Source organism: Dysgonomonas sp. (assembly GCF_035323175.1).
Lineage (GTDB): Bacteria > Bacteroidota > Bacteroidia > Bacteroidales > Dysgonomonadaceae > Dysgonomonas.
The window spans coordinates 57,672-115,342 of sequence record NZ_DAOKYH010000008.1; the positions used below are offsets into that span (position 1 = coordinate 57,672).

General features: G+C 35.5%; 39 protein-coding genes and 1 riboswitch (2 of these 40 cut by a window edge). Of the genes, 6 read left to right on the forward strand and 33 right to left on the reverse strand.

The window, feature by feature from the left end; all coding sequences use genetic code 11:
- From cbiD to PKC55_RS11120, 25 genes are all read right to left on the reverse strand, one after another.
- On the reverse strand, positions 1–1,608 hold the 5' portion of the coding sequence (gene cbiD / locus PKC55_RS11000; protein ID WP_291126651.1) for a cobalt-precorrin-5B (C(1))-methyltransferase CbiD. It extends 216 nt beyond the left edge of the window; only the first 1,608 of its 1,824 coding nucleotides appear in the window; the start codon lies at positions 1,606–1,608; its stop codon lies beyond the left edge, outside the window.
- Positions 1,605–2,624 (reverse strand): ABC transporter ATP-binding protein, encoded by a 1,020-nt coding sequence (locus PKC55_RS11005; RefSeq protein ID WP_283687269.1) that lies wholly within the window; start codon positions 2,622–2,624, stop codon positions 1,605–1,607. Before PKC55_RS11005 ends, cbiD begins: the two co-directional genes overlap by 4 nt.
- Positions 2,611–3,642, reverse strand: a complete 1,032-nt coding sequence (locus PKC55_RS11010; protein WP_291130699.1) for an iron chelate uptake ABC transporter family permease subunit — start codon at positions 3,640–3,642, stop codon at positions 2,611–2,613. The genes PKC55_RS11005 and PKC55_RS11010 overlap by 14 nt, the downstream gene beginning before the upstream one ends.
- The gene (locus tag PKC55_RS11015) at positions 3,643–4,773 is read right to left on the reverse strand and encodes an ABC transporter substrate-binding protein (RefSeq protein WP_291130702.1); all 1,131 of its coding nucleotides are present in this window, start codon (positions 4,771–4,773) and stop codon (positions 3,643–3,645) included.
- 5 nt (positions 4,774–4,778) lie between these two features.
- Positions 4,779–5,486 carry a precorrin-2 C(20)-methyltransferase gene (locus tag PKC55_RS11020; RefSeq protein ID WP_291130704.1) on the reverse strand — a complete coding sequence of 236 codons (708 nt, stop codon included), beginning with the start codon at positions 5,484–5,486 and terminating at the stop codon, positions 4,779–4,781.
- 282 nt (positions 5,487–5,768) lie between these two features.
- A riboswitch (cobalamin riboswitch) is annotated at positions 5,769–5,970 on the reverse strand.
- A 12-nt stretch (positions 5,971–5,982) separates the two neighbouring features.
- Complete coding sequence (locus tag PKC55_RS11025; RefSeq protein WP_135106316.1) at positions 5,983–6,387, reverse strand: RidA family protein; 405 nt, start codon at positions 6,385–6,387, stop codon at positions 5,983–5,985.
- Between the two features lie 171 nt (positions 6,388–6,558).
- Positions 6,559–7,353 carry a DUF6597 domain-containing transcriptional factor gene (locus PKC55_RS11030; RefSeq protein ID WP_135106318.1) on the reverse strand — a complete coding sequence of 265 codons (795 nt, stop codon included), beginning with the start codon at positions 7,351–7,353 and terminating at the stop codon, positions 6,559–6,561.
- A 130-nt stretch (positions 7,354–7,483) separates the two neighbouring features.
- The gene (locus PKC55_RS11035; protein WP_324373025.1) at positions 7,484–9,853 is read right to left on the reverse strand and encodes a TonB-dependent receptor; all 2,370 of its coding nucleotides are present in this window, start codon (positions 9,851–9,853) and stop codon (positions 7,484–7,486) included.
- Positions 9,854–9,995: 142 nt separating this feature from the next.
- Complete coding sequence (gene nhaA / locus PKC55_RS11040; protein ID WP_291130707.1) at positions 9,996–11,324, reverse strand: Na+/H+ antiporter NhaA; 1,329 nt, start codon at positions 11,322–11,324, stop codon at positions 9,996–9,998.
- 253 nt (positions 11,325–11,577) lie between these two features.
- Entirely contained in the window at positions 11,578–11,925 is a 348-nt protein-coding gene (locus PKC55_RS11045; protein WP_303890344.1) for a YciI family protein, read from the reverse strand.
- A 70-nt stretch (positions 11,926–11,995) separates the two neighbouring features.
- Positions 11,996–12,820: a helix-turn-helix domain-containing protein gene (locus PKC55_RS11050; RefSeq protein WP_291130711.1), complete on the reverse strand. Its 825-nt coding sequence runs from the start codon at positions 12,818–12,820 to the stop codon at positions 11,996–11,998.
- A 126-nt stretch (positions 12,821–12,946) separates the two neighbouring features.
- Complete coding sequence (locus tag PKC55_RS11055; RefSeq protein ID WP_291130714.1) at positions 12,947–16,045, reverse strand: efflux RND transporter permease subunit; 3,099 nt, start codon at positions 16,043–16,045, stop codon at positions 12,947–12,949.
- Between the two features lie 2 nt (positions 16,046–16,047).
- A complete protein-coding gene (locus tag PKC55_RS11060; protein ID WP_291130717.1) occupies positions 16,048–17,139 on the reverse strand; it encodes an efflux RND transporter periplasmic adaptor subunit in 1,092 nt (363 codons plus the stop codon).
- Positions 17,140–17,144: 5 nt separating this feature from the next.
- Positions 17,145–18,431 carry a TolC family protein gene (locus PKC55_RS11065; protein ID WP_291130719.1) on the reverse strand — a complete coding sequence of 429 codons (1,287 nt, stop codon included), beginning with the start codon at positions 18,429–18,431 and terminating at the stop codon, positions 17,145–17,147.
- 74 nt (positions 18,432–18,505) lie between these two features.
- Complete coding sequence (locus PKC55_RS11070; RefSeq protein WP_291130722.1) at positions 18,506–19,852, reverse strand: sensor histidine kinase; 1,347 nt, start codon at positions 19,850–19,852, stop codon at positions 18,506–18,508.
- Complete coding sequence (locus PKC55_RS11075; protein ID WP_291130724.1) at positions 19,849–20,535, reverse strand: response regulator transcription factor; 687 nt, start codon at positions 20,533–20,535, stop codon at positions 19,849–19,851. The genes PKC55_RS11070 and PKC55_RS11075 overlap by 4 nt, the downstream gene beginning before the upstream one ends.
- Positions 20,536–20,716: 181 nt before the next feature.
- On the reverse strand, positions 20,717–21,877 hold the full coding sequence (locus PKC55_RS11080) for an acyltransferase family protein (RefSeq protein WP_291130726.1): 1,161 nt from the start codon (positions 21,875–21,877) through the stop codon (positions 20,717–20,719).
- Between the two features lie 8 nt (positions 21,878–21,885).
- Complete coding sequence (locus PKC55_RS11085) at positions 21,886–23,475, reverse strand: beta-N-acetylhexosaminidase (RefSeq protein WP_291130728.1); 1,590 nt, start codon at positions 23,473–23,475, stop codon at positions 21,886–21,888.
- A 1-nt stretch (position 23,476) separates the two neighbouring features.
- Positions 23,477–25,984, reverse strand: coding sequence for a family 20 glycosylhydrolase (locus tag PKC55_RS11090; RefSeq protein WP_324373032.1), 2,508 nt, complete (start codon positions 25,982–25,984; stop codon positions 23,477–23,479).
- Positions 25,985–26,000: 16 nt separating this feature from the next.
- Positions 26,001–26,972: a TolB family protein gene (locus PKC55_RS11095; RefSeq protein ID WP_291130733.1), complete on the reverse strand. Its 972-nt coding sequence runs from the start codon at positions 26,970–26,972 to the stop codon at positions 26,001–26,003.
- A 75-nt stretch (positions 26,973–27,047) separates the two neighbouring features.
- Complete coding sequence (locus PKC55_RS11100; protein ID WP_324373034.1) at positions 27,048–28,409, reverse strand: DUF5016 domain-containing protein; 1,362 nt, start codon at positions 28,407–28,409, stop codon at positions 27,048–27,050.
- Positions 28,410–28,421: 12 nt separating this feature from the next.
- The gene (locus tag PKC55_RS11105) at positions 28,422–29,882 is read right to left on the reverse strand and encodes a RagB/SusD family nutrient uptake outer membrane protein (protein ID WP_291130739.1); all 1,461 of its coding nucleotides are present in this window, start codon (positions 29,880–29,882) and stop codon (positions 28,422–28,424) included.
- A gap of 12 nt (positions 29,883–29,894) precedes the next feature.
- Positions 29,895–33,164 (reverse strand): TonB-dependent receptor, encoded by a 3,270-nt coding sequence (locus tag PKC55_RS11110; RefSeq protein WP_291130741.1) that lies wholly within the window; start codon positions 33,162–33,164, stop codon positions 29,895–29,897.
- A gap of 35 nt (positions 33,165–33,199) precedes the next feature.
- Complete coding sequence (locus PKC55_RS11115; protein WP_291130742.1) at positions 33,200–34,183, reverse strand: FecR family protein; 984 nt, start codon at positions 34,181–34,183, stop codon at positions 33,200–33,202.
- 64 nt (positions 34,184–34,247) lie between these two features.
- Entirely contained in the window at positions 34,248–34,790 is a 543-nt protein-coding gene (locus PKC55_RS11120; RefSeq protein ID WP_291130744.1) for an RNA polymerase sigma-70 factor, read from the reverse strand.
- A gap of 480 nt (positions 34,791–35,270) precedes the next feature.
- Here PKC55_RS11120 and PKC55_RS11125 point away from each other — a divergent pair, with 480 nt between their 5' ends.
- From PKC55_RS11125 to PKC55_RS11150, 6 genes are all read left to right on the forward strand, one after another.
- The gene (locus PKC55_RS11125) at positions 35,271–36,149 is read left to right on the forward strand and encodes a helix-turn-helix domain-containing protein (protein WP_291130746.1); all 879 of its coding nucleotides are present in this window, start codon (positions 35,271–35,273) and stop codon (positions 36,147–36,149) included.
- Between the two features lie 391 nt (positions 36,150–36,540).
- On the forward strand, positions 36,541–37,131 hold the full coding sequence (locus PKC55_RS11130) for a DUF3575 domain-containing protein (RefSeq protein ID WP_291027594.1): 591 nt from the start codon (positions 36,541–36,543) through the stop codon (positions 37,129–37,131).
- 70 nt (positions 37,132–37,201) lie between these two features.
- On the forward strand, positions 37,202–38,314 hold the full coding sequence (locus tag PKC55_RS11135) for a hypothetical protein (RefSeq protein ID WP_291130750.1): 1,113 nt from the start codon (positions 37,202–37,204) through the stop codon (positions 38,312–38,314).
- A 136-nt stretch (positions 38,315–38,450) separates the two neighbouring features.
- Entirely contained in the window at positions 38,451–39,389 is a 939-nt protein-coding gene (locus tag PKC55_RS11140; RefSeq protein WP_291130752.1) for a FimB/Mfa2 family fimbrial subunit, read from the forward strand.
- Positions 39,390–39,469: 80 nt separating this feature from the next.
- Positions 39,470–42,571, forward strand: a complete 3,102-nt coding sequence (locus PKC55_RS11145; protein WP_291130755.1) for a fimbrial protein — start codon at positions 39,470–39,472, stop codon at positions 42,569–42,571.
- Positions 42,572–42,616: 45 nt separating this feature from the next.
- A complete protein-coding gene (locus PKC55_RS11150; RefSeq protein ID WP_324373042.1) occupies positions 42,617–45,505 on the forward strand; it encodes a fimbrial protein in 2,889 nt (962 codons plus the stop codon).
- Between the two features lie 68 nt (positions 45,506–45,573).
- Here the strand turns inward: PKC55_RS11150 and PKC55_RS11155 are convergent, their stop codons facing one another.
- From PKC55_RS11155 to PKC55_RS11190, 8 genes are all read right to left on the reverse strand, one after another.
- Positions 45,574–46,455 (reverse strand): 3-hydroxyacyl-CoA dehydrogenase, encoded by an 882-nt coding sequence (locus PKC55_RS11155; protein WP_291130758.1) that lies wholly within the window; start codon positions 46,453–46,455, stop codon positions 45,574–45,576.
- Positions 46,456–46,460: 5 nt separating this feature from the next.
- Positions 46,461–47,951, reverse strand: a complete 1,491-nt coding sequence (locus PKC55_RS11160; protein ID WP_291130760.1) for a glycosyltransferase family protein — start codon at positions 47,949–47,951, stop codon at positions 46,461–46,463.
- 109 nt (positions 47,952–48,060) lie between these two features.
- Positions 48,061–49,254 (reverse strand): glycosyltransferase, encoded by a 1,194-nt coding sequence (locus PKC55_RS11165; RefSeq protein ID WP_291130762.1) that lies wholly within the window; start codon positions 49,252–49,254, stop codon positions 48,061–48,063.
- A complete protein-coding gene (locus tag PKC55_RS11170; protein WP_324373045.1) occupies positions 49,255–50,484 on the reverse strand; it encodes a nucleotide disphospho-sugar-binding domain-containing protein in 1,230 nt (409 codons plus the stop codon).
- A complete protein-coding gene (locus PKC55_RS11175) occupies positions 50,481–51,239 on the reverse strand; it encodes an alpha/beta fold hydrolase (protein ID WP_291027576.1) in 759 nt (252 codons plus the stop codon). Before PKC55_RS11175 ends, PKC55_RS11170 begins: the two co-directional genes overlap by 4 nt.
- A complete protein-coding gene (locus PKC55_RS11180; RefSeq protein ID WP_291027574.1) occupies positions 51,217–51,522 on the reverse strand; it encodes a phosphopantetheine-binding protein in 306 nt (101 codons plus the stop codon). The genes PKC55_RS11175 and PKC55_RS11180 overlap by 23 nt, the downstream gene beginning before the upstream one ends.
- Positions 51,510–55,880: a type I polyketide synthase gene (locus PKC55_RS11185; protein WP_291130767.1), complete on the reverse strand. Its 4,371-nt coding sequence runs from the start codon at positions 55,878–55,880 to the stop codon at positions 51,510–51,512. Before PKC55_RS11185 ends, PKC55_RS11180 begins: the two co-directional genes overlap by 13 nt.
- Positions 55,881–55,887: 7 nt before the next feature.
- Positions 55,888–57,671: the end of an SDR family NAD(P)-dependent oxidoreductase gene (locus PKC55_RS11190; protein ID WP_324373052.1), read on the reverse strand. 5,314 nt of this gene lie beyond the right edge of the window; only the last 1,784 of its 7,098 coding nucleotides appear in the window; the start codon falls outside the window, past its right edge — the gene reads right to left on this strand; the stop codon is at positions 55,888–55,890.

Here is a 57,671-nt window from a genome sequence, read left to right on the forward strand (position 1 = left end):
AATAAACTCCTTATTCATAATCACCTTTTTACTATGGGTATCTAATGAACCTTCAGCTAATTTCACGGCTTTACCTATCATTATTCCCATTGTAAGACGCTCGAAGCCTAATTCTGAAGCTGCAATAATAGTTTCACCTATAAAGTTACCATAATGAATAAAAGCCTGTGGAGGCAAATTGGGATATTGTTGTTTCACAAATCGTTCGCTTTTAGCACCCGAATTGACAACCACATTCTTACATCCTAATGCTTTGGCAACCTTCATTTCGCGACGGATTGAGGCTATAAATGCTTCCGAAGAAAAGGGTTTTACAATACCCGATGTTCCGATAATGGATATACCTCCCGTTATTCCGAGTTTCGGATTAAAAGTCTTTAATGCAATTTCTTCACCTTTCGGTACAGATATAGAGACGTCTATTCCTGTCTTTAAATTTTGTTCCGGCAATTTATCCTGATAATGACGCATAACTTTGAAGAGCTCGCGCTTCATCATCATTCGGGGAGTTTTATTAATGGCAGGCCCTCCTATTTCAAGACCTAAACCCGGTAAAGTAACTACTCCAACTCCTTTTCCTTGCAGAAAGCGAACTCCTTTGTGTTCATGAATTAATTGTACAGTAGATACTATCTCGTGTCCGTTAGTTACATCCGGGTCATCTCCGGCATCCTTTATCACAGAGCAACTCGCAAAGTTACCTTCTAATATAGTCGAATGAATGGGAAGTTTTATCCATTCTCCATTTGGAAGAGTTATGCTAATTTCGGTTTGATTTTCCCTGGTCAATAATGCTGTTAAAGCAGCTTTAGTTGCGGCCGTAGCACAAGTCCCGGTGGTGTATCCGGTTTTAAGATCGAAAAAATCAGGCAGAAGTTTTTCTATCTGCTTCCTTAATCCATTCTCTCCATAGACTGATATAAAATCAGGAGATAGAGTCGGACGTTTCACGACAAGAACGGGAATATTCAGTTTCCGGGCTGCGATAACCTTCTCATTGAAGCCACCTGATTCGCCGCTCTCTTTTGTTATGATTGCCTGAGGTTTAAACTTCTCAAAGAGTAAGGTTTCATCTTCACCTTGTTGATAATATAAAACCTGTTCTATTGGGAAATTCTCTTGTTGTATGATAGAGCGTGATTCGTCTCTATCTAATATTCTGAACCAGCAATTATGCTTCTGCCAGTAAGGTTTTAGTTTAGCAACAGTATTTACGCCGGTTAGGGCAAGCAAATTATCTATATTGTTTTTTTCTAGATGTTCAATAGCTTCATTATAAGACCCAAACCAAAGCAAATCTTTTTCATGTTTGGCATAGTTGCGTTCATATCTGATAACCGGGATATTTAATTCACGAGATGCTTGTACTATATTCTGATGCAATACTTCTGCAAAAGGATGGGCTGCATCTACAATTAGCTTTATACCTTTCTCTTTGCAAAAATCTATTATGCCTTTCTCATCTAAACCTCCGGTAATATGAGTGCCATGTGCCGTTTCTATTTTCTGTGATTTGGTTTTGGTTGAATAATAGAAATGCTTGGCTGCACTTTCACAAACGGCGACCACTTTACGGCCTTCTGTCGTTCCTCCAAATATAAGTATCATATCATGATATGGTTTAAGAGTTCTTCTATACTTTTAATTGCTATAGGTAATTGTTCCGGCTTGTACAATAGAATGTTGTTTGCCTTAATTTCGACAGAGAAATCAGATTCAATATCGCGTGAAGCTAAAATCCCATTGCGTAAAAAGGCTTTACGAATCATAGCATATATTTGTCCATGTCCTATAACTTTTATTTGCTTATTAAAATCATTCTCGACTCTAAACAAACCTGTATATTGGTCAAAGACAATGCCTTTTCGAGCAAAGAAGTTGCTCAGATTTCCATCTAAAGATAAGTCTTCGGGAGTACCTATCTGAATCCCGTGTTCACTATCCATCAACCATATTTTGTCTGCTATCTGCAAAGCCTGATCAAGATCGTGGGTAGATAAGAAGATTGTTTTATTTGTTTTGCGAGATAACTGATGTAATAATTGCATCAGTTCTACTTTGCTCGGAAAATCCAGAAATGCAGTAGGCTCATCCAAAAGGATAATCGGAGTCTCCTGTGCCAGAGCTTTAGCAATCATCACTTTTTGGCGCTCTCCGTCACTTAGTGTGTCAACCATTCGCTCAGATAGATTTTCTATTTTTACGAGTGAAATGGCCTCTTCTATTTTCTCTTTATCTTCTAGTGTTAACTTTCCCCAAAACCCGGTATATGGACTGCGTCCTAAGCCAATTAGCTGATAGGATGTCATATTTTTTATTTCGAACTTTTCAGTCAATACGACTCCAATTAACGTAGCTAGCTCTTTTTCTGGATACTTCTCTATTTTTTTTCCATGAATAACGATATCTCCAGACAATTTCGGCTGAAAGGCGGTTAATGTCCTTAACAAAGTAGATTTGCCAATACCATTTGCACCCAGCAAACAGGTAAGCTCTCCGCTGCATATATCAGAAGTGATATGTTCGGCTATCACTTTTACATTCTTTTTGGATGAATAACCTATAGCAAGCTCTTTTAACTCTATTGTCTTTTCTTTCTTATGCATAGCTTTAACTGACTTCATTTTTGCGTTTACCGAATAAGACAGAAATTACAATAGGTGCGCCAATCAATGCTGTTACCGAATTGATAGGTAATGCCCCTTCGAATCCCGGCATACGGGCCACCAAATTACAAAAAAGAGCCAGAGAAGCACCAGTAAGGGTTACAGCAGGCATGAGTATCCGATGGTCGGATGAAACAAAAATAGTTCTGCATAAGTGAGGTACAGCCAGCCCCAAAAAAACGATAGGCCCGCAGTAAGCTGTTACAATAGCAGTAATGATGCACGAACAAACAATAACATAGAGCCGGGCTCGTTTTACATTCAATCCAAGGTTACGTGCATAACCGTCGCCTAAAAGCATCAGATTGAGAGTCTTTATCAATAGGAATGAAAGAGGTATTAATACAATCATAATGCCCACAAAAGTATACACTTGATTACCTGAAACTTTAGAAAAACTACCCAACCCCCAGATTACATAAGCTCTTACATCTTCATCGTTACTAAAGAATTTCAGTACACCAATGATAGCTGTTGCAATATACCCTATCATAACCCCGATAATAAGCAGGATAACGTTTCCTCTTACAAACCGAGAAATAGTTATAATGATAATCATTATAGCCAAAGCACCTGCTACTGCCGCTATAGATATTGCTATCTCGCCAAACAATCCCATCTTGATCAGTGCTGTTCCTCCGACACTACCTGAAAGTAGGATAATAAAAGCTACACCCAGACTTGCACCTGAGCTAATTCCAAGTTCGGAAGGTCCGGCTAATGGATTTCGAAATAGTGTCTGCATCTGTAATCCACTAATAGATAGTCCGGCGCCAGCTACTAAGGCTGTAATAGTTTGAGGAAAACGAGATTTCCAGATAATATTCTCCCAGATTATAGACTCTTCCTTTATTCCGAATAGAATATTCCAAACTGAACCTACCGGTATGGAAATTGTGCCCAATACCAGATTCAGAATGAAGAAAACGAGTATAGAGGTAGAAATTAGTGCAAAAACTATCAGGGGACGTTTCATTTATTTAAGTAATTCGTAATAAACAGGAACATATTCGGGTAACAATGACGGATGAAATATTTTTATCAAATCGGCTAAAACAACTTCGGGCTCTACAGGAGTATTTTCATAGAAAGGTTTCTCTCGCAGATTACAATATATAAGCTTTTTATCCTTAAAAGCTTTAAAATCTGCATACCGAGCATCACTTTGTTTCAAAGCATCGTAAGTGAATGTTCCATCGTGGCTATTCACCATCCGCCAGTAATCAGTATTTGCCCCCTGCGAATAAACAGTCTCGAAATCGACATAAAAACCTCCGGATTCGTTATCATTTTTCATAAAATAATCGGCTCCTGCATCTCTGAATAGTTGTGCCAGATAGCTGTTTCCTCCAACTACATACCAGTTACCCGAATGTAATTCACCGCTCAACACTGTGGGACGTTCCGAAACAGAAGCAGACAATGCTTTTAATTTATTATACTTGTTTTCTATATCGTCAAACTGTTTATTGGCTTGTTCTTCTATTCCTAATAGCATAGCAATGAACTTAATCCATTCAGCCTGTCCCAAAGGAGAACTTTCTTTATATCCTAAAAAACTAATTAATGGTATATCCAGGTTTCGAATCGCATCGTATCCCCCTTTTTTGAATGGTGAAACAAGTATAATATCCGGATTTAGGGCGAGAATTGCCTCATTATCAAATTCACCTTCTATACCAATTTTACTGGTCTTGCCTTCTTTGAGCTGTCTATTCATCTGTTCATTAAAAAGAAAGCGAGTGCTAGTTATCCCTACAACCTTATCCAATGCATTGAGCTTAATAAAGTTTGATAGTTGCAGTGTGGTCATGCAAATTACACTGCGGACAGGTATTTCTATTATCTGATAATCAGTAGGTATGCCCTCTTTGTTGCTCCCTCTATTGACCAGAGCATATTTGTAATGCATATCGCTCTCCCCGGATGGATCGGTTATATCAACTAATTTATAGTTTTCGGAGCTAGTCACTTTGAAGCCTTTGGCATATTTAATATTCATAGAATCTGCAGTGTTCCGCTCTCCGATAGTTTTTGCATTCTTATTTTGATTACAGCCCGAAAATGCAATAACCAGAGTAAATAAGATAAAAAGTAGTTTCTTCATTCAGATTATTCTTTTGTAATTATTAATAGTGAGAAATAAGGAAATTTACGATCTATTATTTCATGTATATCCTGCGTATAGAATTCTTTTTCTTTAATTCCTACATTCTCAAAATAATGTATTTTTGTTTTTTCTATTAAAGATATTGTCTGCTTTATAGCCTGTTCCGATTGAGAAGGTTTCATTATCACGATAGAGTTTCCGGTTTCTATTCTTTTATTTAAATCATTAGATGATATTATCCCGGGAATGATATGTAATTCTTCTTCTTGTTTGGCTATATGGATATTGGCAAGAGCTGCACAGGCAATAAACGCCGGGATGCCGGCAATACGTTCTGTTGGAATATTTTTTGATATAAGATTATCTGATATATAATGAGTTGAAGAGTAAAATCCTGCATCTCCTTCTGCTACTACAACTATTTTTAATCTTTTCTCATAATGCTTTTCTATAAGCTCAGCAACTTCCTTATAACAGAGTATAGCCTGCGATCGGTCTTTACTCATAGGTACATCAAAAAGAGAAATAACAGAATCATTAATATTCAGTTCCAATAAAATATCACGGCTACGAGATAACATATTTCCGACTGGTGAAACAGTCGAGGGGCAGAGAATAATATCTGCTTGTTGCAAAGCTTTTAAGGCTTTTAGGCTTATAAGTTCGGCATCACCTGGCCCAAGAGATACAAATGTAACGAAATCAGACATATTTATTTTTAATTATTATAGTTGCAATCTGCTTAATTCAACAAAAGGTAAGCAACTGAATACCTGTAGTAGTTACAATAAATATGTTTAGAGATACGGATTTTGTATGTTCGTATATTCCGCAGCATACCAATACTGCCTTCAAAAATATGTAATGCCTCATATCTTATTTTATTATTGTAAAAAACTAATAAAATAAAACAACGAGTTTCCTGAAAATTAATAAAATAGCAATGAATACAAAATGTATTGCACAACCACTCCTATCCCTGGAAGCTTGGTGTTTATTTGTCAGATCTGGCAGGTCTTCTGGCTATCCTCCGGTTAAAAGCCTTCCCATTTCTTTCGAAACAGTGGCATGGAATTTTCAACCGATTTTATGAGAAATTACAGCTGCAGGTACAGCCCCGGATTCACACCGGGTTCCCTTTTATTACAACTTCACGATTTTGAAATTGCAATACCGAAATCTGACTGCAAAGGTATTAATATTTTTTTATTTTGAAGCCCAAATTTCAACTTCAATTTTAAGCTCTGGTAAACCCAATGCCTTCACATAAGCAATAGTCATAGATGGGTATATTGTACCAAATAAATTTCCCCATCTTGCGTCAAAAAAATCCCAATCAATATCTTCTGTAGCCCAGATATTGACTTTTATAACATCGTCGGAAGTTAAATTCTGACTTTCCAGAATTTGTTCAATATTCCTAAAAGTATTGTATACCTGTTCATTCATACTATCAGGAATAACTCCATAATTATCAGTTCCAATCTGTCCGGAGAAAGTGTATAGAGTTGAATTTTTAGGAATTATAGTCACATGTGAATATTTTCCAACAGGCTTTGAAATATTTTCAGGATTTAATCTGACGACTCTTTTGATTTTATCACTATTCATTTCAATTTTTCTTTAAATAAACAATCCTAATACCAAAGCGGTATTTCTTTTGTAATGCAAAAGTATAGGTAGTGTATTATTTGAAATTGGATAAAACCGACAACTCTCAGAAAAAGAAATACAATAGTTCTCGTAAATTGAATTGTAGAAAGAATACATCGCTAGCAAATTCTAGATAAGCCATTGAGGAAAGTTAGCTAAATACTCTTTTGAGTTTAGTATGAAGTTTCTAGGATTAGTTCCTGTAAATTCTTTAAATTCTCTGTTATAGTGCGATTGATCAAAATAATCATATTGATAAGCAAGTTCTGTAAAATTTTCAAAATTTGTCTGACGCAAACAATTTAAACCGTCTTGAAAACGCATAATCCGTGAAAATATCTTTGGTGATAATCCAACAGACTGTTTTATAATTCTTTCTAATGTTCGCTCCGACAAATTCATTTCTAATTGGATTTCTTTAAGAGTTTTTCCATTTTGTAATAATGTCGAAGCATGCACCAACTTTTTATGATTATTTTTGACTCTTTCTATTTGCTTAAGGAAGAAAGAAGAGATTAGGCTTATTTTTTCTTCTAAAGAAATTGCGTTAACAAGTTGCTCAAGAATAGCATCCCTCACAATGTCTTCAAGTGAAATATTTTGATGATTTAACTCAAAAGCATCTAATCCAAAAATTGTTTTTAAAGCTGTTGGTTGCAAATATACGCCAATAACGCTAAAGTATCCACTAACTGTATGTTCCGTATATTTAGAATATTGCCCATATAAATACAATTGAGGTAACGCATGTCCCTTTTTATCAAAAAACAAGTTTGGTTCTTGTTGGAATATTAATGCCGGTAGTCCATCCGGGATAATCTTAAAACATTTATCACTAGAATTATTCTTAAAGTCCTCCAATATCCAAAAATATTGGATGTAATCTTGTAGAGCCTTTATTGGAATAATTTTTTTATAAAACATTTATCTTTATATATGTAAAATAGATAATCTAAAATATGAGTGAATGTTGCACAATACATATCAATGCAAAGAGAAGGCTATTTTATATTACAAAGATAAATCTTTTAAAATGAATTAATCTTACTAATTTTTAGAATTCAAATGTCACTCCAATGGTAGGGATTATAGATGCACTCGAACGTTTCAAGTTTTTCATCTCGTAACGTTGTTCTTCTATCGGTGCTTGTGGATTTATGATATTTCCCGTACTTACAATTACATCTTGTCTTCTGAACGAACTTCGTGTTACATTCTGTAAATCGAGGTAAAGGCCAAGCATATACTTCTTCAGATAAAAAATTTTATCTACTCTCAAGTCTAGCTGAGTATATGAAGGGTTACGCAAAGTATTGTATTGAGTATAGTCGAGATAAGGTTTTCCCGAAGCATTCCAAGCCAAAACCAGCGAGGATTTGTCTTTATCGTAAGGAGTAAAAGGTGCTCCACCTATCGACTTTATCTTTGCTCCTAGACTCCAATTTGAATTAAAATAATAGGTTCCTGTAAGATTAAATATATATCCATTATCCCAAGCCGAAGGAAGATACTTGCCTTCTTTTTTTGCAAATTGACTTTTGAATAAAGTAAATGAAGATAAAACATTTACTTTACGAGCGACTACCCATCTTGCTAATAATTCCACACCATAGCTTTTACCTCTTGCATCCGATACAAGCAGTTCGTTCCCTATCGCTCCGTAATCGTCCCCCTTACTCATCAAAGGAATGCCGTCTTTCACAGATAAAGGCATATTGTTGTAATATTTATAAAAACCTTCTAAAGATATTTCGAAATTCTTTATCGACTGATAATTGAAGCCTGCCGATACCTGATCAACACGCATATAATCCAATCCCTTGTTTACAAACATACCATTGTTATCTTTCAATCCCATTGCTGTAAGAGGTGGAAGCTGGAAGTAACGTCCGATATTAGCGTTGGCATTCAAATTAGCTATAAGCCTATATGATAAAGACAGACGGGGCGAAACCTGATTGAATATTTGCTTGGTATTATGTGAATAGGAAGCTGCATCTAACCTTATTCCAAAAGATGATTTGAATCTCTCATTTGTTGAGACATAATCTATATTCGAGAATAGCCCCCATTTGAAAAAGCTTAGTTGTGTATCATATTGGAGAGCCGTTTCTTCATCATTATAAAAAAATACCTGAAAACTATTATTGCTATATTGCACATAATCTATATTTAGTCCAGTATTAATTTTCCATTTACCAAGCGGCGTAAGGTTTTCAAATCTAAGTTTCGATTCTTGTTCTAATGATTTGTATTTTAACCTTAGCATATCAGGGTCGTTATTCAAATTGTTCTGATATTTCGTATTACGGTTATTCAGGTAACTATGGCTGAGAGCAAGAGTCTGTCTATTACGTTTGTTGTAATGCTTATAAACTGCCCCTAAGGTAAAAGTTTCCTGCTTTATAGTCGGCAAATAACCCAGTATGTATTCGGCATCTTCGGTAGTAGCTTTATTATTTAGCTTCATATCATCTATTGCACCAACACCTATAAATGTAAGCTCGTTAGTAGGTGACAATTGAGTTTTTATCTTGAACAGGGCATCATTGTATGTTGGCAAGAAAGGGAGTCCTATGAGATCGAAAAGAAGTTGCAGATAAGATCGCCTTATAGATACGGTATATGTTGTCTTTTTACTTAAAGGTCCATTGGCTGTTGCAGAAGCTTCCGATGCACCTAAAGTTCCTTTGAAAGATTGCTTTTCAGGATTCCCTTCAGCTAATTTGAAACTTACGACAGAGCTTAATGCATCACTACTGTACGAAGGAAAAGCTGCTGTATAGAAGTTTACTTCCTTGATCAAATCTGCACTTATGATACTTACAGGCCCTCCAGAAGCTCCTTGTGTACTAAAATGATTAATGTTAGGTATTTCTATACCATCCAGAAAGAAACTGTTTTCGGAAGGCCCACCACCTCTTACAATTAAATCGTTTCGATAACCTCCTGGCGAGAAAGCTACACCCGGATAAGATTGTACAATGCGAGATATATCACGGTTAGCTCCAGGGCTTTTTTCTATTTCCTGTGTACTTATAACATGCAATCCAACCGGGCTTTCAATAGAACGCCTGAAAGGCATCGGATAGACATTTACATCGGCTAACTCATTCGTATTTTCTTCTAATTCAACGGTTATTTGTAAATCTTTTACTGTCAATAAATATTCAGGGGTTTGTTCAGCTTTATACCCAACAAATGATACTAGAAGGGTATAAGGTCCGGGTAATAGATTTTCAATAGAAAAACGCCCTTCTTCATCTGTTTGTGTACCAATAGTCGTACCCTTTACTATTATACTGGCATAAGGAATCGGGCTTCTGTCTCCTTTGTCTATGACTGTTCCCTTTAATGAATGCTTCTGCTGAGAGAATACACTAATACTAAAAAGTGATATAAATACAAATAATATCGTTTTCATAAATATTTAATGAGCGAATTAATTAAAACTCACAAATTCAACATTTAGATAAAGAAATTAGTTCACAATTTATACTACTATGAGAGTCTTTTGTTACAAGCATTCTCTTGATAAATTCATATAAGTATAATACGGAACGGTATTATTTCCGTTTTATGGAACGACTTAATGTCATATACCCTAACACTCCGCCTGTAATAGAAGCTGCAAAAATACCAATTTTTGCTTGTACCATATATTCAGGATGGGTGAATGCGAGTGATGTGATAAATAATGACATGGTAAAACCGATAGATGCGAGTAGGCTTATACCTAGTAGGTTATGCACATTCATTCCTTCCGGAAAAGGAGCAACCTTTAATTTAATAAGTAAAAGCGTAAAACCTACAACTCCCAACACTTTCCCTAATAACAGACCTAATGCCACACCTAAAGCTATATTTGTGCTGAATAGCTGCTCTATATCAATATTTAGGGAAACTCCCGCATTCGCTAAAGCAAATATAGGAATTATAACGAAAGTCACTAAAGGATGCATTCTGTGCTCTAAGCGTTGCAACGGAGGAATTGCTTTATTCGTGTCTATTTTTATTTCTTCCAGTAAATGCAACTGATCATTTGTAAGTGTCGGAATTTCACTTTTTGGATCGACTTCTCTAAATTTATTCAGATATTTCTTTATTCGTTCAACAAATAGATTTTCTCTTATTTTGACATCGGCAGGAATCATGAAAGCTGCAATAACAGAAGCTATTGTAGCATGAACACCCGATAACAAGAATGATGTCCATACCCCAAGAATTCCCAATATAGCATAAAAGAAAATACTTCTGACTCCCATTTTATTGCCAACAAACATGATAAAAGCAAAGCCGAAACCTGTGGCAAGGCTTATAAAAGAGATATCGGAGGTATAAAAAAATGCAATAACCAAAACAGCTCCCAAATCATCAACAATGGCGAGAGCCGTAAGAAAGACTTTCAACGATATAGGTATTTTGCTCCCCAACAGATACAAAATACCCAGGGCAAAAGCAATATCAGTAGCCATCGGAATACCCCAGCCATGATGGACTTCTCCTGATGGATTAAGACTTATATAGATGAGCGCGGGAACAAGCATGCCTCCTATTGCTGCTCCAATTGGTAAAAGAGCTTTACGAGGATTGGACAGCTCCCCTCCTACTATTTCCCGTTTAAGTTCTAGCCCAACAACAAAGAAAAATACGGCCATCAGGCCATCGTTGATCCAATGATGGATACTATATTCAAAAAAAGGAATTCCATTAAATACAAATCCTAATTTATGTTCTAAAAAATGAAAATAATCTTCCGACCAAGAAGAATTAGCAAGAATCATTGCAATTATAACACTTAGCCCAAGAACGATCCCTCCCGCCTTTTCCTGTAATATAAATTTTTGAATGGGCTGAACAACCTTGTCTATGGGTTCTTTTTTTTCTTCTGTCATCGATATAGTTTTTTATGAGAATGTTTTATCTACAATAAAATGTACCTTAGTTGTAAACTTTAGTAAAAGTCAAAAATAAAAATATTTTTCTACTTCATATATTTTTTAACATTTATCGACATTTAAGATCTTTAATGTTTACGTTCCCTTTTCTAAATGAATTTATGGTCTCTGATAAGACTAACCAATAGACACAAAGTCGTGATTTATATTATAAATCACGACTTTGTTAGTTATATAATCTAATTATAAATTAATCGTTCCCTTTTATGAATTTGGCTACTTCTCGAACTTCGACACTACCGCCAATTTTAAAAATAGGATTCGCTTTGGCAATCTCTACTGCCTCATCAATTGTTTCTGCATTTATAACTACATATCCTGTTACAATCTCTGTACCTTCTGAATGAGCACTATTTGCAATATTTCCATTCGAATGAATTGTTTTTGCTCCTGAGGGGGATAAGGTATTTCCTTTATCGGATACTTTATTTTGCTTCATTAGACTACTGAACCATTCCATTCTTTCTTTCACTTGTTCGGGAGATGGTTTTATCTCCGAATCTTTATTTAATCTGAATATCAATAGAAAATCTTTCATATCATACATTTTATTAATATTTAAAACAAATACAAATATAAAGATGTCAATAAGAAATATATCAGCACTTTTAGGGCTGTTTTCGGTACTTTTTAAGAAAAGTACTAGGAGAAAGTCCTGTTTTTTTCTTGAAAATTCGGGCAAAATACGAGGAATCTTCAAATCCAATCTGATAAGTGATTTCACTTATATTGTAGTCTGAGTATATCAATAGCCGTTTAGCTTCGGTTATTTTAAGATTAAGTAGATATTGCTTGGATGAGATACCAAGCACTTTTTTACATGTTTCATTCAATTTCTCTTCTCGTACATTTAGTTTGTTTGCGTAATGAGAGATTGTATATAATTTCGAATAATCGGATAGAATTAACTCTTTAAATTGCTCTATTAGTGTATTACTTTGATATGTTTTTACCTGCTTCCTTTTGGCTATCCTATATAATAAGCGAGAATAGTACAAGAGCCCGGCTTTTATATTTTCTTTTGATGCATCATCTTTATAAAGCAACTCTTTATTAATATCTTCAAGAATAGATAAATGAAGAGATGCATCAATATTGTCGATATCAATGTAGGGAGAACTATAGCTCAAATTCATATCTAACCCGGCTAATTGGTCTATAAAAATAATATATCCCTGCACATTATCATAGAAGCTCCAATTATGAATCTGCTTAGGAGCAACGTAAAATACTCTCTGTGGTTTTATTGTGTATTCTTCAGAATCAATCACATAAAATCCACGTCCATGAGTAAACCAAACAAAAGAAAAAAAAGAGTGACTATGAGGCCATTCGATCTCTACATTCTCCCCTGATTCGAAATGCCTTATAAAAAATGATTTTGATAAGGCATTATCAGGAAGAGCATCTGCCATAGAGTATTCTTTTATCATACGTGATTGTTTATACAGGAATATTATCTGTTTATTTAATACTATATGAATTATAAGAGTCTAATTATAGACTGCCTATAGCAGCAAATTTACACAATTATTGCAATTTTCTTTTATTAAATACTTCTATTCTTTTCTTAGTCTTTTATCCCTTCTATAAGCAAAATAAAATACTTGAGGTAATACTGTAAAAGAAAGAATCATGCATATAATTATTCCACCTACAATCATTATAGCTAACGGGCGTTGAATCTCAGAACCCATATCGGTAGATAAAGCTGCTGGAAGTAGCCCCATCGACCCCATTAGGGCAATCATCAGAACAGGTCGTACACGTTGAGATACGGCTTCATTGATTGCTGTGCGGAGGTTATGCGTTTGTTGTACTTTTTTCTTCATGAGTGTTACCAACAAGATGCTATCTATAGAAACGATACCGAACAAGATAATGAATCCGATGCCTGCCGATATACCGAAGACTGTACCTGTTAACCATAAAGATACAAAACCTCCGATAAATGCAAAAGGCATAGCGCTTACGGCTATCAGCGTGTCTTTTACTGTCATGAAGTTCATATATAATAGAAATATAATCATCAAAAGTGCAGCCGGAATAATAAATGTCAAACGTTTTGTGGCGCGTTGTTGGCTTTCGAATTCACCGGCCCATACCATTTTATTTTCAGATTTAAGCTTTATATTTTGTCCAACAGCTTTTTGAGCTTCGTCTATAGTCGATCCCAAATCCCTGTCTCGTATACTAAAGCCCACTCCTACATAGCGGCTGCTACCTTCACGGTAGATAAATGCAGGCCCGGTAATAAAATCAATACTAGCTATTTCTTTTAGCGGGACTTGTTTGCCATCCATTGTCGGGATAAGAATATTCCCTATTTTATCTTCATTGTCCCTAAACTCTTTTTGAAAACGCACCATCACATCAAATGTACGTTCATTCTCATAGAAAGATGTCGCAGCCTTTCCACCTATTGCCATTTCAACAACCGTTTGTACATCTTTCATAGATACAGCATAACGTGCCATATGCGATTCTTCTAACTTTATGCGGAGTTCGGGCAGTCCAATACTATGAAATACATTAACATCTTCTATCCCTCGTATGTTTTTGATCGTTGCTGCTGTCTGATCAGCTAAATCTTCAAGTTGATGTAGGTCTGAGCCGAATATTTTTATAACCAGAGAACTTTTTACACCGGCAACATATTCTTCTACATTATCCTGTATCGGTTGGCTGAATGCCAATACAACACCCGGATAGATATTTAATGAGTCTTGCATTTGTGCTATCAGATCATCTTTACTTATTTTGTGTTTCCACTCTTTTTCAGGTTTCAGTTCTGTGTGAAATTCTATATTGAAAAATCCGGTAGCATCAGTTCCATCGTTTGGACGTCCCGTTTGCGTTAAAATAAAATCAACTTCGTCAAAGCTTTGAAGTTTCTTTTTCATTTCTTTTGTTATGCGTACCGATTCATCCAAATTAATGCTGTTGGGTAGCGTAGCACGCACATATATTGCACCTTCGTTCATCTGAGGAATGAATTCTGTTCCCCAGAATGAAAAACGAATAACGCAAGTGGTTAGTATCAATACAAATACCACTATAGTCTGTATACGATGTCTACTTGCAAACGCAAACATATTGTATAAAACTCGGGTAAAGAAACGACTTACGAAATTGGTTTTCTCTTTTACCGATTTTGTCAACAACAATTTACACATAACCGGCACATACGTTAATGACAAAATTAGTGAACCTAATAGCGCATAGCCTAAGGTAAAGGCCAGCGGCTGAAACATTTTTCCTTCAACCTTCTGAAACGAAAATATAGGGAATAATGCCACTACCAATATTATCTGTGCAAAAAAGATGTATGAAGCTACACTTCCGGCGCTTTTGCGGATCAATCCACCTTTCAGCATCGGATTAAAACGGCTACCTAGATCATGCGATCGCTTTTCCATTGCGACATACACACTTTCGACAATAACCAGTGTTCCTTCCAGTAACAGCCCGAAATCCAGGGCTCCCATGGATATGAGATTTGCAGGCAAACCTTGTATACGCAGCATGATAATGGCAAACAAGAATGATAATGGAATGACGGATGCCACAATGAGTGATGTACGCCAGTTGAAAAGAAATATGAAGACCACGAGTGATACTAACAAAATACCTTCGAGTAGGTTGCGAAGAACGGTATGCACGGTTGCATTCACAAGGTTAGTACGGTCAAGAAAGGGCTCTATCTTAACGTTATCAGGCAGGATACGCTCGTTAAGCTCTGCTATTTTTTCTTTCAGATGAACAATCACCTCACTGGGGTTTTGCCCTCGCAACATAATTACAATACCTTGTACCACATCGTCGTCGTCATTTAGACCGACTTGTCCTAAACGTGGTTTAGAGGATATACCCACTTCGGCAACCTGTTTTACACGTATGGGTGAACTTCCTTTTACTTCGATGAGTATATTCTCAATATCTTCTATACTTTCAAGTAAGCCTATCCCTCTAACAACAAATGCTTGGCTTCCTTTTTGTATTACATCGCCACCAACATTTATATTACTTCGCTCAACGGCTTCATATACATCCAAAGGGGAAAGGTTATAGTTTGCAAGCTCAGCAGGATTTACTTTTACCTCTAGAATTTTTTCTTCTCCACCAAAGCTGGCTATTGTTGCTACTCCCGGCACAGACAATAATTCACGCTCTACGACCCAAGAGTTGATAGCAGCTACCTCGCGTACAGGCAAATCACTCTTGAGAACATAACGAAAAATTTCACCTGTGGCACCCGAAGGTGGCTCTATTGATAATTCTACACCTTCAGGGAGGTCGAGATCTTGCATCCTATTAGACGCATATTGTTGGGCAAAGAAATCATCAACCCCATCTTCGAATAGAACAGTAATTACAGACAAGCCAAAAAGGGACGTCGAACGTACATCTGTTTTACGAGGAATGGTGTTTAGTTGCTGCATGATAGGTAAAGTGACAAATTTCTCAACTTCTTCGGCACTTCGACCCGGCCATTGAGCGATTAATTTCACGCGTGTGTTAGTGACATCCGGATATGCTTCTATAGGGGTGTTTTGGAAGCAAATAACTCCTGCTATTGCGAGTATACATGTTAGAAAAAGTACTAATATGTGGTTACGTAGTGCAAATGCAATAATATTCTCAACAAATTTGTGCATAATTATTTATTGTTAAGCCCTGAATATATTAGTAAATGGTTTGAGGTCACAACTTCTTCTCCTTCAGATAATCCTGATTTTATATAAGATACCTGTCCGCTATGCCCTTTTAAAAAGACCTCTCTTATCTGAAAATTACCATCGGTATTTTTTATTATAACAAAATAGTGGTCTTTATCGAATATTAATGCATCAGAAGGGATAGCTATATTTTTCTCTCCAACTTCATTTTTCAGATAAACAATAGTAGACATTCCAGGTTTCAACTTCAGGTCTTTATTCGATATAATAATTCTTGCCTTCAATACTTTATCTTCAGGGTCAAAAACCTGTGACATCAAGTTGATCTTACCTTCAAATGTTTCATTAGGATAAGACAATGTTGTAAAAATCACATTCATTCCCTCCTTTACCAGTTGTAGGTTACCGGCATATACATTAACCACTACCCACACTGTGGATAGATCGGCAATCGTAAAAAGAGTGCCGTTATCGGAAGATAATGTACTTCCTGATGTTACGTTTTTGGATACAATATATCCGGACATAGGAGCTTTTATAGAAAAGATCCCATTTCCCTTGTCTGAGCCGAATAGCTGCATATCATTTTTTACTTTTGATAAGGAAGTCTGTGTTTGTTTGAGTTTAGTTTCTATTTCCAACAACTCTTTTTCCGAAAGCATCTTGTCTTTAAACATCTCCCTGGCAGATTTAAGTTCACGCTCTATGATACGTATTTCAGCCTGTAGAGAGCTTTGCTCACTTTGTAACTCAGATAAATCCTTGCTATGAATATCTAACAGTGCTTGTCCTTTTTCAACTTTATCTCCCAATGAAAAATAAACCCTGCCAGCTACACCCTCAGTTAGAGGATAATAATTGATTACTTTATCTGAATCATATTCTACTTGTCCTGTAAGAGTCAACATTTCTATTCTTGTTTCGTATGCTGCCTTTACAGTCTTTACTGACGAATAGAAAGCTGGAACAATTTCTGCTTGTTTATCGGAATTACCTTCTCCATTCCCCGTACAGGAAACAAGCGATAAAAAAATAAGCGTTAATGTAAATAATAGAATTTTCTTTGTTATCATAATGGTTACTTATTTATTTCTGTGCCAACTGCATATTGAAACTCTACAAATGAATTGTACATGTTTTTTCGAGATAAAAGAACTATTTGTTTGTTGCTTTTATAAGATTCCATAAAATCGAGGTATTCGAGCATGCTGATATTTCTATTTAGGAAATTTTTTGTATATATACCAAGCATCTCATCCAACTCTGTTAACAAATCATTATTCTCTATTTCTTCATAAAATTTGTACGTGCGACTATAATTGGAGAAAGCCTCAGTTATTTCATGTTCAGCAATATTTTGTAGCTGCAAAGCAATAAGTTTGTTTTGCTCAATATTTACTTTAGCAGCTTTAATATTCCCTTGATTCCTATTCAAAAAGGGTAAATCGAAACTGATCCCAAATCCGATAAAATCTTTCCATACGCCTCCATATCGATCATAAGAGGCACTTAGTGTTATATCCGGAATTCGTTGTGATTTTTCGTAGATTAATGATTTTTCATAAAACAAAGTTTGCTGTTGTTCACGTTTTATATCAGGACGTAACTCGTGCGCTTTTTCGAGTAAAGACACGAGAGAGACCTGATCGGGATCAATATAATTGAAGTTTGTGTTTTCTACTTTTATGATATGAAAAGGTGAGATATTAAGTAACGATTTCAGATTTTTTTGTTGTTCATTCAAAGCTGCTTCCGTCTCATTTATTTCATTTTTAAGTTCTATTAAGCCCGATTGAAGCCTAAGCAATTCATTTTTTGCGATATTGTTTAGTTCGGCTTGTCTTTTGTAGGCAGAAATAAGTAGCTCAAGAGACTCTTGTTGAACAGATAAGACATCTTTGTATGATTGAAGGTATTCTGTTTCGTAAATTAATTTTCGAAACTCTGCTTTCAAACCTCTCAGTACATCTTCAAAATTTAAAACAGCAATTTCTCTTGAAACTTTTTGGCTGTTGATAAGCTTGTTTCGTTTATTGGCAGTTAAAATCAGTTGACTCAGTTCTATACTAAACTGTGTATTTCTAGGAAAGGCCCCCCCAAGTTCTTCTCTTTGTTTGGCGGTGCTCCATAAATTCATCGAACCGATAGATAATTGTGGATTATCCCATAGTTTTGATTGTGCAATTTCTGCCTCGGCAAGAGTGATGTTCATCTTTTCGGCTAATAGCTGTAGGTTTTGTTTTAGGAACAAAGCCTCAATTTCCACAGGAGTATACTTGAGTATTTGAAACTCTTGAGCAAAGACCGGTAATCCGAAAAATGTCAATATAAGACAGGGCAGAGTTGATAGCAGTAACTTTCTCATCTTCAAAATCTAATTTTAGATGCAAAACTAGACTCTTGAAATTAGAAAGAGATTAAACCGAGATTAGAATAGGATTAGAAATTGATATCCCAGGTAATTGTAACAGTTGTCCCTTTATTTTCCATAGATGAGATACTAATATCAGCTCCTGAAAGTTTTAATATTTTATGTGCAAGAGATAAGCCTATTCCAGCCCCCTTATATGAATGTGTATTTTGTGCTCGGTAAAAAGTGTCGAATATTTTATCTTTTTCTTTTGCCGGTATGCCAATACCTTTATCCGAGACTAAAAGATGAAAGTGGGATTTGTTTTTGATGATTTCAACTTTAACCACACCATTTGAATACTTACAAGCATTATCAATTATATTTTGGAGGGCAACAAATAACAAATGACTATTTGAGCGAATATAGAATGAATTCTCATTTTTTACGAACGAAATTCGTCCTTTATATTTAGATTGCTCTAAATAATGAATAACGAATTGCAACTCTCCTACTACATCTAATTGCTCAACATCTGATTCTGATATTTCCAAATCGGTTTGAGCTAATTGAAAAAGGTTATTTACTAATATGTTTAAACGCTCGATCTCATTTTCAATCCGTTTGATAGAACCTTTGTATTCATCCGGAGTAAATTCTTTTAGTTGCATAACTTCACACTCGCCCATAATCGCTGTTAATGGGTTTTTTAGTTCGTGTGATGCATTCGCAATAAATGTCTTCTGGGAGTTGAAGCTTATTTCTAAGCGTTCGATCATTTGGTTGAAATAACTGATAACTTGAGCTAGTTCGTCATTTCCCTTTCTCTCTATCAGCCGAAGGTGTAGGTCTTTGGGTGTTATTTCTTGCATTCTGGAAACCATATCCTGTAGAGGTTTAGTTATCATTTTTGCATTCCACCAGAGTAGACCAAAAATAATAATACTACTCACGAATAGCACTATTAACAGGATATGCTTCAGCAGACTTTTCAGGTAATCTCCTTGAATATTCTTAGCTGTAACGATAATGATAAAATTACCTTCGTTGTCGGGGTAATATATACCAACTCCGTTTAGGTTATCAATCTCGAATTTTAATTGTTCTGTTCGGAACAATTCGTCTATTTGCCTTTCATTCAAGAAAGACTGAAGCTCTACAGTAGCATCATGTCTACTATTGGCTACAATTATCCTTTCGGAGGTCTCAGGTAATAATCTTTGATATGCGTCAAGTACTTTTTGATAGGCTTGTTGACTCAGTTCATCTTTTTCAAAATGCTTTTGAGCCGTAATAAGTGCTTTATCAAGTAGAAGTGTATAGTAATTACTATCAATATTTTTTGAAGTAAGTAGATAGACAAAAATAAAAACTACCATCAAGATCACAACAGTGATAGATGTATATAAAAGGGCAAGTTTTGTTTTTATCTTCATTCTTCTTTTAATATATATCCTAATCCAATAACTGTATGAATTAGCTTATCCATTCCTTCAGGCTGAATCTTATTTCGTATATAGTTAACATATACATCTACGATATTTGTATTCGTGTCGAAATTGATATCCCATACGTTTTCTAATAGAGTTTGACGCGAAAGCACTCTATTGGGATTTTTCATGAAATACTCAAGCAATAAATATTCTTTAGCTGTAAGATAAATTATATTACCATCACGAATAGCTTGCTTCGTGTTTGTATCTAATTTTAAATTAGAAAAGTGTAAAATTTTGTCATCTTGTATTCCCGCACTGACTTTCGAACGCCTTAACAATGCATTAATCCGAGCTTCAAGTTCAACCAGCTTAAACGGCTTGATGATATAATCATCGGATCCGGCATTAAGGCCTCTTACAATATCCTCGGTTGTAGATAATGCTGTAAGCAGGATTACAGGGGTAGTATAGCCAAATTTTTGCCGATAAGCCTTACAAAGCTCCAATCCTGACATGAAAGGCATTATTATATCCATAATGATTAAATCATAATCTGTGATTTGTATTTTTTCCCATGCATGTAATCCATTATTACATATCTCTGTTTCAAATCCGCTTATATTTAAACCTCGTTCAATAAACGAACTGATATTTTGCTCGTCTTCTACAATCAGTATTTTCATCTTAAAAAGGGTAGCTTTTAAATACAAATATAAAGGATGTTTAAAAATTCTAGTATGTTTAACCTTAAGTTATTTGAAAATAAGAGATAGCAACATGAACATTTATTAAAGAAAGAAGCCCATAAAATATTTATTTCATGGGCTTCTTCTAATAACCAACTTTTCTTTTAGTTCTTCTATATTAAATCTTTATGAATATTTTCCTCTTATATAATATGTTACCAATTGTCCAAAGAATAGAGATGAAACACAAGGCATAGATTAATGACCCGAAATAATCTCCACAAATAGATTTCAAAATCTGAGTATAAAAACAATCCTTAATACTCATTACTTCTTGACAATTCAAATACATACTTTCAAGAATAGTTGCCATAACGCCTGCTAGGACATATATAAACAAAGGATTTACCCCAAACGATTCGAAAAATACCGACCACTTCTTATACCCCTTCACATCGATGATCCATATAAGCAGCGATAAGAAGGTAGCACCCAATCCACATGTAGTCAGAACAAATGTCGGAGACCAGATCTTCTTATTTATAGGACAGCCATAACTCAACAGAAAGCCAGAAAAGGTAAGTATAGCACCTATAATAAACAGGTGAAGCATCCTTTGTTGATTATCTTTTGTTTCCATCAGTATTTTCCCACAATAGAAACCGATCAACACATGACACACAGCAGGGATTGTACTCAAAATACCTTCGGGATCGAGACCGAACTCTGTATACATATGATTCAGTCCAAGAATACTCTGATCTGTCACTGCTAGGATATTGTATCTTTCGGTGGCAAATCCGTTCCCGAAAAGTAAAAGCAAGAAATAACCGACCAGCCCGACTGCAATTATATAGGGTATATACTTATGTTTTAGAAATATTGCTATCAAAGATGTTATTCCATACGTAAGTGCCAAGCGTTGCATCACACCCAGAATACGCAGATGTTCAAAATTGGTGAGGGATCTGCCCAGCCGTTCCCAAAATCCCAGGTTATCGGCAGCTAAACCATGGTATGTACCAAATGAAAGACCCAGCCAAGAAAGTCCTAAACCGATAAGAAATATAACGAATGTACGTTTCAGTATTTTTCTTAGTGTGGGAACAGAAAACTCAAAATTGAATTTCCGTAACGAGATAAAGGTAGAAACACCCATAATGAACATGAAAAACGGAAAGATAAGGTCTGTGGGAGTTAATCCATTCCACTCGGCATGTCTCAACGGAGCATATATATGCCCCCATGATCCGGGGTTGTTCACAAGTATCATTCCGGCGATGGTGATACCCCTCAAAACATCGAGAGATAAAAGGCGACTGCTAGTTTTTATTTCCATTGTATTTTTTAATAGGTATAAGAGCGATAATGTATTCCTTCTCTATCCATAATACGGTTGTGTAAACCCATTCGTTGCAAAAAATCCTGCCAGTTTCGTTTATTGCTCCATATCAGCTCACTGTAAGCTTGTAAAGCAGGATACACATGTTCTTCTAGCTTTGTCTCATTTGGAATTTCTTCTGTCCATACACAAGCCTGATAACCGATTACTTTAGATTCTGTCATGTTGGGATAATCCTTTGTTATATCAAATTCATATAATTCTTTCCATCGTTTAAATGAAGGTCTTGCACTTAGATAAAAATGGCTCCATGTCATAAAGATCATCGGATTGCCTTTCTCTACAATCATGTTCGCATTTTCATTCATCCAATCACGCCAGAAAGTCACATATACCTCCTTTTCGATATCATCGACAGCTGCATCGTCCCATACGATAATCTTTTTCCCTTTTTCCTTTAGCGACTTTTGAATTTCATTTACAAAGAAAGTCTGCAAATCGGCTGATGATTTCATTTTGTGCTTTTTCATTTGTTTTTTACAATCAGCATTCAATTCCCAAGTACCTCTTTCTACTTCATCTGCTCCAATATGTACAAAAGGTGAAGGAAATAGTTCTGCTATTTCAGAATATATGTCTTTTGCAAAATCTATAACTTTAGGATCACACGGACATATAGGATACGAAAATTCTTTACCCCAGCCGGTATTTCCGGTGCAAGACAGCCACGGATATGCTCTGATCGCAGCAGACATGTGTCCCGGCATATCTATTTCTGGTATAATTTCTATGCCATACTTTTGTGCATGTGCGATGATTTCCCGCATATCAGCTTTAGTGTAAAATCCGCCATACTTAGAGTCATTTCGAATAAAACGTTTATCTATTTGCATATCCGGATTATATTCCGATTGGCGTATACAGATCGAGTCATATTTATCAAAAGATCTCCATGCGCCGATTTCTGTTAATAGTGGATATTTATCTATTTCGATTCGCCATCCCTGATCATCGTTTAAGTGCAAATGCAGCTTGTTTATTTTATAAAATGATAAGCGTTCTATCGTTTTTAATAAATACTCTTTGGTAAAGAAATGTCGAGCTACATCCAGATGAAATCCTCGCCATCCATATCGAGGATAATCTTCTATTTCTGTAACAGGTAATTGTTTGATTTGACCTGCAGATGTGAGAGAAATAGATTCTATCATCTGATGCAAAGTTTGTATCGCCCAAAGGCTTCCGGCGGAACCGGATGCATGGATATCAATATGTACTGTGTCTATCTTAATATGATATGCTTCATCAGGTAGTTGTTTATCTACAAAGAAACGTATTAGGCTATTTTCATTCGAGTTATAAGAGACCTCTATTTTTAAGGACTCCAATAATGCTTTTTCAAGTATGCTTTTGGCATTCTCATCTATATCGTTGCTTATCGTTATTACCGATGGCAAACGTAGAAATAGATTAGAGTATATCTCTTTTTGAGGCTTTGGTATCAATTGAGGGGTTTCACAATTTAATTTCTGAGAAAACCCGCCCTGTGTCTGTATAATAAAACACAGACACAAGAGGAATATTCTAAACTTCATCTTATTTGTATTTGTATAATGTGGTTACACTTTCTCGTCCACAATAAAAAGCTTTTGCCCTTATTTCTTTTGCATTACAAGTTATAGGTTCAGTCCAAAGAGTAGAATTAACTGTAGGTTCCGATCCATCTATTGTATACCTGATTTCAGCATTAGGAATAGATGTATTTACATGTAATTTGCCATCGATCATCTCTATGCCGGGATGAGCAATACGAAATTTAATATCCAGAAGATTAAGGCGAGGCAACTCGTACTCAGTTATCTTTCTGTTATATAGGCGCAATGCATCTGTATATTTATCGCTTAACAGCTCTTTCTGCCATTCAGGATGAGTATTCCAAGCTCTCTCTATAAGACCAAACATCTTAGGAAACAAATAGTATTCAACCATATCAAAATTGCGTATGGTTTCTGCCCATAATTGTCCTTGCATGCCTTTTATTTCGTTATAGGCATTTGGTGATAAAGCTATTTTTTTGTTAGATACCTTTGTTATATCTATCCGATTACCACTCATATCTGATCGTACAGACTTATATATATCATATGGTACAACATTAAACGAATTATACTCATTTACAAAACCGCCCCAATAAGCTCCGGGTTCATTTTCGTGTTTGTTATATGATAAGTCAAAATACAAATTGGTAACATTGCATAAAATAATAGGATAACCGGCATTAGCCAATCTGTAAGGAATCTCATCTCCATTCCATTCGGGAACTGTATTCCAGCAATAACTTAAAACATTATCTTCGGAAAACTTCTTATTTACCGTTTCATCAGGTAATAAACCAACTTCCTGCCATGCGCCGAGTTGTATATTCTTTTCTTTAAAGAAAGGGATGATCTGTTCAATAAAATAGTCCTTCAACTCTCTCGTTTCCTTGAAGCCTTTCTCCTTCATAAATGTCATTGCAATATCCGAACCTTCCCAAGCTCCATGGGGAACTTCATCACCCCCCAGATGTAAAACAGATAATTCCATTCCGGCATCTTTATACATCAAATCTACTTCGTTTACAACCTTTTTCACAAAGCTATATACTGATGGTAGAGCTACATTGATAACATTATCAGTATAACTTTGCGCCGAGATATAACGTGATGTATCTGCAAAATCAGTAAGCAAATATTCTTCTGCCTTCTTTTTATCAGATTTTATATATTTATAATAGCGAGTATTCATAGCCTTAATCGCTGCTCGTGCATGCCCGGGTAGATCTATTTCGGGGATAACTCTAATATGATGCTTCTGTGCATATTTAAGGATTTCTATAAAGTCGCTTCTAGTAAAATAACCATTTCCTATCGAATTTTCATCATTAGCATCCCAGCCACTTCCATAGGCAGGATATAGACATTCCTTCTCGTCAAGAGTATGACCTCGGCGAGCTCCAACTGTTGTCAGTTCCTCTAAACCGGGAATTTCTATCCGCCAACCTTCATCGTCTGTCAAATGTAAATGTAAAACGCTCATTTTATACATTGATAAAAGATCTATAAGCTTCAAGATATTTTCTTTAGAAGAAAAATTACGAGCAACGTCTAACATTTGACCTCGATACTCGAGATCGGGATAATCAGATATACTTACATTCGGTAAGCTATATGGTAAATCTTTACTATGTATAAATGCTAAAAGCGTTTGAACCCCGTTAAAAATTGCATGAGGTGTATTTCCGGTAATTTCAATGGAACCATTATTCAGTTCCATTTGATAGTATTCTTTATTTTTGTCTACATACGATTCTTTTCTCAGATTTATAGTTACAGCAGCCTTATCTACAATATTGCAGTCATATAGTTTTTCAAGCTTTTCTTTCAATAGATTTGCTTCATTCGCAAACGTTGGATCATATTTCAGCCTAACATCTTTTGTAAAGGAAAATTCTCCGCCATTATCTTTCACATCTTTCAGCGATGGGAAGATATCCGTTTTCTTTAAAGGTACTTGCCCTGAAAAAATTAGATTACTTTCATAAACCATTTTTCCATCAGGATATGGCAACTCACTCTCTCCTACTCTTGACCATTGATAATCATAAAGAAAAGGTTTGGAATTGATAACAACACTATACGGTACAGACTCTTTTCCTTTTTCATCGAGCATAGTAATGTATGCACCTTCCGGTGCTCCTGCATTTTTCAGAATACTTCCTGCACAACGAAATGTTATCTTTAAAGTATCACCCGAAGCTAAAGGACGATATGAAGATGATGGTGCAATCTTGTAATAAGTAGAACTGATTTGCTGCACAATGACAGGCGATGTCGGCTCAGTCTTTACAGCTGCCGGCATCTGATTATAGTAGATAATCCAATTTTCCCGTAAGGAATCATTGCTATGATTTATAAGATAAAATGTATTTTCATAATATCCGGGCTCTATTCCATTTCTACCCATTTCCCACATTAATGAGACAGGGGATTTGTTTAGATTCTTCTGATTTATACATGCCGACATTATAAACATAGAAGTAATCAGATAAATAATGTATTTCATGTCTTAAAAACTTTCTTTATTTTTGAATATAGACACACGGTCCCAGTTCATTTTTCGCAGTGTTTATATTTTTATTATAGTCTGTCATCGGAAAAATTTCTCCCGATACAACATTTGCAATATATAGATCATATCCTCCAAGGCTTCCGGTACGTGTGCTACAGATAATAACCCAATCATTGTTTACCGGATAAGCATCAGAATAATCACCGTCTGTATTATTAAAAGGGAGGCGTTTACTTTTCAATCCGCTCCAAAATCCACGATATACTTGATCTACACGGTTTGTTTCGGAATACCCCACAGAATAATAGAATGATGTTTCATCCGCATTTATAGGATAATAATCCTGAACTTTAGGTGCATCATAAAGTGTTTTTATAGATTTACTTTTAATATCGATTACAACAATAGAAGATGTTGCTCCATCGCCTTTCGAACAAATAAGCTTTGTCCCATCGGCATTATAGTAAGGCATCGAATAATCTACAGGACTAAGTTTTGTTACTTTACCTGTTTCCAAATTGAGTTCGGCAACCCTAAAGTCTTGTTTGAAAGCTATACGTTTACCATCAGGGGAAAATTTAGGATCTTCATCTCTTGTTCCGTCATATGGTGTAAGATTTACAGGCTGTGCTGTTCCCGAAAGATCGTATAAAAAGATATCCCACGTATTTGTGTCTTCTCCTATTCCCATAAAAGTGATTTGTTTACCATCGGGAGAAAAATGCGCATTCATAGCGTTGCGTATTTTCCAGTTTTCACTTATACATTTCAATTCATTTGTACCAAAATCATAAATGTACATTTTAGAATCTTCAGTTTCATAGGTTGTATAATTGTGATATACTAGTTTGCCTTTTAAGGTTGGGGCCTCGGTTATAACAGGAGGTGTCTCTGTTTTGTTATTATCATCGTTATCATTGCAGCTAAATAGAGAGAGTCCTAAACTGCATATTATCAAAAGTTTTAACCAATATGTATTCATTGTATTATATTTTATTTTAGTGGCTCTGATGACAGAATTTCATTTGCATCATGATCAGAGCCACTGTTATTATTATCAAGGAAGTCTTTTAAAATCAACTTTAGATTTGTTCAAACCATCAGAAACATCTAGTGTAATACGGTAATAACCCGGAATAAAACCTTCACCTCCGACCAAATCTGCCATGCTTCCGCCAGCTGCGCTCACTCCGGATGAATCTCCGGTAAATAAGTCATTCGAAAAAACAGCGAATTGGGCATCCCATGTACGATTACTAAATATTTGGATATCAAACCCTCCCCAATCATGCTGATCTGACAGATAAACAGTTGCCTGATACTTATTTGGTTCTAAAAGGCGCATGTAAGCTAACTGTTTCACATCATTGAGATCCCATCCTATAGAATTAAATGCACTATTCCAAGTAGGAGATGAAGAAAATCCATGTCCAATGATCCAATATGTAGCTGGAGCCACATCTGTCATCCTGTTAACCCATATATAGTTATACTCCAATGAATAATACACATCCCACTTGCCGGATTCACCTATAAATTTGTATGTCTTTGTTTCAGCATTATATTCGAAAAAGTCTCTATTGTAAGCTTGTTCTATATTATCAATACCTGATATAGAAAATTCTTGTCCTTTGGTAAAGTTTACACTTGCATACAAGTAATTTCCGGAAGCCATCATCTGTACATTATTTACCTTGATGACCAGTCTCAAGCCCTCTATATCAAAATTGAAAGAAAATGCATCGAATATAATTTTCTTAACAAGCCAGTTACTATATGAAAATTTAATGTCGCTGCCAAATCTATCTCCAATAGATGCTACATTATCATCAATACCTGCATTCCATACATAATTGGCTTGTGCAGGGTCTTCAGATGTTGCTATTTTAGTACTGAAAGTACTTGGATATCCTCCTTCTTCCGATTCATAGATGTATGGAGTATTTTCTTTTGCATGCAACTCTATTACAGATTTATCACTTAATATAAGATAGAGAGTCTCTGGTAACTCGGGCCGGATAGCTTTAAGTGTTTTTTGCTCTTTAGTTTCACCTCCATCCACATTTATCAAAGTGAAATTGACTTTCAGCTCATCTCCTGTAGCAATATTGGAAGTAAATGGCACAAACAAAGAAATATTATCTAGCGATACAGAATTACCTTTTGTTCTTATAGACTTACTACTGATAACAACATCGTTGGCCACTAATTCTACCTCGAGAGTAGAAAGAGGACGAACTGCATCGCTCACTTTCGCATCAAAATAAATAGAATCTCCTAACTTAATATTTTCGTTGCCCTTTATTGCCAGCGACTCAATAACTGGTACTACGATTGTAGAACTGTCATCATTGTCACTACATGATACGAAAATGGCAGATATAAAAATCAATAAAAATAATATTTTAAATGTCTTCATAATATTCATTTTTTAATAACCCGGATTTTGTGTTAGGTTGGGATTTGAATCTTTCTCTGTCTGAGGCACAGGCCATAGTTTATGAAATTCTTCTAGGTTTGGGAAAAGTAATTTTCCATTTTTGTCTTTATGTTGACGCATAACTTCCACCATTCTGTCATTGCGTAACAGATCATACCAGCGTTGTCCTTCCAAAGCAAGCTCAAATTGACGTTCTTGTTCAACGGATAAACGAGCATCTCCTTGAGATAAAGTTGTTGATAATTTCTTTAATCCGGCACGATCGCGAATCGTATTTACAATATTCATAGCTTCGCTAATCTTATTTAATTCAACTAATGCTTCAGCTTTAAGGAGAAGTATGTCTGCTAATCGCATTAATATAATCTCTGAATCTTTTTGGCGGATTTTATTTGCAATAGGATAATTGCTTGACGGGAAGTAGGTATCATATGGTACTTCTTTATAAACAATTGTTGATCCAAAGCGTTTGTCATCAGGGTTGAATTTAGAGATCAGATCATGTGTCGGTGTACAGTAGCGGCGCCATGTAATAGAACCATCTTCTTCACTGTACAATACCCAATATGCCCAGTTGGGTGAGGTAGCATCATAATATACTTCAAAGATGCTTTCTGTTGTATATTTATTTGCCGGATTCCATAAATCATCATAGTTTGTCACTAATTTATAACCATCTGCAATCACTTTATCACATAGTTCTACAACTTTAGAATAGTTACGTCCAGACTTTTCTCCTCGAGTAGCGTATACTTTTGCCAACAAACCATTTGCTGCTCCTTTGGTCGCTTTAAATGCACCTTGCGACAAACTACCCAAATCTGGGATAGCTTCTTCCAAATCTTTTATTATCTGTGCATAGATATCGTCTGAAGGAGTACGTGCAGGATATAGTTTAGGGTATAGTTCTTCTAAATTCTCGGCCGTAATAGCAGGTATCAATTCTATCATCAGAGGGGCATCGCCCCATATTCTTACAATATCGAAATATGCATAAGCTCTTATAAACTTAGCTTCGGCAATAATTCGTTTGCGAGTAGCATCATCAATATTTGTTTTCATCAAACGTGTATTTTCTATTACACTTGTTGCTGCTCCTCCCATTTCATAATATTGAGCCCACATCAGTTTGGTTTTCGAGTTCATAGATGTTACCCTGATACCGTCCACTTCTTCACCCGGAACTCCATCACCTCCGGCATAGCAATTGTCTGACTGGATATCCCCATAACTGAAATTCTCAAATTGAAAAATATCTTGTTTAAATTTATTATAAGCACCGTTTAGTTCGGCTTCAGCATCCGTTACTGATGTATATTTAGATTCCAGATTAGAAGAACTCTGCGGATCTCCTGTAAAATCAGATAAAGGTTCATTGTCTAGAAAATCGCCACAGGAATAGGTGATAAATAGACATGATATAAAGGCTAATAATTTTATATTTGTTTTCATTGCTTTATATTTTTAGAATTCTACATTAAGACCAAATATTACGGATTTATTTTGAGGATATGTTCCATAATCGACACCTAATTCGACTGCACTTGCATCATAAGCATTTACTTCAGGATCGTATCCGCTATATTTTGTCCATGTCCATAGATTTTGAGCTGTTATATATGGTTGAAGTTTTCTGATTCCTGCTTTTTTCAGAAAGTTGAACTTCGGGCTAAAATCATAAGATAGTGTTATATTCTTCAGTCGCAGATATGAGCCATCTTCAACAAAGCGGGAAGAGTTATAAATATTCTCTATATTTCCAGGACGAGGTACTTCTGTTACCATACCGGGACGTTTCCATCTCTTTAAGACATCAGTAGATTGATTACGAAAGTCCATCATACCTGTCATATCAATCTTTGATGCGTTGAAAATATCATTTCCGTATGATCCTTGAAAGAATACCGATAAGTTAAAGTTTGCATACGAGAAAGTGTTTGTCAGACCAAAAACAAATAAGGGCTGTGCATCTCCTATTTTAGTTCGGTCTTCAGGATCTATTATTCCGTTCTCATTTCTATCTTCATAGATGATATTACCTGTTTCCGGATCTACTCCTTTTGATACATATCCGTAAAATGTTCCCAATGAATTTCCTTCTTTTAATATAATAGCAGGTTGTTCGGTAGTATAAGTAGTTGCATAATAGTACACTTTGTTTAAACCAAGCTTGGTTACTTCATTCTTGTTGAATGAAATATTAAAATCAGTATTCCATTTAAAGTTCTTAGCATCTATGCTTCGTGCAGATACAGCTATTTCAAGACCTTTATTTTTCATTTCAGCATCATTGCGAGCAATTCCTCCGGGTATATTGGCATAACTAGGTAGATAAACAGTTAACAACATGTCTTTTGTATATTTATAGTATGCATCAAAAGTGAAGATGAGTCTCGAATTAAACATACTGAGATCAATACCTACGTTTGTTTGGGTCGTTTTTTCCCATGTAAGCTCTCTGTTACCAGGAGTTTTCAAATAAAGAGACAAACCAGGTAATGAATTATCAGTAGTAGGAGGTATTCTTCCTGCTGCATATTGCGCTCGCCATGAATAATTGCCAATTCCTTCCTGATTACCATTAAGCCCCCACCCTGCTCTGAGCTTCAAGTCTGAAATGACATCTGCTGTACCGGCCATAAAGGACTCACTAGAAATACGCCATCCGGCAGAAAATGAAGGGAAAACACCCCATCTCTTTCCGGGTGCAAACTTAGAGGAACCATCGGCTCGCATATTAGCACTGATCAGATATTTGCTTTCGAAATCGTATGCCACACGTCCAAGAAACGAGGCAAGAGTCCACTCCGATGCATAGCTCCATGTAGCATCTTTGTCAATGATGTTAGCGGCAGAGAAAGAGCGAATATTAGGATAAGAACTAAGTAAATCGTATCCTGCAAGATTTCCTTCCTCAGATTTAGCTTTTTGTAGTGTGGCTCCTCCAAGAATTGATAAATTGTGCTTGTTCTTAAATTTGTTTTGGTATGTTACAAGGTTTTCCCATAGCCATTCAAAATCCTTAGAACTTTCTTCCTCTACACGACCTTTAGTAGATCGTCCGTCAGAGTTGGATGTAGGGTCTAGAAAATATAAGCCTCTAGAGTTCGTTTCGTCTATTCCAAAACTTGTTTTGTAATGCAAGTTTTTTGCAAGAGTAAAGTCGAGGTTGAGGGACCCAATCAGACGGCTTCTGTCGTAAGTCTGATCTGCAGCATTAGCAGCAAATGGACTTAATATACGTGCTCCATACGCAAATTCATCATATTGTCCGGGATTATCAGAATCCCACTTTTGAATATAAGGAGGAGTATTTATTACCGAAAGGATTGATCCGGCTCTCATTGCACTTCTGTTTTCATAGACCTTGCTTCCTTTTGTTTTGGTATAGGCAAGGTTTAGTCCCATTTTAAGCCAGTCTGTTTGCTGATTATCAATGTTCGTTCTGAAATTATAACGTTTAAAATTTGACTTTTTAACAATACCTTGTTCATCCAAATAACCCGCAGAAGCAAAGTACTGAAGTTTATCAGTTCCACTGGTTAATGACAACTGATAGTTTTGATTACTACCGGTTCCGTAAAATGCATCAGTCCAATTTGTATAACGAGTTTCTTCATCAGGGATAGAGACAGGTGTATCTGTGTACTTGTTTAGATCTTTGATATAATCTTTATACTGTTCAGTGTTCAATGCATTTATTTTATTTCCCAGCTTCGAAAATCCAACATACGAACTAAAGCTCACAGAACGTACGCCAGCCTTCCCTCTTTTAGTAGTAATAAGCACAACACCATTAGCAGCTCTTGCTCCATAGATAGCAGCAGATGAAGCATCTTTAAGTATTTGCATACTTTCTATATCATTTGCACTAAGATTAGAAATAGTCGTCATTGGAGTGCCATCCACTACATATAGCGGCTCATTTCCAGCCTGTATAGATGTTGCACCTCTGACTCTGATAGATAGTTCAGAACCCGGCTGACCTGAGGGTTGAACAACCTGTACTCCGGCAGCTCTTCCTTGTATAGCCTGAGCTGCTGAAATAATTGGACGCTCTGAAATATCTTCCGTAGATACTACAGCAACAGCAGTCGTCAAATCCTTCTTTTTTACAGTATTGTAACCTATAACAACTACTTCTTCCAACTCCTTATTATTCTCTTGTAGTTTGACTTGTATATGCGAGTTTTTACCAACAGTAATACGTTGTGATGCATATCCCACATAAGAGATCAATAAAACAGATTTTTCGTCTTTTACTGAGATAGAGAAACTACCATCCAAATCTGTGATTGTTCCATTATTTGTTCCTTCTTGCACTACACTTACTCCAATCAAAGGCTCTCCTTGATTGTCAATAACTGTTCCCTGTACTGTTTTTCCCTGTGCTACAATGTTATGCTGAGTAAGGTCAGAGTCCTTTTTTTGTTTCGAAACAATGATTATATGTTTCTGCTTAATTGTATAGCTACAATTCTCATTTTTCAGAACCTGTTTAAGAGCGTCTTCCAAAGATAAATTACGAATTGATATCGAGAGTTTTTTTTCTACATCAAGATCCGTTTCATCAAATCCGACAGAATAGCCACTTTGTTTTTCTATTTCATACAATGCAGCCCTGATTGTGATATTATTATTCACAATATTAATGTTGGACTGCGCCCAAACATGGCTCAAACAAGACAATAGAAGTACTGTAAGCCATGTATAAACATGCTTTCTTTTCAACATTAGAGTATAAATTTTAAAGGTTAATTAATTGCTTTTCAATATATATATATAGTATTGCTTTTTATCTTATAATTGAAGTCCCGGATAATTTCTTTTAGTATGTCCAAGGTTTCCGGCAGGGTTTCTTCAGGAGAGAAACGTACCGTAAATGTCCTTCCTTCATATTTACCCGCATCAAAGTGTATAACTACATCATAGCGTTTTTCTATAGCATGCAGAATATCACCAAAAGAGGCTTCCTGAAATATTAAATATCCATCTTTCCACATTGCTACTCTCTTTGCATCCACAATTTGTTTCGATAAATATTGAGTTTTATTATCATATATAATTTGCTCATTCGGCTTCAATATCATAGATTGTACAGGGCCCGTTTTTGTTTCTACTTTTATCTTACCCTCTTCTAATGTTGCTGTTATTTTGGGTAAGTCTAAATAAGCCCGAACATTAAATATTGTGCCCAATGCTTCAATATTCAAATTGTTTGTACTTACGATAAAACGTTTATCCGGATTTTTAGTTACGGAGAAATTAGCTTCACCATTGAGATAAATAGTGCGTGTATCTCCTACAAATTTTTCGGGATATATTATTATTGATCCTGAATTTACCCATACCTTACTGCTATCCGGTAAAACAATTAATTTTTTTTCGCCATAAGGAACAAAGCATTCTACCATATTCACATTTTTAACTGAATATTTCTGTGTCAGGAAATATGTAAGATATGAACATAGTATAGGAATCATAATCATGGCAGCAATACGCACAATGTAAGAGTAATTGATTCGCTTAATTCTGTTTCCTGCATTCATTTTTTGATGCAAAAGCTCTAAATCTCTTATTGTAGATTCATCAGCCTCCGCATTTATATTATTCCATATATTCTCAAGAGATGCATTTTTATCTTCAACATTGTCTGAATTTAGCAGCCATTGTCTGAATTTATACTGAACATTCTTGGGAAGAATATTCTCAGTATATCTTCTTATAAGTAGATCGATGTGCTTTTTATGCATTTCTTTGGCTTTTATTACTTAGACTGTAATAAGGAAATAAACACGTAGTCGGTAATTCTTTTTTTTAGTAAAAAAAGAAAATTATGTTCATGAGTAGTTTTCTAATATCTTTTAATGCACTGGAAATGTGGGTCTCTACCGTTCTTTTGCTAATTTCTAATTTTATAGAAATTTCCTCGTTTGTGAATCCTTCTTTACGGCTCATTTTATATATTTTCTTTCGTTGCTCAGGCATTGATTCAACTAATGTATCAATAAGCATTTCCAAATCACGAGCCTCAATTGACTCTTCCAATGAATCGAAGTCTTTTATTTTATATCCCCCATCGTAATCATCAAAGAGTGTATTCTCCTTAAAAAAATCGAAGACCGCATTTTTGGACATTTGGAATAAATATGTTCTGAAATATTGAATTTCGGGGAGTTTCTCTCTATTATTCCATATTTTAAGAAATATATCTTGAGATAAATCTCGAGCATCTTCTTCATTCTTGACTAAGCTCATTATAAAATTTTTCACTCGAGGATAATGAAGAATAAAAAGAGAATCGAAAGCTTTTGTATTTCCTTTCGAAATATTTAAAAGATACTCTTTTTCTATGTCCATACGATGATCTAGAATAGATAAAAAACGAAATCTGGGATATATAGAAATGACAATAACTATCTATCGACACAAAGCTAGTAAGTTTTATGTTTGTAACATAACAACTAAAATTAATTAACAACTTATATTTGTTCTTAAGGTTAGTCTTTTTCTCGTTTTTCAATTCAGAAAAAGTAATGGCTTAAATATATTACCCATATATAAAAAATAGACTCTTTTTAAGACAAGGATATATCACAAGACTCTTTCATACCCTCCTATAATTCTTCTTTTCCGCACATAAAAAGTTGTTAACTTTTATTCTTTAAATATTCATTATATAAACTATTAGAATAATATTTTAATAAAAAAATGCACTATAAATTGAACATAAGAAAAAGTTATTCGTTGAATTATTGATGATTACATTCCTCTAAAGCCCTAGAATTATAGAATTTAATATATTTAACAAACTCTTATTAACTTGATATCTTTATCCTAATGAAGACTAAAACACCAGATGTCTTAAATGAAAAGTGTGTTAAAGAAGTAGAAGAAGCTTCTGTATCTTTAGAAATCTGGACCTTAAATAAAGATCAACATCTTGAATTTATAGCGAAAGAGCATAAGATTGTGCTTGTAACGAGTGGCCGTCTGACATGTCTTTTATCGGGATATACTGATGAAAATATTGAAGCAGGGCAAATGATATTTATATCTATAGGAAGTCGCTGCCTTATAAGTACAACAGAAGGGGCTTCTGCAATCTGCCTGAAACCGGGATTGATTTTAAATTTATACAATTATTCAAATTACAGCCAATTCTCTTCTCCGAAGGAATTATCATCAAATAAACCTGTAATCTTGAGCTTTACTCCAATTATATCAGTCTATGCTGAATCTTTAAAATGGTTTCTTAACATGAACTTCAGAGATGCTCTATATATCTGTATAAAAATACGAGAGCTTTTTTATCTCATGTCTATCTGCTATACTCTTCAGGAAAGAAGCCTTTTTTTTCAGTCATTGGCCTCGAGAGATAATAGTTTCTCTGATTTTATATACCAAAATTACAGAGAAGTAAAATCAATTAGTGAGCTTGCCAGTCTTTCTTGTTATAGCCGTTCAGGTTTTGAAAAACGTTTTCGTAAAATTTTTGGAGTACCCGCTTCACATTGGATTACATTGCGAAAAGCAGCGGATATTTATCATGAAATACGTCGGAGCCGTAAAAGCATTAAACAAATTTGTTTCGATTATAGCTTTTCATCGATGTCTCATTTTCACAAATTTTGTAAATCAAAGTTCGGATTATCTCCCGGATATATACGTAAACAAACACTAATAGAGGAAGATGATATAAAAAAGGTGAAAAAGTAACAAAAAAAGGAAAAAATATATGAGCTTTTTTAATAAAACATAATTTATTTTTGTGAACAACGGTTAAGAAGGCAAAACTTAAATCAATTTAAATCACTCAATCGCATAGTCTATTAGCTGAGAATAGGCGGAAATTGAAAAGCAAATATAATACATTTAATAATAAAAGATAGAAACAAATTCTACACTTTGATAGTCTAAAAACTTTTAAATTCAAATAATAGAGAGCTAAGGAGAATTACTCATCCTTAGAAAGTAATATCATCTTGGTAGGCAATAAGCCTGCAATCATCAACTCTAAAGGAGACAAAAACTTTTATAAAAAGGATAAAAACGTGAAAATCAGATTGGTTTCTACAAAACCAATGATGTAACTACTCAATAACATCCGATGACTAAGAAAATAATATTTTTCACACTTATTATTAGTGTGAACTTTTTGCAGGGCAATAGTCAGGCTATGCCAGATAAAACTGAATCGTCTCAAGACATTCTTGGACTCAAATCTAATTTGGTTTATGATATCACAACAACTCTAAATATCGGTGTTGAATATCGATTTTTGGATTATCTAAGTTTTGATTTTTCGATAAACTACAACCCTTGGACATTCTCTAAAAATAAAAAATTAAAGCACATTCTTTTCCAGCCCGAATTACGTTACTGGATCAACAAACCATACAACAAGCATTTTGTAGGAGGGCACATTCTTTATAGTCATTATAATGTCGGGAATCTACCATTCGGGTCCTTAAATAATTATCGTTATCAGGGTGATGGGTACGGATTAGGTATATCCTATGGGTATCAATGGCCTCTTTTCCCAGGATGGAATTTAGAGGCTACTATAGGAGTCGGATACATTTATTTCGATTATGCTCGATATGATTGCGAGACATGCGGGCAAGAACTCGGTAATGGACATAAAAATTATTTTGGCCCTACTAAAATAGGACTCTCACTTATTTACATTCTTAAATAATCGGTATAAATAATTCTTTTACAATTCACACTATTAATCACATTCAATTTAATTAAAAATTCAAGAGCGTATGAAAACGAAAATCAGTTATTTAACTTTATCAATTTTGGCTCTATTAATGAGCTTTAACGGCTGTTCCAATGGTGATGATACAGAGGATGTAGATAAACAACCTAAAAGCGTATTCCTAAAACTAGGTAAAAGTGGCTCTTCACTCCGTTCTGTGGGTACTCCTGTTGGAGATGGGGATGATGTCGTCCTCCAATCAGGAAATTTATATTTTGTAAATTCATCAGGAGCCATATTAAAACATTATACACTGACAACTACTGCTGCTAGTGCGACGAATATTAATATTACAGATGCCGAAAGTGGAGCATTAATAACAAACCTGCCCGGAAACACTTTTGCTGTGTATGTTGTAGGCAATACTTCCGGTCTTCCTTCATCGGGAAATATTTCTGCAGTAAAGGAATATTTATTACAAGTGGCATCACAGGATGACATAGAAGACGTGAACCTATACGGAACTAACACGCTTACCCCTCCTGTGCTGCCTAATACATTTTATACATCTGAAATCGATCTTAATCCAACTGTGGCTCGGGTCGAATTAACTGATATTACAGCTTCAGGTGTTATTACAAGCTTCAAGGTAGATGGAATCTTCATCGATAATTATTACAAGCAAGCTGTTGTAGATGGAAGTGTAGATGTTGCCGATTTTGTTGAAAATGGAGCCTTTGCAGCACCTTTTGGAGATGAAAGCGCTGAATATCCAGCCGAACTAAAACCTGCTATTTATGATTTTTATGATCCGGCACTGACTGCTGTTTCAAAGGTTGCTAAGCCTGTTATTGGCACAATATGGGCATATAATTTATTTGCATCTTCTACCGGTAGTACGGTCCCTCGCATAATTATCCGCTTAAGTGATATACAAACAAATGACCTCTCCACATATACTAGTCCTCAGTTTATTACGATTAAAGGCTTTAAAGCTGTTTCCGGTGGAGCGTCTCTAACGAGTATCAAATCGGGTGAAATCTATAATATTGCTGCAGGAGCACTGACTTTTAAAGAAACAGATTTATCATCGATACCTAACTTAAGCCCAATTGATGTAGAAGTAACTGTTAGTTTGGCAACTTGGTCTGTAGTAGGTGTGACACCTGAACTTTAATTGATATAGTATTCTTTGGAGAAAGAATATTCTTCCTCCAAAGAATCATTTTGTAATCTAACAAAAGCTTTGGCTAAAAATAATACAAGCTACAATAGAAATCTGTAGCTTAATACTTAATCTAAAGGTCTTATATATGAGGTTGTTTTATTTGTTTTTTGGATTATTTTCTGTCTTGGCATTCAATGGCTGTATAGATGATGACTCTGAGGATTGCCCAACTGATATCGAAAACAATTTTGTGATTAAGTTCCGTTATGTAAGCAATGAATCCGGAGAGCTTTTTATAAAAAAGATAAAAAAAGTTGATGTATTTGTTTTTAGGGAAAACGGAGAGTATGTAATGTCACAAGATGCAGATATAGATGCATTAACTAATTTTGCCGGAGTTAGCTTGAACTTAGAACCAGGCAACTATCGTATAGTATGTTGGGGAAACGCTTCTGGTAAAAGTTTTGTTAGCCCACTAAGCACAAACAGTCTCATGAAAGATGCTTTTGTTTGTAATATGTCCCTCCGAAATGGAACTTCAGCTATAGATGGAGATACATTATATTATGCATTGGATAATACTGTATTATCCCCATCTTTAAAAGTTACGACTGTATCCGAAACGATAATAGAACGGATACTCGATTTTCGCCGGGCATTCATAAAAGTACAAGTATATGTAAAGGGGCTTGTAGATAAAGACACTCAGGGAAATCTTCTTGCGCCGATAGTAGAAATGACAGAGGTACCCAGTACTTATAACTTCGAGATGCAGGCTATAGGTACCCCTATACGTTACCTTAATACATCTGTATTTGAGAATATTTCGGGGGAGAAAATCGCATCTATAACATTTAATACACTTCGCTTTAAGGATGATAATCCAATTAATATACAAATAAAAAAGAGTTCAGACGGTAGTATGATTACATCAATTGGTCTGACTGACTTTATGAAAAAAAATAATATAACAGTAGAAGGTAAAGAAGAGGCTGTGATACCGATACTGGTAGAATATAAAGAAGCCTCTGTTGAAATAAGTGTTCCAGAATGGTGGCAAATACCGGTGACACCAGAATTATAGAAGATATTATTGCACAAGTGGAGTATTAGGGCGCTTTTCAGCTTGCGTAGATCATAATATAGAAATAAGATTAGTAGTATATGGGAATCAGAAAAATTGATACGAGACAAAAGAGCATCATTGTATTATTATTTTTAGCAGGAATATTATTCAATTCGTGTCGTGACAATGAGTTTGCACCGATTTTTGGTGTGGAAACAAAAGAAGTAACCTTTTCGGTAAAGATTCCCGGAGCGTCGCTACCTAAAACAAAATCGCTGACTGAAAATAATGAAAATGAAGTTCGGAGCATTGAAGTGCTTTTATTCGATAATAACGGGGAATATACTTATCAACCAATATATAGTAATGTTATCAATACAGATGAAGATGACATCAACATTAAAACCTTCACTATAAAAGTTCCCGAAGGAACATATAATATGTTGATTTTTGCGAATGCCCGGGAGGCGATATCAGGAATTATCAGCAGCATTGAAGAAGGAGATTCCAAAACTTCAGTATTAGACAAGCTTGTTATTTCCAATAATGGGAAATGGAATACCGATCCGGTATCTACAGGATACACTCCTATTCCGATGTTCGGAGAAATACCATCTATCACGGTAAATGCAGGATTATCAAATAACACACCCGTTAATTTGGTGCGTATGGTATCAAAAATTGACGTGGCACTTACTAATACTGATGCTACGGATAATTTTACCTTAGAAAGTATACGTCTTTATAATTATAATAATAAAGGATATATTGCCCCGGTTTCGAGTAATTGGGATCAGGCTCAGAGTATTGTTACAGATGCCAGTATCCCTGCAGGCTTTACTCTTACACAAGGACCTTTGGTATACGATGATACAGCTATTAATATAGATCAGACCGCATCATCAGGTGAAATATATACATTTGAGGCTATCAGGGCAAATTCATCATCGATGCAAGATGCGACCTGTCTGGTAATAGGAGGTACATATACCGGTGATAGTCAACCAACATATTACCGTGTAGACTTTGCCCGTACTTCTTCATCGGTCACCACTTACCTACCTCTACTCAGAAACCATTATTATAAAGTGAATATAACGAAAGTTAGTGGACGCGGTTGGACAACCCCAACCGATGCGTTCAATTCTCTGCCGGTAAATATAGAGGCTAATGTCATTATGTGGGATAATGCAAAAATAGGTGATATAGTTTTTGATGGACAATATATGCTGGGAGTGTCACAAAGAGAAATGACCTTTACCCGTAAGGTACGCACTATTTCGAGTACAGATAATACATTTTCTATAACAACAGATTTTCCTTCGGGATGGAAGATCGAAAAAATAACCGATGCAGGAGGAAGCTCTATAAGTTGGCTAAGTGTAGTGTCTATGATAGGAACTCCGGTAACGGCAGGAACTTCGGGCAATGTAAGTGATCTTAAGCTTAATATGACAGAAAATACTAGCGGATTAGATCGCATTGCCTTTATTCATCTTAGTGCAGGGCGGTTAACTCACACTGTAAAGATAACTCAAAAAGCCGAACTAAACCTGGAACTTACGATTACTGATATGTCTGGAAAAGAGATTTCCGAGCTGGTATTTATCTCATCTGCTGATGTTCAGCCGGCAGCACAACAATTCAAACTCAAATGGAATCCTTCTGTATTCACAGTTTCATCAAGTCGTACTGATCTTTATAATGTGGGCTTTTCATTCGATGGGTCATCAGATCAGCCTGGTTCGGGAGCATTTACCTTGATCAATGATGCTTCTGGCGAAAAAACTTTTACAGTACGCCCTACAGCTATTACGTCTGCTGAATATGCAACAAATCCTTTTCTGGAAAAAGTATCTGTTGTCGATTTCAGAATAGGTGACCCATACACTTTTTTAACTGCAAGTATTTTTCTTAGACAGGTAAAATACAATATCTCTACAGAAAAAGATACATATTATCTGATGGATGGGACTCAGAAGTATTTTACCATTAAGTCTAATACAAATTTCACCGTTGAGGTCAAAAGTAACCCTGATAATGTATTACAAACTTTAACAACCACCTCTGGAGGGGGCAATACGAATGGGACGAGAGTATATTTCAACATAATCAATGATATAACGAATCCTACCCTTTATAATAGAGATGTAGTGCTGACAATTAAGAGCCCACAAGGACGTTTCGCAGATACAGATATTACTTTGCCTTGCTATGCCGGTATCATACAGCCTAAATCAAATTCCTATATTGTAAGTCCGGGAGGTACAGGAATACTAATCCCTGTAAGTAGAGCTAACGAATCTGCTGCCGGCATTCAACTTGGTACTTCAGATAGTTTTACGGCGGGACTTCTTTGGACTGATAATACAAATAAAATAGCATCTAATTCAAATATAAGCATCCTTCAGGCTGTTGGTACAGGTGCATCGGGCTATGTTCTAGTGAAACCGGGAAGTATCCAAGGAAATGCAGTAGTAGAGATTAAAAATGCTTCAAACAAAACACTTTGGTCATGGCATATATGGGTAACTAACTATACTCCGTCAGCCTTAGGTATCGGCAAATTTATGGATCGCAACCTTGGTGCCTTGGGGAACACCTCAAACACAGTGGAAGCAAAAGGTCTATTATACCAATGGGGACGTAAAGATCCGTTCCCGAATTCGTCAACATTAACAGGAACCGATGAACCTATTCTATATACGTCATCAGGCACCACATCAGTATCTAAAATACAGGTAGCAGAATCCAACAACTTGGCCAATTCTATAGCATATCCATTAACTTTCTACTATGGCTCAACACCCAATTTTGATTGGTATACTAATGGAACAGCGCAAAACAATGCTCTTTGGGGACCAGCAACTAAAACAGTTTATGATCCATGCCCTGTTGGATGGCGTGTACCTCAACAAGGAACATGGGGCAGTAGTAATTTTACTATGGGACAAAATAGTACTACATGGGATACCACGGGAATGACATGGACTGGCTACGGAAACTGGTATCCTGCGGCAGGTTATCGGACAGATGGAAGTGGAAGTTTGACAAACGTTAGTTACAACGGAATATATTGGGCTGCCACAGCTACTGGTGTATACGGATTCAATATGAAATTTAATAGTACAAATTTATGGATTGGGCAACCAACTTACCGAGCCGGAGGTTTTTGTATTCGATGCGTATCCGAACAATAAATAGTCTAGAGCTATCGGCTTAGAAATTATAAACACGAATAAATTATGAGAGTAATTATCAAATTGACTATATATGGAGCTATACTTGTTTTGTTATCATTAGGCATCTCTATGCCTTCATGCAGTGATACCGAATATGTATCGACAGAAAATAAGAATGTCATGGATATGTTATTTTCAGTAGTAGTTCCAGGTTCATCGGGTCTTAAATCTTCTTTGGATGAAGATGATGAGAATGATGTGCGAAGTATAGAAGTTTTGTTGTTCGACCTAGACGGGAAATACACATATCAACCTTTGTATAGTAATGTTATAAATACTAATCCTACAGATAGTAAGGTTAAGACTTTTTCTGTAAAAATTCCGGAAGGAAATTATAATGTGGTAATTCTGGCAAATTCCCGACAGAGCCTGGCTAATGCTTTAAGCAGCATAAGTGACGGTGAGGAAAAATCTTCGGTTATGGAAAAATTACTATTGTCGAATGCGGGAAAATGGAACACCGATCCTCTATCCGGAGGATACGTTCCCATACCAATGTGGGGAGAATTGACATCACTCTCTGTAGATGGCAATACAGTCATTAATAATCCGGTCAATCTGGTTCGTATGGTTTCCAAAATAGATGTAGCACTTACTCATGTAGATGCCACAAGTAAATTTGTACTGGAAAGCATACGCCTTTATAACTATAATAATAAAGGTGGAATTGCTCCTGTATCGTCAAATTGGAATGCATTACAAGGAAAAGTAACATCCCCTTCGGTTCCTGCTTCTGCACAGAAACCTGCAAATGCGTCACTGAACCCACTTGTATATGATGAAGATGCCATTACAACACCAGGGATTTCTAGCATAGGAGAAATCTACACTTTTGAAGCATTAGCCGGGAGTTCATCATCTTTACAAGATAATACCTGTCTGGTTATCGGTGGAACTTATACGGGCGATGCCCAACCGACTTATTATCGGATCGATTTTACACAAACATCTTCAGGCGCTACCACCTATCTTGCTTTACTCAGAAATCATCATTATAAAGTAAATATATCTGAAATTAGCGGTTCAGGATTGGCGACTCCAACAGATGCTTTCAATTCTCGTCCGGTTAATATTAAAGCTGAAATTATCCAATGGAATGACGCTCTGATGAGTGACGTTGTTTTTGACGGACAATACATGCTCGGAGTTTCCGCCGGAGAATTCTCTTTTCCCAGAGATATTCAAACAGCTAGTGATGAAAACAATACGCTTGCAGTTACAACTGATAATCCTTCAGGGTGGACTGTAGATAAAATAGTAGATGCGCAAGGCAACAATATTAATTGGGTAAGTTTGTTATCCACATCAGGAACTTCTGTTTCATCTGGTTCTTCGGGTGTAATTTCCAACCTTAAAGTTGGTCTGACGGAAAATGTAAGTGGCTTAGTCCGTATTGGTTTTATCCATTTGAAAGCAGGGCGACTTACTTATATAATCAAAGTGACGCAAGATATAAATGCAGCTATAGCATTAAGTATAAAAAATACTGCAGGAACTCGAAAAATCACAGAATTGATATTTGCAGCACCAATAAATACTCAACCAGATGCCCAACAATTTAAAATAAAGTGGGTTCCAGAATCTTCATCTGTTACAGCAACTCATTATGTGATAGGTAGCACAGGGCTCTCGTTAGACGTTTCTTCAGGTTTGCCTTCCGTTGGTTTGCAGTCTAGTATAAGTGATCCATCAGGAGAGAAATTATTTACAATACAACCCCCAAGCATTTCTGATTCCGAGCTTTTAGATAATCCGTTTCTTGTGAAAATATCAAAAATAGATTTCACTGTATCCAATGGTACTAATAATATAACTGAGAGTATATTCTTAAGGCAATCGACTTACAACATTGTGTTCAGCAATGTTAGCAGTTCGTACTGGACAAATGGAAATACATATACGTTTAATGTGAAAAGTAATACCAGTTGGCGTATAAAAGCCATCTCTGAAAATATAACAACAGGTAGTGGTTCTCTTTTGAATCTGCAAGCTTCAGACAACTTGAAGATTGGAGCAGTTGGTTCTGCTAATACTGGAACAGGTACTGCTGTTAATTTTAGAGTAGTAGGGAATGCCATAAGTGTGGCAGGACAGGTAACAGTAGTTTTTGAAAGTACCGACTCTCCCAAGAAGTTCAATGATGTAACTCTTGTATTAAATATAACTAATGAATATTATCCTAAAGCTCATAAAGGATGGGCTGGCAGTAATATATATTACGATCTTGTTTCAGGGCATTTGACTTTCGATGATGTCGGTGTAACCACACACAAGACTTATCAGGGAGTATACTTTCAAGGAGGTAGCTTATATGCTATTTCACCTATAGGTGCCTATTCTTTGGCAACAGTATTATATCCTCCTTTGGGCGGAACGACATCAAACATAGAATGGTCTGCAATTCCATATCCTATAACCAATGTAAACAGTAATCCTCCTTCGGGAAAAACAAATCTTGACCGTGCATACCTCTATGAAATAACGAATGCATCGACAGGAGTTGGCGATATTTGCAGATACTTAACAGAGAAAGGATGGGCGCCTCCGGGTAAAAAATGGCGAATGCCTACTTCTAGCGAATTCAATGATGTATCCAGTTATTCAATAGTGGGTCCGTTTATATCATATACCTCTACCCTAGCTGATGGAACTCAGTCTTTCGACAGAGGATATAATAAGTTAGATACAGGTTCTCCATTTTTCCCAGCATCAGGATATCGAGATACAAATAATAGTCTTGTTCAAATAGGAACAAATGGAATGTATTGGTCTTCATCCGCTAACGGAGCCAATAACTATGCCATGACTTTTGCGAATGGCAATTTGATAACAACCAATTATGAACTTTTTCGTACTTTAGGCTTTTGTGTGCGTTGTGTGGTAGAAGAATAACTTTTAAAACCAGTTATAACTTGAAGGGAAGATATATAGGCTTTAATCCTATACATCTATCCCTTTTGTCATTTCTTTATTTTAGTGATGTTTATTTCTTTTGGATATTTATAAAATCCTTCTCCTGAGAGATATCCCAGTTTTCCTTGTTTTATAAAATTGTCTTTTAGATATTGTGCAAATAATTTTGCTTTCAGATCTCCATTAGCGGCTATATTATAGACTGTATTTATACCAACTATATCATATATTTCAAAAGGACCAACAGGTGAGCCTGTTGCGATACGCCATGTTTTATCGATGGTTTCGATATCGCCAACACCCTTTAGGTAGAGTTCGGTAGCAGCTGCCATAAAAGGCATTAACAATGAATTTAATATATAACCACGTTGCTCTTGTTTTACAAGGATAGGAATCATTCCAATAGCTTCTGCAAAATCTATTACAATATTATACGTTTCAGCATCAGTCTCTGAAGATTTCATAATTTCAGCAATATTGCAGTGAAATAATAAATTGGAAAAATGTAATGCCATAAATTTATGAGGACGCCCTGTAAACTCCATCAAATCGCTGGGTAGCATTGTTGATGAATTAGTGGTGAAAATTGTCTTTACAGGAGCAACCCTACCCAACTCTGTGTATAATTTTTGTTTTATTTCCATATTCTCGGGTATAGCTTCTATTGTAAGATCAGCATCTTGAACAGCTTCAGAAAGATTAAAAGAATACGAAATATTATTAAAAGCGGCATCCATTTCTTCTTCGTTAGCATGAGCCTCTCTCAGATATATGTTCTTTAGTAATTCAAGGGTTTCAATCCCCTGACTGTATAAGTCTACATTGATGTCATATATCGTGACATTGAATCCTTTAAAAGCTGTCTGAAATGCAATTTGAGAGCCCATATTACCACCCCCTAGAATAGTTACATTGGATATTTTATTCATCTTCTTTATTTTAGTTTGTATAATTGAAGTATCTCTATATTTTTTTCATCTATCGTATTGATAATCGTGTCTGTTAAAATTAAAGTGTAATTTTCTTTGAAAGCACGCAGATTTAAAAAATATTCTTGATTTCCAATTTTCCGTCTCTTCTGCACTTTTGTGCTTCCATCTATATCCAATAGAGGCAAGGGTATAACTATAAACTTGATTTCTTTATTTTCAATATACCTTGTCTGTTCATCACGCATTTGAGGATATGATTCATATGTTAGATTAGGTGAAACAAAATAACGAATATTAGGAACGATTTTACATGTTGTAAATAAACTATTACCCAGACCAAAACCAACATTTAGGAGTGTTGGATTTGGTTCCTTAACAATTTCATCATGAATTTTCTGTGTAAGTAATCCCGGCTTCAAAGAAACTGTAGTCCCGGCGATCTTACTATTCCCCAAATCAGTCTGACTATAGCCTATATATATCATACAACTTGTAATGATAAGTAAAAAAGCAGATGTAATATATTTTACTATCGTTATAAAACCGGATATGTATATAAACAAACTTAGTACGCCCAATAAGCTAAAAATAAGAAATACAACAGGATAATACATTTGAAAAACCGGAGACATAAATATAATAATGTAAAGAGCGACTCCGGATAATAGTAAAGCATATTTACCTAAAGTATACTTAATATGTTTTACTGGAAAATAGAAAACTCCAATAAGTGCCATAAAGAAAAGTGCAAAAGGATCCATAAACAGGTATACAACACGGAGCAATACTAATTGTACAGAACTGCTTATCGTCTGTAATTCAGCATATTTTCTATTCAATTCAATATAAATAGAGTATGCTTCTTGGAGTGCGTCATTAACATAGAGGTACAAAAGAATAGGAGTTGCAATAATCAAAAGTCCTGCAATATATGCAACCATATTTACTGCAAAATTTTTGAACGCTCTCTTCCGTAAAAGATTAAAAAATATAGCAGCTAAAGGAAAGAACCAAAAAGCCAACAAATTGAGTTTTATGAAAAGTACCATAGAACACATAATTCCATGTATAAACATTACTGACGGCTTATGGATAGATACACCTTTTCCTTTAAAATATCTGACAAAGTAATATAAACTAATACATTCGAAAACAAGAATAAACTCTTCTGCTGATCCTCCCGCTTTCATTATTTTCAGTATAAAGACAGGGAAAATAATAGCTACTATATATGCAAAAGCATTATCCAAATATAATTTAGATAGCTTATAGATATAATAAACCATTATAAACCATGCAGTCCATTGAATCAGAAACATTCCGAAGAAAGAATTATTTGATATAAGATATCCCAGACCATATATAAAGAAAATAAGAGGCCCTTTATGATCAAAAGATTCAGTATAAAGGGTTCTGCCATTAAACATAGCTTTTGCTACATTAAAGTAAATATTTACATCTGCCCATTCATTTGAATAATACAAAGGAGACATGTGAGAACATATGATTAATAGAAAAAAAACATAACAACCGAGGAGTATTATTATTTTATTTTCGGTCAGTGAGTTAAAAACGCTCATGCTCAAATTATATTCTTTTTAGTTACTTTTTTACAGTTATAATTTCTTCCAATAATTCGGCAGCTCTTTTATTGCCACCTGCTTCTATAAAAGATTGTTGAATCTCTTTAGCCGCTTTTTTATATGTAGGATTGTATAATAGCTCATCTACAGCATGTTCGATGTCTTTAACGCGCATACGACTATATTTGATGCGAATACCACAGCCGTAGTTTTGAATCAGTTGAGCTGTATGCGATTGATCGAAGGCCATCGGAATAATAAGCATAGGTATACCATTCATAAAAGTATCGCAAGTTGTATTTAACCCACCATGTCCGATTACAACATCTATATGTTTCAATAATTCTGATTGAGGAACATATCCTTGCACTATAAAGTTCTCAGGCCATTCATCCAATATGTTAGGATCTGCAGCCGCTATAACAGTAACAGGATTATCTTTTAACGCTTCAATCATGTGGCTAAAGAAATCTTTCCGACTTTGGACCAATACTGTTCCTATCGAAATGTATATCTTAGGGTGGTCACCCATTGCCTCAAGCTTTTTCCAATCGAATGGAGTATTATCCGGTCTACCTGTCAATGCCCCTATAAACTTCATATAGGGTGGTACAGAAGCATTATCTAAACCGCAAAATAGCTGTGAAGTATAGTACATATTCAATAGCTTAGACTGCATAAACTCTTCATCCCCATCTATTCCAACAAAACGTTGTAAATCAATGATTGATTTATGTACCCATTCTGTAACTTTAGGTGCACTTTGAGGGTCGTTCAGAGCATTAGGTGTAATAGGCGTTATAGTGGCAAATGGAATATTTTTTAATTGAGCGGACAGTCCACCAACAAAAGTAATACAATCATTCACTATTACATCGGGTTTATATTGCTCTACAATCTCATTAAACTCGTCTATCATCATCCTAGCAAAAGGAATATAGGTATCTTCCAGCCCTAATTTTAGAGCTTCAAGAGCCGGCATATTAGCGCCCTTATTTTGCAGCAAGATTATTCGTTCTATCTCTTTTTCGTTTTTACTCTCTGTTTTTTCCATATAGAAGTATTTTGCTCCTGAAGGAAAGAGTTTCATATTGAGTTTGGTCATACCCGCCCAAGCAACATCATGGCCTCTTTCTAAGAGAGTGCCTCCTATACTTAATGTGGGGTTTATATGCCCCCAGAAAGGAGGAATTACAAATAAAAATTTAGACATTTAATTCTGTTTTAAGGTTATAGACCTATTTGTTTTGTAAGTATGTTTTGTAAGTATGTTTTCTAATAATTTCACTGCTTTAGCAACGCCTCCCGCTTCTTCAAATGATTTTTGTATTGCCTGGGCATTTTCTGAATATTTCTTGTCATGGAGAATTTCGTTGACAGCATCTTTCAATTGTTGTGCCTTAAATCTGTTGAAGTTTAATCGTATTCCTGATCCGCTATCTACAACTGTACTTGCAACATAGGATTGGTCATAGGCAATAGGTAAAACGACCAAAGGTTTGGCATATGACAACGCTTCACAAACAGTATTGTGTCCTCCGTGGCATACTAAAGCATCCATTAGAGGGATAAGTTTAAGTTGTGGAATGCGTCTACATACTATAAAATTTTGAGGTATATAGTCAAACAACTCAGGATCGGAAACAATTACGATTCCTATCATTTCATTCTCGAAAGCCTCTGTCACTTTCCTTAGAAATTGTCGTTTGAGGTTGTGATCAAATGTTGTTCCTATTGTGACTAGTATTGTAGGACGATCATTCATTGATTGAAGTTTATGCCAATCAAAATCATCGGTCAAATCTCCTCTATTGATTACTGGACCTACGAATTGGTAATAATTATCTAAGTTAGATTCTCCAAATAATTTTTTAGAAGTATATACAATTGTAAGTAATTTGGAGCAATCTAAACGCTTATCGCTATTAAGCCCTACACTCTTTTGAAACTTTATAATCTGGTCTCCTTCCCATGCATGAATCGTCGGTAAAGATTCGTTTACCTTTATTGCCGCCGGAGCAGTTACAGATGTTACATAAGGTATATTCTTTTGTATTGCAGCTACTGCTGCAGCAAATATCTGATGATCATTAATAATGATGTCAGGTTTATAAGCATCAATAAGTTTTTTTATGCCATCAAGCATACCCGCATTCATTGGAATTAATACCTCATCATACAGGAACTTCAAACTATCAAGACCATAAACAGCTTTTTTGCCTAGCTTCAGAATTTCATTTTTTATCTGTTCTTTATCGGCTTCACTTATATCTGCATCGAGTAAAAGAAATGTGCCGCCGTTGGGTATTCTTTCTTCTAATTGAGGATCAATGCTTATCCATGCCACTTCATGTTTATTTTTGAGCAATTCAGCCCCCAAACCTAAAGTAGGATTAACGTGACCTGTAAGTGGCGGAACTATAAATAAAAATTTGCCTTTCATTTCATAAATTCTAATAGTTTCTCAATAATCCATTGTGGTTTTTGAATAGGCAAGTTATGATCGCCACTCCCTTCTAATAAATAAGAATTTGGAATAATTTCTTTCAATAGATTTCCGGCTAATAAACAATCCGAATCAGAGCCATATAATAATAAGGTTGGCACTTTAATAGAATTGGTAGATAATATATCAAACAAATTATTATCTATATCAAAATCTTCCTTAATTGAAGTATGGTTGAATAAGTATTCATAGAGTTTTCTATTCTTTTCAATCTGCCTTTTTCCGGGCTGTAAAGATGTAGACTCAGCATAGTTATTCAAATACTGATCTATAAATTTATTTCCATATTTCTGGAGTACTTCAGGAGCATCACCTTCATCCGGCTTGGGAGACTCTATCAGGCTTAGTTTTTCCACCCTATCAGAGTAAAGTATTGCCGTTTTTAAGGCTATAAGACCACCATAGCTGTATCCAACCAAGTGTACTTTCTTTAAATTCAGAACATCAAGTAGAGCTATCAAGTCATCAGACATCGCCTCAAGATTATATCCACAGTCAACACGTTCACTCATACCGTGGCTTTGCAAATCATATAATACAACATGAAAATGTTTAGCCAGTTCGGGGGCCATGTTAAAGTAGAATACTGACATATTGGTAAACATACCATGAATCATCACAATAGCCTGAGATGCTTCACGATTCATTTCCAATACATGGATTTTCTTGTTATTTATCTGAATGATTGCCATCAACAATAAAGTTTACAATATCTCCTATATTCAACTTTACAATCTGATCAAGATCCATTGCTGACAACCATTTTGTAAAGTCTATATCCGTCCCGTATTTAATTCTAACTTTCTCAGCAAAAGCCACAAGCTCAATACTATCCATCTCCAAATCTTTTGTAAAATTGCTGTTTTGAGTTATATCAAGTTCTTCTGCTATATCCGCACCTATTATATCTGAAATAAACTGATGCAAAACTTCAAATACCAGATCTTTTTCTTCTTTTACGATTATTGTGTCCATCCTATTATGTAGTTTTTATATTTAAATATCCTTATTTCGCAATCTTCAATAAAAAGAATGTCATCATTTATTCTTTTTACTTCATATCGTTTAGGGTTCCCTTGAAGTCCCACGCCTAACATTTTTCCATAAGCTTCTTTTGCTACCCAAAAACGAGTGCTCCATTCTGTGATATCCTTGTCTTTAATCAATTCGAGTTCGTAAGGGGTGAATGAAATTTCCAAAAAGTCTTTTGTACGTTCCTCTATTGTTTCTATGTCGATACCAACAGATTTTTCTGAAACAATGCTCACACTGGCTCCATTCTTGTGGGCTAAAGAAATTTCTAATCCTTTTGTTTCTTCTATACCATACACATAAGGCTTGCCATAATCATCATATTTTATAAAGTATTCAATTGGATATGTTAATTTACCACTCTTATTCTGAACATACCACCTTAAACTATCTTTGAGAGCAATCCTGCTAGTAAGATAATCTTTCCGCTTATTTAGAGGCAGAGAAGCTTGTCGTTTCTTTTCGGGCTGATTTAAGTATCTTTTTCTAAGAAATTCTAAAACACCTGTTTTATTATATATACTTTCCGATAAAAATACTCCAGGTGCGATTTGTTGCGATATAAAATTTTTTCCAGGATTCAAAGTCATCTCCCATAGCAAACTATCAAACTCAAATCGTCTGTTTTGCCAGCCTTTGACAATACACCATACTTTACCTTCTCTTTTCAGTATCATTTCTGCTGTCGTAAAGTCTTTATCAATAGTTTTACTCAAACAGATACATTCAAATAATCCTTCTTGATCATGCATATCTTGATAAAAAGTAATTTCCTGAACTTTTACAGGAAAGGTTATATAGTTTATATCCAGAATAAGATGTAAATACAAACCATAAGTTTGCCCCATATTATCAAGGAGAGATCCTTTGCCTGCCTTTTTTCTTATATAAGATCTTATACCTTTTTCTGTGACATTTGTAACCATTTCTATTCCCTGATATTCAATTCCATGAAACATATACTTTTCATATATTTGCTCTGGTGTAGGTAATGGTCTGATATCTTCTCCCAGATCAATATAATCTTCATAATATGAATCAGGCTTAGAAAATGAGTTTCTTAATGTAACCTCGCCCGATGCATAATTCTTGATGTTTAAAGAAAGTAATTCATCAGACTTCCACACACCATTTATTTTCTGGACAAAGGGTGTATGAACTTCCATCCACTGATAAACACTGATAGGTCCAATTCTTACAATCTTTTTTGACAAATCCTGTCTATGTGCAGCTTCAGCTATCAACTCAAAGGTCATAGTCATTGGAATTACAGGGTTTAAGTCTTCCACATAGTTCCAATTTGCCGGTTGCTTAACTAATGAGTGCCCTATTAGTGTAGGGTGTGTATCTAATGATACGTATAAATCTTCTTCAAATGTTGATCCTGTCTTGGCCCCATTTCTTATAATGGTAGGTTTTAAATCTTTTTCGATAACAGGCGAAATGGTATTCGTGACTTGAGATTGAGTATTAGCAGAGATATTTTTATAGTTTATATTCCTTTCCTTTAATAGTCCGGCTAGTTCCATCTGCATTTGTGCCATCTCTTTGATATTCTCATTCAGAGCTGACATTATCGGATGAGAAGTTTCCATTGCTAATGAGTCAAAATCAACAGAAGTCGTTTTTTGTAGACGATTTCGGACATGTCCACTCAAAAGAGGAAAGTCTGATTGAAAGCCCATGAGCATTTGTAGATTCATTCCTTTTTTCTGTTTTTTCTTATTCAGTTTCTCTACATTAAGAAAAGACATATCAACATTCCGACCTTCTATATAAAGCAATGCCATCACGCGTCTCAATTGCTCTAATGTAGTTCTTTGTGTGCTGACCTCAGATATAGAACTATAGGGTTTGTTTACCAATATATCATCTACAAATCCGACAAGGCTTCCTCCTCCGACCTGAATAAATACGCGTACATTTTCCTCATCATAGAGTTTTTCAATAAGCTCTCTAAATCTCACACTTTCTATAAGATGTTTGACAGATAATGCTTTAATCTCATGAGATTCGGTTGGATAAGGTTCCAATGTATTCGATGACCACATTGGCACACTCGGATCAAGGAATTCGAGATGTTGGAACGAATCCTCAAGCAGATCAAGCCTGTCTTTTATGAAAGGAGTATGAAATCCAGATTGATATGGTAAAACCTGAAAGAAAATATCTTCCTGCCTAAGAGATTCGGACAACTTCTTAAGAGCATCTTCGGTAGCGCATAGTAATACTTGATTCGGACAATTATCATTAGACAAGTAAAGATTAGGTATTGAGTCTAGATACTTCTTAACCCTCTCCCGCCCTACACTGACAGCAATAAAGAAAACACCATCTATTTTATATTGACTCGCATCTAAGCAGTTGATAAGTTTTTTGATTGATTTACCTGATACCATACCTGATGCTTCCACACCGAACCACTCACCTAAGCTGTGTCCGACGTTCATATCTGATTTTATATTTAATACCTTCAACGACATATCCATCGCTTTGTTGATACGATACAATCTTAAGACATTGTCTATAATTTTACTTTCTGTTGATTTGTATTCCTCTTCAGGTAAAGAAAATTTAAAATAGTTAATCAGGCTCTCTATTTCAGGATTCACTCCGGGATCATAACCCGGATACATAAAAGCAATCTTTCCTCCATTCTTTATAAGTGGTTTATTTGTAAACCAAATATCTTGACGCCCTTTCCATATTAAATCTTTTTCAATAAACTTTATAGCTTTTTCTATCCTATCTGGAGTTGGGTTGAATAGAACCAAACGGTAGTCTCCTTCTTTATTAACAGATGCTGTTTGTCCATTACGTAAAGTCTTTATTAACTCTTCTTTGGAGGTAGAGCTAATCGCTATTACTTTATCATGAAATGGGCTTTTCTCAACATCATCGTCTAAAGATCGTTTATCTCCGTATGCTTCTAAGATCACATGTGCATTTATTCCTCCAAAACCAAAAGCATTTACCCCAGCAACTAATGGGTACTTATTTTCATCCCAATCCTGTAGTTTCTGTACAGGTCTGAAACGGGTATTTTCTATCCCTTTTAATGGATGCTCACAATGTAATGTTGGAGGAATCTTTCTAGTATATAAAGCCAAAACTGTTTTAATCAAGCCAAGAATACCTGCGGCAGGCATAGCATGACCAATATTAGATTTTACAGAACCAATCAGTACATCTTTGTCAGATTCTTCTTTTGGAAACACTTCTGATAAAGTTTGTAACTCTGTCTTATCTCCTATAGTTGTAGCAGTGCCATGTGCTTCTAAATAACCAATTTTAGATTTGTCTAAATCTCTATTAGCCCAAGCTTTTTCTATTGCAAGTTTTTGTCCCTTTACTGATGGAGCCATTACGGCAACTCCTGATCCATCACTACTCACTCCTACCCCTTTGATGACTGCATAAATACGATCTTTATCTGCAATAGCCTTATCCAGCGTTTTTAGAACAACGAAACCGCTACCTTCACCAATCAGTAGACCATCCGCATTTTCGCTGAATGGACAGATATGTTGTTTATGAGATAGAGCTCCAAGTTGTGAGAAAATACTCCAAAACGGAGCATTATGACCAACATGAACTCCCCCTGCAACTGCAATATCACATCTTCCACTTTCTAGTTCTTTCACACAATGATCCAATGCAATCAAAGAGCTGGCACAAGCTGCATCAACTACATATGACGGTCCCTGCATATCTAACTTGTTAGAAATAAGGGATGCTATCAGATTGGGTATAAGCCCAGGCATAGAATCCGCCTGATAACGCCCTCGTGACGCTTGATACTGTTCTTTTATTTTGTCGAGTTCTTCATCAGATAAATCGGGTAATGCTTTTTTTACTGCTTCTGTTATTTGATGACTGACATGAACAATATCCATAGCTCGCCATATAGCAGATCCCACATACGCTCCTTTTCCTATTACCAATGCGCATTTCTTTAAGGATATATTTTTTTCAAAGACCGATGCGTCTTCCAACGCTTCATAAACATTTTTTAATGCTAAAAGATGCGCCGTATCCATTCCTTCTACGGCCAATGGTAGGATCGAAAACTGCATGGGATCAAATAATATATCCGGAATAAAACCTCCTCGTTTGCAGTAAAATCGATCTACAGTCGGAGTCTTTGTCTCATCAAAATATCTAGGATCCAATCTATCTACAGGAACATCCTTAATACAGTCCACCCCATTGATAAGATTGTTCCAATATTCAGTGTAATTACTTGCTTCAGGAGCAAAACAAGACATTCCTACTATTGCTATATCTTTTTTATTTTCCACCTCTGAGTCAATTATTTAAAAAGCTTTTTACATCATCTGCTCCACCCATTACCAGTATATGGCTCTCTTTTCCATATTTAAGCTCATTTACAAAATATTCAGCTCCTTTTTTTAGAGGGATCAACGAAACTCCGCGTTTCTTGAATTCAGCTTCTAGTGTTTCATTCACCATCCCGGTTCCTTTCCAAGGTCCCCAGTTGATGGTTAGTATTCTGGCTTCAACTTTGTCATTTAGGATTGAAGCTATATGATCGAAAACACTATTTGCTGAAGCATAATCAGATTGTCCCTTGTTTCCATAAGCTGATGCAACGCTACTGAACATTACAAATAGCTTCAGCTCGGAACGTAGTTCATCCAATAAGACATGCAGTGGAGTAACTTTGGTAGAATACACTTTATAGAAAGATTCAAAGGTTTTATGTATAAATAATTTATCGTCCAACAAACCTGCAGCATGAAATATTCCGTCTATTCTGTTATAGGTATCATATGTTTTTTTTATAAAATCTCTCAGTGCTTCTTCATTTTTTATATCTAAGGATATATATGTTACTTTCGCTCCGTTTTGTTCTATTTTTGCAACATTTTCATTTATCTGATTAGTCTTGAATATCTTTTGTACTTTCTTCTCTATTTCGCCGGGAGATTTCATATTTTCTTCAGTGATCAGATATCTGCGTATCTTATCCTTCGAGTCCAATGATTTATACTTATCAAATTCTTCTGTAGGAGCGTCAGACCGTCCTACAAGAATATAGTTACAGGGATATTCTTTTGATAGTTCGCTAATCAACTCCGGCGTAATCCCTTGTGCCCCGCCAAACACAACAACTACAGCATCTTTGTCGAGAGAAAAATGAGAACTTCCATTTTTGACAAGAGTGACAGGCTTAGGTTTTGCAAAATATCTCTTATTATCCTTATAGATTATTTCTGTATAAGTATCATCTTCTGTTAATAACTCATCTACAGTAATTTGAGATAGAAGATTTGGGTCGAAGATAGAATGTGATACTATTGCCCGGAAATTAATTGTTGGAAACTCATGAGCAAGGCTCTTAATCAGTCCTGGGAAGCCTTGAATTTCTTTCAACTTAGATACCCCTTCAGTCATTTTAATATTTCCAAGTACATCACTGAATGTATACACCCATTTAATCCTAGCAAGATCTACATTTTTGATCATACTAAACACTTCTTTTATACTGTATTTTCGAGGTGATGCCGAAGAGTTGAGTATCACCAGTCCATCATACTGAGTAAGATTCTCATCCCCTTGTATCAAGTCAACAATAGCTCCATTTGCCTCCATTGCGTTTTTAACCTTTTGAGCATATACACCATTATCATCCGTAAGGGCAAATCGTTTTCCTTGTATCTTATTATTTTCAGAGTTTAGGGTTGTTTCTTCAAGTTCAAAACTCATTCTTATCAATTCACCTTCAATGGTATCACTTTCTTTTACTGCTATCTGTTCTATTTGAGACTGGGATATAGAATCTTTATTCTCAACACCATTAGCTAACCCTTTTATCCAATCAATTAATCCATTAAGAGTTTTTACTGAAGCTAGTTTTTCAATTGTATCATCAGCATCCTCAATACTACCGGATATATTTAGTTTTTCTCTCAATGAGCCTATAATCTCCATACGTTTGATAGAATCAATACTGAGATCAGCTTCCAAATCCAAATCCAAACCAAGCATATCGGCTGGATAACCAGTTTTTTCACTAACGGTTTCAAGAAGCAAAGTCTTAATGTCATCAATTGTCACGGCTTGAGTTT

Bases quoted from the DNA above. Each gene is read 5' to 3' on its own strand.
- PKC55_RS11005 (WP_283687269.1), bottom strand. From the start codon at position 2,624: ATGAAGTCAGTTAAAGCTATGCATAAGAAAGAAAAGACAATAGAGTTA.
- PKC55_RS11010 (WP_291130699.1), bottom strand. From the start codon at position 3,642: ATGAAACGTCCCCTGATAGTTTTTGCACTAATTTCTACCTCTATACTC.
- PKC55_RS11015 (WP_291130702.1), bottom strand. From the start codon at position 4,773: ATGAAGAAACTACTTTTTATCTTATTTACTCTGGTTATTGCATTTTCG.
- PKC55_RS11020 (WP_291130704.1), bottom strand. From the start codon at position 5,486: ATGTCTGATTTCGTTACATTTGTATCTCTTGGGCCAGGTGATGCCGAA.
- PKC55_RS11025 (WP_135106316.1), bottom strand. From the start codon at position 6,387: ATGAATAGTGATAAAATCAAAAGAGTCGTCAGATTAAATCCTGAAAAT.
- PKC55_RS11030 (WP_135106318.1), bottom strand. From the start codon at position 7,353: ATGTTTTATAAAAAAATTATTCCAATAAAGGCTCTACAAGATTACATC.
- PKC55_RS11035 (WP_324373025.1), bottom strand. From the start codon at position 9,853: ATGAAAACGATATTATTTGTATTTATATCACTTTTTAGTATTAGTGTA.
- nhaA (WP_291130707.1), bottom strand. From the start codon at position 11,324: ATGACAGAAGAAAAAAAAGAACCCATAGACAAGGTTGTTCAGCCCATT.
- PKC55_RS11045 (WP_303890344.1), bottom strand. From the start codon at position 11,925: ATGAAAGATTTTCTATTGATATTCAGATTAAATAAAGATTCGGAGATA.
- PKC55_RS11050 (WP_291130711.1), bottom strand. From the start codon at position 12,820: ATGATAAAAGAATACTCTATGGCAGATGCTCTTCCTGATAATGCCTTA.
- PKC55_RS11055 (WP_291130714.1), bottom strand. From the start codon at position 16,045: ATGCACAAATTTGTTGAGAATATTATTGCATTTGCACTACGTAACCAC.
- PKC55_RS11060 (WP_291130717.1), bottom strand. From the start codon at position 17,139: ATGATAACAAAGAAAATTCTATTATTTACATTAACGCTTATTTTTTTA.
- PKC55_RS11065 (WP_291130719.1), bottom strand. From the start codon at position 18,431: ATGAGAAAGTTACTGCTATCAACTCTGCCCTGTCTTATATTGACATTT.
- PKC55_RS11070 (WP_291130722.1), bottom strand. From the start codon at position 19,852: ATGAAGATAAAAACAAAACTTGCCCTTTTATATACATCTATCACTGTT.
- PKC55_RS11075 (WP_291130724.1), bottom strand. From the start codon at position 20,535: ATGAAAATACTGATTGTAGAAGACGAGCAAAATATCAGTTCGTTTATT.
- PKC55_RS11080 (WP_291130726.1), bottom strand. From the start codon at position 21,877: ATGGAAATAAAAACTAGCAGTCGCCTTTTATCTCTCGATGTTTTGAGG.
- PKC55_RS11085 (WP_291130728.1), bottom strand. From the start codon at position 23,475: ATGAAGTTTAGAATATTCCTCTTGTGTCTGTGTTTTATTATACAGACA.
- PKC55_RS11090 (WP_324373032.1), bottom strand. From the start codon at position 25,984: ATGAAATACATTATTTATCTGATTACTTCTATGTTTATAATGTCGGCA.
- PKC55_RS11095 (WP_291130733.1), bottom strand. From the start codon at position 26,972: ATGAATACATATTGGTTAAAACTTTTGATAATATGCAGTTTAGGACTC.
- PKC55_RS11100 (WP_324373034.1), bottom strand. From the start codon at position 28,409: ATGAAGACATTTAAAATATTATTTTTATTGATTTTTATATCTGCCATT.
- PKC55_RS11105 (WP_291130739.1), bottom strand. From the start codon at position 29,882: ATGAAAACAAATATAAAATTATTAGCCTTTATATCATGTCTATTTATC.
- PKC55_RS11110 (WP_291130741.1), bottom strand. From the start codon at position 33,164: ATGTTGAAAAGAAAGCATGTTTATACATGGCTTACAGTACTTCTATTG.
- PKC55_RS11115 (WP_291130742.1), bottom strand. From the start codon at position 34,183: ATGCATAAAAAGCACATCGATCTACTTATAAGAAGATATACTGAGAAT.
- PKC55_RS11120 (WP_291130744.1), bottom strand. From the start codon at position 34,790: ATGGACATAGAAAAAGAGTATCTTTTAAATATTTCGAAAGGAAATACA.
- PKC55_RS11125 (WP_291130746.1), top strand. From the start codon at position 35,271: ATGAAGACTAAAACACCAGATGTCTTAAATGAAAAGTGTGTTAAAGAA.
- PKC55_RS11130 (WP_291027594.1), top strand. From the start codon at position 36,541: ATGACTAAGAAAATAATATTTTTCACACTTATTATTAGTGTGAACTTT.
- PKC55_RS11135 (WP_291130750.1), top strand. From the start codon at position 37,202: ATGAAAACGAAAATCAGTTATTTAACTTTATCAATTTTGGCTCTATTA.
- PKC55_RS11140 (WP_291130752.1), top strand. From the start codon at position 38,451: ATGAGGTTGTTTTATTTGTTTTTTGGATTATTTTCTGTCTTGGCATTC.
- PKC55_RS11145 (WP_291130755.1), top strand. From the start codon at position 39,470: ATGGGAATCAGAAAAATTGATACGAGACAAAAGAGCATCATTGTATTA.
- PKC55_RS11150 (WP_324373042.1), top strand. From the start codon at position 42,617: ATGAGAGTAATTATCAAATTGACTATATATGGAGCTATACTTGTTTTG.
- PKC55_RS11155 (WP_291130758.1), bottom strand. From the start codon at position 46,455: ATGAATAAAATATCCAATGTAACTATTCTAGGGGGTGGTAATATGGGC.
- PKC55_RS11160 (WP_291130760.1), bottom strand. From the start codon at position 47,951: ATGTCTCCTTTGTATTATTCAAATGAATGGGCAGATGTAAATATTTAC.
- PKC55_RS11165 (WP_291130762.1), bottom strand. From the start codon at position 49,254: ATGTCTAAATTTTTATTTGTAATTCCTCCTTTCTGGGGGCATATAAAC.
- PKC55_RS11170 (WP_324373045.1), bottom strand. From the start codon at position 50,484: ATGAAAGGCAAATTTTTATTTATAGTTCCGCCACTTACAGGTCACGTT.
- PKC55_RS11175 (WP_291027576.1), bottom strand. From the start codon at position 51,239: ATGGCAATCATTCAGATAAATAACAAGAAAATCCATGTATTGGAAATG.
- PKC55_RS11180 (WP_291027574.1), bottom strand. From the start codon at position 51,522: ATGGACACAATAATCGTAAAAGAAGAAAAAGATCTGGTATTTGAAGTT.